This window comes from Streptomyces sp. NPDC111744, from assembly GCF_055634995.1.
This window is the reverse complement of record NZ_JBVKCG010000004.1, coordinates 56964-113692: the sequence shown is the minus strand read 5'-3', so window position 1 is coordinate 113692 and position 56729 is coordinate 56964. Positions and strand designations below refer to the sequence as shown.

General features: G+C 70.7%; 47 protein-coding genes, 5 tRNA genes, 1 other RNA gene and 4 pseudogenes (2 of these 57 cut by a window edge). 26 read left to right on the top strand and 31 right to left on the bottom strand.

The features are described from left to right. On the bottom strand, positions 1-582 hold the 5' portion of the coding sequence (locus ACZ7OO_RS10690) for a hybrid sensor histidine kinase/response regulator (RefSeq protein ID WP_471503591.1). Its footprint begins 3546 nt before the window's first position; 582 of the gene's 4128 nt are visible here — the first part of the coding sequence; its start codon is at positions 580-582; its stop codon lies off the left edge, out of view. Positions 583-851: 269 nt separating this feature from the next. Beyond that, complete coding sequence (locus ACZ7OO_RS10685; RefSeq protein WP_471503589.1) at positions 852-1268, bottom strand: SSI family serine proteinase inhibitor; 417 nt, start codon at positions 1266-1268, stop codon at positions 852-854. Between the two features lie 169 nt (positions 1269-1437). On the opposite strand from ACZ7OO_RS10685, the gene ACZ7OO_RS10680 reads away from it, so the two are divergent. The 9 genes from ACZ7OO_RS10680 (at position 1438) to ACZ7OO_RS10640 (ending at position 12552) form a co-directional block, all read left to right on the top strand. After that, a tRNA-Ser gene (locus ACZ7OO_RS10680) sits at positions 1438-1528 on the top strand. Between the two features lie 312 nt (positions 1529-1840). Beyond that, positions 1841-1913, top strand: a tRNA-Arg gene (locus ACZ7OO_RS10675). Positions 1914-2839: 926 nt separating this feature from the next. After that, complete coding sequence (locus ACZ7OO_RS10670; protein ID WP_471503587.1) at positions 2840-3712, top strand: DUF2797 domain-containing protein; 873 nt, start codon at positions 2840-2842, stop codon at positions 3710-3712. A 303-nt stretch (positions 3713-4015) separates the two neighbouring features. Further along, positions 4016-4756 (top strand): response regulator transcription factor, encoded by a 741-nt coding sequence (locus ACZ7OO_RS10665; RefSeq protein ID WP_165955629.1) that lies wholly within the window; start codon positions 4016-4018, stop codon positions 4754-4756. Beyond that, entirely contained in the window at positions 4753-6384 is a 1632-nt protein-coding gene (locus tag ACZ7OO_RS10660) for an ATP-binding protein (protein WP_471503585.1), read from the top strand. Before ACZ7OO_RS10665 ends, ACZ7OO_RS10660 begins: the two co-directional genes overlap by 4 nt. 14 nt (positions 6385-6398) lie before the next feature. Then, on the top strand, positions 6399-7892 hold the full coding sequence (locus ACZ7OO_RS10655) for a bifunctional glycosyltransferase family 2/GtrA family protein (protein WP_471503583.1): 1494 nt from the start codon (positions 6399-6401) through the stop codon (positions 7890-7892). Next, positions 7889-10165, top strand: a complete 2277-nt coding sequence (locus ACZ7OO_RS10650) for a mannosyltransferase YkcB-related protein (protein WP_471503581.1) — start codon at positions 7889-7891, stop codon at positions 10163-10165. Before ACZ7OO_RS10655 ends, ACZ7OO_RS10650 begins: the two co-directional genes overlap by 4 nt. 113 nt (positions 10166-10278) lie before the next feature. After that, positions 10279-11661 carry an MFS transporter gene (locus ACZ7OO_RS10645; RefSeq protein ID WP_471503579.1) on the top strand — a complete coding sequence of 461 codons (1383 nt, stop codon included), beginning with the start codon at positions 10279-10281 and terminating at the stop codon, positions 11659-11661. 156 nt (positions 11662-11817) lie between these two features. Next, entirely contained in the window at positions 11818-12552 is a 735-nt protein-coding gene (locus ACZ7OO_RS10640) for a TetR/AcrR family transcriptional regulator (RefSeq protein ID WP_471504238.1), read from the top strand. Between the two features lie 35 nt (positions 12553-12587). On the opposite strand, the gene ACZ7OO_RS10635 is transcribed toward ACZ7OO_RS10640, so the two are convergent. The 4 genes from ACZ7OO_RS10635 to ACZ7OO_RS10620 form a co-directional block, all read right to left on the bottom strand. Beyond that, positions 12588-13064 carry a PPOX class F420-dependent oxidoreductase gene (locus tag ACZ7OO_RS10635; RefSeq protein WP_471503577.1) on the bottom strand — a complete coding sequence of 159 codons (477 nt, stop codon included), beginning with the start codon at positions 13062-13064 and terminating at the stop codon, positions 12588-12590. A gap of 48 nt (positions 13065-13112) precedes the next feature. Continuing rightward, positions 13113-13934, bottom strand: a complete 822-nt coding sequence (locus ACZ7OO_RS10630; protein ID WP_471503575.1) for a YceI family protein — start codon at positions 13932-13934, stop codon at positions 13113-13115. A 112-nt stretch (positions 13935-14046) separates the two neighbouring features. After that, on the bottom strand, positions 14047-16512 hold the full coding sequence (locus ACZ7OO_RS10625; protein ID WP_471504236.1) for an MFS transporter: 2466 nt from the start codon (positions 16510-16512) through the stop codon (positions 14047-14049). 92 nt (positions 16513-16604) lie between these two features. Next, the gene (locus tag ACZ7OO_RS10620; RefSeq protein ID WP_471503573.1) at positions 16605-17177 is read right to left on the bottom strand and encodes a MarR family winged helix-turn-helix transcriptional regulator; all 573 of its coding nucleotides are present in this window, start codon (positions 17175-17177) and stop codon (positions 16605-16607) included. 195 nt (positions 17178-17372) lie between these two features. Here ACZ7OO_RS10620 and ACZ7OO_RS10615 point away from each other — a divergent pair, with 195 nt between their 5' ends. Continuing rightward, on the top strand, positions 17373-17576 hold the full coding sequence (locus tag ACZ7OO_RS10615; protein WP_352222616.1) for a hypothetical protein: 204 nt from the start codon (positions 17373-17375) through the stop codon (positions 17574-17576). 89 nt (positions 17577-17665) lie between these two features. Here the strand turns inward: ACZ7OO_RS10615 and ACZ7OO_RS10610 are convergent, their stop codons facing one another. The 9 genes from ACZ7OO_RS10610 to ACZ7OO_RS10570 all read right to left on the bottom strand — a co-directional run bounded on the left by ACZ7OO_RS10610 (position 17666) and on the right by ACZ7OO_RS10570 (position 23382). Continuing rightward, complete coding sequence (locus tag ACZ7OO_RS10610; RefSeq protein WP_471503571.1) at positions 17666-17908, bottom strand: hypothetical protein; 243 nt, start codon at positions 17906-17908, stop codon at positions 17666-17668. A gap of 526 nt (positions 17909-18434) precedes the next feature. Beyond that, complete coding sequence (locus ACZ7OO_RS10605) at positions 18435-19349, bottom strand: RNA polymerase sigma factor SigF (RefSeq protein WP_471503569.1); 915 nt, start codon at positions 19347-19349, stop codon at positions 18435-18437. 435 nt (positions 19350-19784) lie between these two features. Continuing rightward, positions 19785-20672, bottom strand: a complete 888-nt coding sequence (locus tag ACZ7OO_RS10600) for an RNA polymerase sigma factor SigF (protein WP_471503567.1) — start codon at positions 20670-20672, stop codon at positions 19785-19787. A 212-nt stretch (positions 20673-20884) separates the two neighbouring features. Next, complete coding sequence (locus ACZ7OO_RS10595) at positions 20885-21178, bottom strand: Dabb family protein (RefSeq protein ID WP_471503565.1); 294 nt, start codon at positions 21176-21178, stop codon at positions 20885-20887. 22 nt (positions 21179-21200) lie between these two features. Continuing rightward, positions 21201-21377, bottom strand: coding sequence for a hypothetical protein (locus ACZ7OO_RS10590; RefSeq protein WP_352222622.1), 177 nt, complete (start codon positions 21375-21377; stop codon positions 21201-21203). 251 nt (positions 21378-21628) lie between these two features. Beyond that, positions 21629-21713, bottom strand: a tRNA-Ser gene (locus ACZ7OO_RS10585). Between the two features lie 65 nt (positions 21714-21778). Further along, a complete protein-coding gene (gene tadA / locus ACZ7OO_RS10580) occupies positions 21779-22219 on the bottom strand; it encodes a tRNA adenosine(34) deaminase TadA (RefSeq protein WP_471503563.1) in 441 nt (146 codons plus the stop codon). A 56-nt stretch (positions 22220-22275) separates the two neighbouring features. Then, positions 22276-22815: a tRNA adenosine deaminase-associated protein gene (locus ACZ7OO_RS10575; RefSeq protein ID WP_471503561.1), complete on the bottom strand. Its 540-nt coding sequence runs from the start codon at positions 22813-22815 to the stop codon at positions 22276-22278. 360 nt (positions 22816-23175) lie between these two features. Continuing rightward, on the bottom strand, positions 23176-23382 hold the full coding sequence (locus tag ACZ7OO_RS10570; RefSeq protein WP_471504234.1) for a hypothetical protein: 207 nt from the start codon (positions 23380-23382) through the stop codon (positions 23176-23178). Positions 23383-23498: 116 nt separating this feature from the next. Between ACZ7OO_RS10570 and upp the strand changes: the two genes are divergently transcribed. Beyond that, positions 23499-24134, top strand: coding sequence for a uracil phosphoribosyltransferase (gene upp / locus ACZ7OO_RS10565; RefSeq protein WP_471503559.1), 636 nt, complete (start codon positions 23499-23501; stop codon positions 24132-24134). Positions 24135-24441: 307 nt separating this feature from the next. Here the strand turns inward: upp and ACZ7OO_RS10560 are convergent, their stop codons facing one another. Continuing rightward, entirely contained in the window at positions 24442-25095 is a 654-nt protein-coding gene (locus tag ACZ7OO_RS10560) for a LytR C-terminal domain-containing protein (protein WP_471503557.1), read from the bottom strand. Between the two features lie 147 nt (positions 25096-25242). Continuing rightward, positions 25243-25539 (bottom strand): type II toxin-antitoxin system VapB family antitoxin, encoded by a 297-nt coding sequence (locus ACZ7OO_RS10555; protein WP_003955420.1) that lies wholly within the window; start codon positions 25537-25539, stop codon positions 25243-25245. Between the two features lie 113 nt (positions 25540-25652). Here ACZ7OO_RS10555 and ACZ7OO_RS10550 point away from each other — a divergent pair. Beyond that, positions 25653-26153, top strand: a pseudogene (locus tag ACZ7OO_RS10550) (helicase HerA-like domain-containing protein); the annotation flags it as partial. A gap of 354 nt (positions 26154-26507) precedes the next feature. Here the strand turns inward: ACZ7OO_RS10550 and ACZ7OO_RS10545 are convergent. The 3 genes from ACZ7OO_RS10545 to ACZ7OO_RS10535 all read right to left on the bottom strand — a co-directional run bounded on the left by ACZ7OO_RS10545 (position 26508) and on the right by ACZ7OO_RS10535 (position 28345). Beyond that, the gene (locus tag ACZ7OO_RS10545; protein ID WP_471503555.1) at positions 26508-26849 is read right to left on the bottom strand and encodes a hypothetical protein; all 342 of its coding nucleotides are present in this window, start codon (positions 26847-26849) and stop codon (positions 26508-26510) included. A 94-nt stretch (positions 26850-26943) separates the two neighbouring features. After that, the gene (locus ACZ7OO_RS10540) at positions 26944-27618 is read right to left on the bottom strand and encodes an HdeD family acid-resistance protein (RefSeq protein WP_471503553.1); all 675 of its coding nucleotides are present in this window, start codon (positions 27616-27618) and stop codon (positions 26944-26946) included. Between the two features lie 94 nt (positions 27619-27712). Beyond that, complete coding sequence (locus ACZ7OO_RS10535; protein WP_471503551.1) at positions 27713-28345, bottom strand: HhH-GPD-type base excision DNA repair protein; 633 nt, start codon at positions 28343-28345, stop codon at positions 27713-27715. Positions 28346-28711: 366 nt separating this feature from the next. On the opposite strand from ACZ7OO_RS10535, the gene ACZ7OO_RS10530 reads away from it, so the two are divergent. The 3 genes and pseudogenes from ACZ7OO_RS10530 (at position 28712) to ACZ7OO_RS10520 (ending at position 31892) form a co-directional block, all read left to right on the top strand. Further along, positions 28712-29185 (top strand): cupin domain-containing protein, encoded by a 474-nt coding sequence (locus tag ACZ7OO_RS10530; protein WP_471504232.1) that lies wholly within the window; start codon positions 28712-28714, stop codon positions 29183-29185. Continuing rightward, positions 29182-29942, top strand: a pseudogene (locus tag ACZ7OO_RS10525) (SDR family NAD(P)-dependent oxidoreductase). The gene ACZ7OO_RS10530 and the pseudogene ACZ7OO_RS10525 overlap by 4 nt, the downstream one beginning before the upstream one ends. A gap of 75 nt (positions 29943-30017) precedes the next feature. Then, positions 30018-31892 (top strand): copper resistance CopC/CopD family protein, encoded by a 1875-nt coding sequence (locus tag ACZ7OO_RS10520; RefSeq protein ID WP_471503549.1) that lies wholly within the window; start codon positions 30018-30020, stop codon positions 31890-31892. A 97-nt stretch (positions 31893-31989) separates the two neighbouring features. Here ACZ7OO_RS10520 and ACZ7OO_RS10515 read toward each other — a convergent pair whose 3' ends face one another. Continuing rightward, positions 31990-34425, bottom strand: coding sequence for a helicase-associated domain-containing protein (locus tag ACZ7OO_RS10515; RefSeq protein WP_471503547.1), 2436 nt, complete (start codon positions 34423-34425; stop codon positions 31990-31992). A 381-nt stretch (positions 34426-34806) separates the two neighbouring features. Here ACZ7OO_RS10515 and ACZ7OO_RS10510 point away from each other — a divergent pair, with 381 nt between their 5' ends. Next, positions 34807-35604 carry a bestrophin-like domain gene (locus ACZ7OO_RS10510; RefSeq protein ID WP_471503545.1) on the top strand — a complete coding sequence of 266 codons (798 nt, stop codon included), beginning with the start codon at positions 34807-34809 and terminating at the stop codon, positions 35602-35604. Positions 35605-35921: 317 nt separating this feature from the next. Here the strand turns inward: ACZ7OO_RS10510 and ACZ7OO_RS10505 are convergent, their stop codons facing one another. Then, positions 35922-36395: a hypothetical protein gene (locus tag ACZ7OO_RS10505; protein WP_471503543.1), complete on the bottom strand. Its 474-nt coding sequence runs from the start codon at positions 36393-36395 to the stop codon at positions 35922-35924. 642 nt (positions 36396-37037) lie between these two features. On the opposite strand from ACZ7OO_RS10505, the gene ACZ7OO_RS10500 reads away from it, so the two are divergent. Both ACZ7OO_RS10500 and ACZ7OO_RS10495 read left to right on the top strand, forming a co-directional pair. Beyond that, positions 37038-40106 (top strand): FG-GAP repeat domain-containing protein, encoded by a 3069-nt coding sequence (locus tag ACZ7OO_RS10500; protein ID WP_471503541.1) that lies wholly within the window; start codon positions 37038-37040, stop codon positions 40104-40106. 170 nt (positions 40107-40276) lie between these two features. Then, positions 40277-41126 (top strand): annotated as a pseudogene (locus ACZ7OO_RS10495) (tyrosine-type recombinase/integrase); the annotation flags it as partial. Positions 41127-41372: 246 nt separating this feature from the next. Here ACZ7OO_RS10495 and ACZ7OO_RS10490 read toward each other — a convergent pair. Then, positions 41373-41798 (bottom strand): hypothetical protein, encoded by a 426-nt coding sequence (locus ACZ7OO_RS10490; RefSeq protein WP_471503539.1) that lies wholly within the window; start codon positions 41796-41798, stop codon positions 41373-41375. Next, positions 41795-42058, bottom strand: coding sequence for a CopG family transcriptional regulator (locus tag ACZ7OO_RS10485; protein WP_471504230.1), 264 nt, complete (start codon positions 42056-42058; stop codon positions 41795-41797). The genes ACZ7OO_RS10490 and ACZ7OO_RS10485 overlap by 4 nt, the downstream gene beginning before the upstream one ends. 222 nt (positions 42059-42280) lie before the next feature. Here ACZ7OO_RS10485 and ACZ7OO_RS10480 point away from each other — a divergent pair, with 222 nt between their 5' ends. Further along, positions 42281-43957, top strand: coding sequence for an LCP family protein (locus ACZ7OO_RS10480; protein ID WP_471503537.1), 1677 nt, complete (start codon positions 42281-42283; stop codon positions 43955-43957). 482 nt (positions 43958-44439) lie between these two features. On the opposite strand, the gene ACZ7OO_RS10475 is transcribed toward ACZ7OO_RS10480, so the two are convergent. From ACZ7OO_RS10475 to ACZ7OO_RS10465, 3 genes and pseudogenes are all read right to left on the bottom strand, one after another. Further along, positions 44440-44862: a PIN domain-containing protein gene (locus ACZ7OO_RS10475; protein WP_471503535.1), complete on the bottom strand. Its 423-nt coding sequence runs from the start codon at positions 44860-44862 to the stop codon at positions 44440-44442. After that, positions 44859-45074 (bottom strand): type II toxin-antitoxin system VapB family antitoxin, encoded by a 216-nt coding sequence (locus ACZ7OO_RS10470; protein WP_471503533.1) that lies wholly within the window; start codon positions 45072-45074, stop codon positions 44859-44861. The genes ACZ7OO_RS10475 and ACZ7OO_RS10470 overlap by 4 nt, the downstream gene beginning before the upstream one ends. A 94-nt stretch (positions 45075-45168) precedes the next feature. Beyond that, positions 45169-45621 (bottom strand): annotated as a pseudogene (locus ACZ7OO_RS10465) (WYL domain-containing protein); the annotation flags it as partial. Between the two features lie 23 nt (positions 45622-45644). Between ACZ7OO_RS10465 and ACZ7OO_RS10460 the strand changes: the two are divergent. After that, entirely contained in the window at positions 45645-45947 is a 303-nt protein-coding gene (locus ACZ7OO_RS10460; protein WP_471503531.1) for a hypothetical protein, read from the top strand. Positions 45948-46047: 100 nt separating this feature from the next. Here ACZ7OO_RS10460 and ACZ7OO_RS10455 read toward each other — a convergent pair. Continuing rightward, positions 46048-46135 (bottom strand) — tRNA-Ser (locus ACZ7OO_RS10455). A 72-nt stretch (positions 46136-46207) separates the two neighbouring features. Here ACZ7OO_RS10455 and ffs point away from each other — a divergent pair. The 6 genes from ffs (at position 46208) to ACZ7OO_RS10425 (ending at position 54724) form a co-directional block, all read left to right on the top strand. After that, an RNA gene (gene ffs, locus ACZ7OO_RS10450) (signal recognition particle sRNA small type) lies at positions 46208-46306 on the top strand. A gap of 45 nt (positions 46307-46351) precedes the next feature. Continuing rightward, the gene (locus ACZ7OO_RS10445) at positions 46352-48565 is read left to right on the top strand and encodes a DNA polymerase III subunit gamma and tau (protein ID WP_471503529.1); all 2214 of its coding nucleotides are present in this window, start codon (positions 46352-46354) and stop codon (positions 48563-48565) included. A gap of 99 nt (positions 48566-48664) precedes the next feature. Beyond that, positions 48665-49918: a phosphoribosylamine--glycine ligase gene (gene purD, locus ACZ7OO_RS10440; RefSeq protein ID WP_471503527.1), complete on the top strand. Its 1254-nt coding sequence runs from the start codon at positions 48665-48667 to the stop codon at positions 49916-49918. A gap of 276 nt (positions 49919-50194) precedes the next feature. Then, positions 50195-51961: a M48 family metalloprotease gene (locus tag ACZ7OO_RS10435; RefSeq protein WP_471503525.1), complete on the top strand. Its 1767-nt coding sequence runs from the start codon at positions 50195-50197 to the stop codon at positions 51959-51961. 283 nt (positions 51962-52244) lie between these two features. Next, positions 52245-53738, top strand: a complete 1494-nt coding sequence (locus tag ACZ7OO_RS10430) for a N,N-dimethylformamidase beta subunit family domain-containing protein (protein WP_471503523.1) — start codon at positions 52245-52247, stop codon at positions 53736-53738. 71 nt (positions 53739-53809) lie between these two features. Then, the gene (locus tag ACZ7OO_RS10425; RefSeq protein WP_471503521.1) at positions 53810-54724 is read left to right on the top strand and encodes a phosphoribosylaminoimidazolesuccinocarboxamide synthase; all 915 of its coding nucleotides are present in this window, start codon (positions 53810-53812) and stop codon (positions 54722-54724) included. A 72-nt stretch (positions 54725-54796) separates the two neighbouring features. On the opposite strand, the gene ACZ7OO_RS10420 is transcribed toward ACZ7OO_RS10425, so the two are convergent. From ACZ7OO_RS10420 to ACZ7OO_RS10410, 3 genes are all read right to left on the bottom strand, one after another. After that, positions 54797-54869: transfer RNA gene (locus ACZ7OO_RS10420), tRNA-Gly, on the bottom strand. Between the two features lie 22 nt (positions 54870-54891). Beyond that, a complete protein-coding gene (locus tag ACZ7OO_RS10415; protein WP_471503519.1) occupies positions 54892-55506 on the bottom strand; it encodes a response regulator in 615 nt (204 codons plus the stop codon). Beyond that, positions 55503-56729: the 3' portion of a sensor histidine kinase gene (locus ACZ7OO_RS10410; RefSeq protein WP_471503517.1), read on the bottom strand. 15 nt of this gene lie beyond the right edge of the window; 1227 of the gene's 1242 nt are visible here — the last part of the coding sequence; the start codon falls outside the window, past its right edge — the gene reads right to left on this strand; it ends in the stop codon at positions 55503-55505. Before ACZ7OO_RS10410 ends, ACZ7OO_RS10415 begins: the two co-directional genes overlap by 4 nt.

Genomic DNA, 56729 nt, shown 5'->3' with positions numbered 1-56729 from the left:
ATTGTGCAGCTCCTTGCCGCCCAGCTCACCGGCCCGATATCCCAGTATCTGAGCGGCGGCCGGGTTCACCAGCACGATCCGCCCGTCGGTGTCCGTCCCTACGACACCCTCGCTCGCGGCCCGCAGAATCATCTCGGTCTGCCGCTGCGAGCGGGCCAGCTCGGCCTCGGTGTCCACGGTCCCGGTCAGGTCGCGCACGACGAGCATCAGCAGCTCGTCGGCGCCGTAGCCGTAACCGTCGTACGCCTGCTGACCGTTCTCCAGGTTGGCGCTGGTGACCTCGACCGGGAACTCCGAGCCGTCGGTCCGCCGCGCGATCATGCGGGTCGGTTTGGTCCGCCCGCGCGGGTCCATGTGATCGGGCCGCCGCATGGATCCGGGGATGAGCCTTGAGTCGAACTGCGGCAGCAGATCGAGCAGCCCGCGCCCGACCAGCGCGGTGCCCGGCGCCTCGAACGTCTCCAGGGCGATGGTGTTCGCGTTGACGACGGTTCCGTTGGCGTTGACCAGTACCAACGCATCCGGCAGCGCGTCCAGTATGGCTGCGAGGCGAGCAGCGCCTCGGGATGGCCTGCTGCTCACGAGACGCTTCCTCCCTGTTACCGCACCTTGCCGACCGCTCGGGCCATCTTGCCAACCGGCCCGCGACGTGTCACGCGAGGGAGTCTAAAGGCACCGATTGCGCTCATGAGGCCGGATGAGAGGGAGGTCGCACGACGAAGTGACGGCGAACATGTGACCGACACGCCTCATCTCCGCCTCACCTTCGCGAGACTTTTACGGGAGCGGGGCTTCCGCCATGAGACGGCTGTGCTGTCGTTTGGGGTGGCTGGACCCCGACGACCTGGGGTCTATGAAGTGAGGTCGGGCAGCAGGGGCACCATCCGGTTCCAGCGCCCGATCTCGCAACCGTTGCTGCGGTCGTAGGTCGCGTCGACCGGCCGGCCGGCCCAGGTGCCGGTGACATGGGCGGTGGCCGGGCCGCCGTAGAGCATGGTGCAGGCGGTCCCGGGGGCGACCGGGGCGAAGGTGTCCCGCCCCCAGCGCGTGTTCCGGTCGAGCGCCTGGCACGCCCCGTCCACGTCCGGGTGACTGCCGGCGTCGGGATGACAGGACAGCTCGTACGTCCCGTCCCGCCCGTCGCCGGCGTGCCGCACGGTGACGGTGAGGTGGTCGCCCTGGACGGCGGCCGAGGCGGGCAGAGCGGGGAGGGATCCGAGAACGGCGGCGACGGCCCCGAGGGCGCCCCGCACGGCGAAGTGAGACATGCCCTGCCCAACGCGTGGCGCGCCCGGACGTTGCGCGGCGCCCCCGACCACGAGAAGGGCTTTGCCCTGCGGCCCGGCTGCCTAGTACCGTGGGAGCCGATTGGTGACAGCACGCTCGACTGTGTCATCATCTGCACGCACCACTCGCGCTCGCGCGGGCGGCTGTGCGGGAGGCGTCGCCTAGTCCGGTCTATGGCGCCGCACTGCTAATGCGGTTTGGGCCTTAAAGCCCATCGAGGGTTCAAATCCCTCCGCCTCCGCACCTGACTCAGGGAGCTCGACCATTTTCGGTCTGGGCTCCCTGATTCGTTTTACGGGTCCGTATTGCCGCGCCTTCGCCCAGCTGTGATCCCGGCAACTCCTACCGCCCGTCGGCGCCCCGGACCGCCGGGCACCGCCTCCCGACGGCCGGCCAACCGTGGCCCGCAAGACCGCTCAGATATGGCGTTTCCGCAGGTCACAAGGGGTGCACCTAACGGATTTCACATGGCGGCGGCAGTCATGTAATGTTCTTCCTGTCGCCGCGAGCGGGCCAGAAGGGCCGGGAGCGAAGACAGAAAACAAGAGAACAAGCACTCGTAGCTTAACGGATAGAGCATCTGACTACGGATCAGAAGGTTGCAGGTTCGAATCCTGCCGAGTGCACACGGTACAAAGGCCCCGGGTTGCTCCGGGGCCTTTGACGTTTCGCTGCCGACAGACTACGGACACCGGCTCCCAAGCGCTTCGCCGTGGGCGGCCAGGTCACCCATGACGTGTACGCCAAGATGACCAAGCTGCAGGACCGCCGTGCCCGGTCAGGGCACGCCAGGCCCCGTCGGGGACCTGTAACGAAAGGCAGACCTCTCATCGAACCGACGTCGCTGTTCTCCGCCCCGGAAGGGCAACCTCGCCGTTCCACCGCCGTATCACCGCCTCCGACGACCGCGCCCTTCCAGGCCCCGGACTTCGGAGAGGACGAGATCTTCTTGTCCGAGGACGCACAACCGCACCGCCCGCCAACTGTCTGAGGTGTTCCCGCTTGCGAGGGGCTGCCGGGGCGGACGGTGAGGTAGGTCCACCGGGTCCATGTGCTGCCGGTCTGGGCGGCCTTGGACGGTGGCGTGTAGTGGGCGCGGATGCGGTAGTGGTCGTTGCTCGTGAAGAGTTTGAGAGATCGGCCGTAGCCGTACCAGCCGTCGGAGTACAGGGGCACGCACCTCTGCGAGGTGGCCTGGTGCCAGGCTCCCGAGTGGTAGTGATCGACGTACACCGAGGTACAGCCGCTGGACTCACGGGGCGTGACCTGGACGTTGAAGCCCATGTTGACTTCGGACTTGTAGAAGACCTGGTAGGTGGTGGATCCGATGCGGGTGGTGGCGAGCGGCCACTGCATCTGCGTCCGGACCGTCGGCGTGAGGATCGCGTTCTTCGTCACCGTGCGCGGTGCGTAGCGGTAGTCACCCGCGAAGGCCGCGCTGAAGATGTTGCGGGTGATCTTGTAGGACGCGACGAGGTTCCCGTGAGCGTCGACCTTGGCGCTCTTGAGCAGTGTCCCGGAATGTCAGTGCCGCCCCCTACGCTCGCGAGTGATGGCACAGGTGTGGAGATGCTCGGGGCTGCGGTGGTCGGACGACGGGCCCGTGCTGCTGTGGAGCGGTGGGCGGCGCAGTGTGCTCGGGCCGGGGAAGCGCGTCGCCTTCAGGACGGCCGACGGGGGTGTGCGGGAGTGTGTCGGGGCGCGTGGGCATCCCTGCGCGGTACGCGCGTCCGTGTCCGGGCGGAGCACCGGCGCGCGCTGCGAGGAGTGTGCCCGGCTGGACCGGGCGCACTCCGTGGCCGCCGACGGCATCGCCGACGATCCCCGGCCGTATCACGTGTATCTGGCCTGGTTCGGGCCCGGAATGGTCAAGGTCGGGATCACCGCCGTCGAGCGTGGATCGGCGCGGCTGCTGGAGCAGGGGGCCGTGTGCTTCAGCTGGCTGGGTGCCGGGCCGCTGATGGCAGCGCGGCGGGCCGAGGAGCTGTTGCGGGCCGCGCTCAGGGTGCCCGACCGGATTCCCTACGGCGACAAGCGTGTCGTACGGGCCGCCCTGCCGGGAAGCGACGCCGAACGGGCCGCCGAGGTCGTGGTGTTGCATGGACGGGCCCTGGCGCTGGGTGCATGGCCCGAGGCGCTGGTTCCTGAGCCGTGCCAAGTCATCGACCATGTAAGGGTGTTCGGGCTGGGCGCGGTGCCCGCAGCCGTCGGCGAGGTGGTCGAACTGGTCGCGGGCGGCGTGGTGAGCGGTGAGCTCGTCGCGGCCGCCGGGCCGGATCTGCATCTCGCCACCCGGCGTGGGGTCGTCGTCCTCGACACGCGCTTGCTGCCCGGGTGGGAGCTGACCGCCGTCGAAGCGGGTGCGGAGGGTGAACTCGGTGTACCCGTACGAGAGTTCACCGCGCCCCAGGAGGGGCTGTTCTGACCCGCGCCGAACGCCCGGGAAGGATCCGCGAAGAGCCCTGCCAAGGTCCGCCCCGACCCGCTCCGCGAGCGCCCGGCCGCCTGCCCCGGTACGCTCTCATCAGCGGTTCATCGGCGTTTCATCAGCGGGCCGGGGCGCACACCGGACGTACATGATCCGCACAGTCCGGGGCGGGCGCGGTCACGAGTTCGTGCGCACGTGATGGGATTCCCAGGCGTTCCCTGAGAGGCGCCTGTGTGTTTCTTAGGGAAATCACAGATTAGTGAAAGCGTGTTCTCAGAGGACCCCGACAAGGTGTCCACCATGACCACGACCTCGCCCCAGGGGCGCACCGAACTGCTGAGGCCGGACGGGAGCCCCGTCCGAGTGCTTGTGGTGGACGACGAGCTGTCGATCACCGAACTCCTCTCCATGGCCCTCCGTTACGAGGGCTGGCAGATCAGGAGTGCGGGTGACGGGCAGGGTGCCATACAGACCGCCCGGGAGTTCCGGCCCGACGCCGTCGTCCTCGACATGATGCTGCCCGACATGGACGGCCTCACCGTTCTCGGTCGCCTGCGGCGCGAGCTCCCCGACGTGCCCGTGCTGTTCCTCACCGCGAAGGACGCGGTCGAGGACCGGATCGCCGGTCTCACCGCGGGCGGCGACGACTACGTCACCAAACCCTTCAGCCTCGAAGAGGTCGTGGCCCGGCTGCGCGGGCTGATCCGCCGCTCCGGTGCCGCCGACCGGCGGTCAGACTCGGTGCTCGTCGTCGGTGACCTCACCCTGGACGAGGACAGCCACGAGGTCTCGCGGGCCGGGGACTCGATCCACCTCACCGCCACCGAGTTCGAGCTGCTGCGCTTCCTGATGCGCAACCCGCGGCGCGTGCTCAGCAAGGCACAGATCCTGGACCGGGTGTGGTCGTACGACTTCGGCGGGCAGGCCAACGTGGTCGAGCTCTACATCTCGTACCTGCGCAGGAAGATAGACGCCGGCCGGGAGCCGATGATCCATACCCGGCGTGGGGCCGGTTACCTGATCAAGCCCGCCGCGTCATGAGCGGGCGACGACGGCCGCGTGCGCAGAAGCGACGAGCAGGACAGCCGCGCACCCTGCGGACCCGGCTCGTCGTCGTGTCAGTGACGCTGATCGCCGTGGTCTGCGCGGTGATCGGGACCGTCACCACCCTCGTGCTGCGCGACCACCTGTACGGGGAGCTGAACAGCAACCTGCGCGAGGTCGCACTGCGCGCCGCCGGCGGGCCAGTGGGCGGCTTCGACGGCAAGGGCAGCCCCCTGGCCGGCAACGCCGACAAGCTCAAGCCGGAGCAGAGGAAGACCCTCGCGGAATTCGTCGCCAACGGGCCGCAGCCGCAGCGGACGCTCGCGGCCCAGGTCGAGAACGGGTCGATCACCAGCGGCAAGGTCGGCACCAAGCAGAACACCTCCGCCGGCTACACCCAGATGACCCCCGCGAGCCTCACCGAGGCCCAGCTCAAGGTGCTCGGTTCCGTCGCCCAGGACCAGAGGGCGCACACGGTCGACATCCCGGGCCTCGGCACGTACCAGGTCCAGTACGTCGTGGGCAACAACGGCACCTTCTACGTCGGCATCCCCACCTCCGACGTCGACGGCACCATCAACACCCTGATCATCGTCGAGATCAGCCTCACCCTCTCCGGCCTGATCGCCGCCTCCCTCGCCGGCACCGTGATGGTCGGCGTGGCCACCCGGCCGCTGCGCAGGGTCGCCAACACCGCCACCCGCGTCTCCGAACTCCCCCTGCACACCGGCGAGGTCAACCTCAGCGAGCGGGTCCCGGAGTCGGAGTGCGACCCGCACACCGAGGTCGGCCAGGTCGGCGCCGCGCTCAACCGCATGCTCAACCACGTGCACGGCGCCCTGCACTCCCGTCAGCAGAGCGAGATGCGGGTACGGCAGTTCGTCGCCGACGCCAGCCATGAGCTGCGGACCCCGCTCGCCTCCATCCGCGGCTACGCCGAACTCACCCGGCGCGGACGGGAGGAGGTCGGGCCCGACACCCGGCACGCCCTCGGCCGTATCGAGTCCGAGGCCGGCCGGATGACCCTCCTCGTCGAGGACTTGCTGCTGCTCGCCCGGCTGGACGCGGGCCGTCCGCTCCAGTTCGAGCACACCGACCTCATCCCGCTCGTCGTCGACACCATCAGCGACTCGCGCGCGGCCGGCATGGACCACAACTGGCGGCTGGATCTGCCCGACGAGCCGGCGCTGGTGGCCGCCGACGCGGCCCGTATCCAGCAGGTGCTGGTCAATCTGCTCGGCAACGCGCGCAAGCACACCCCGCCGGGGACGACCGTCACCGCCCGTATCCAGCGGCGCGGGCCCTGGATGTGCGTGGACGTCGAGGACAACGGGCAGGGCATTCCGCCGGATCTGCTGCCGCACGTCTTCGAGCGGTTCGCGCGCGGCGACTCCGCCCGGTCGCGGTCCACCGGGTCCACCGGTCTGGGGCTCGCCATCGTGCAGGCCGTCGCGTCCGCGCACGGCGGCGCCGTCACCGTGGACAGTGTTCCCGGCTGCACGGTGTTCACCCTGTATCTGCCCGCGCTTGCCCCGGCGGCCCCCCAGCCCGCCGCCGAAACCAACTGGCAATCGCACTCACAGGCACAGCACAGTGCCACCACATGGGTGCAACAGGGCACTTGACCAGAGTCGTTCCCATGCGAACCGACTCTTCTCCCGGCACCCTGCCGGCGCGGGAGCACCTCCCGGCCGGAGACGCCGGTACGCCTGTCCTGGACGTAGTGATCCCCGTCTACAACGAGGAGAAGGACCTCGGCCCATGCGTCGTCAGACTGCATGACCACCTCAAGCGCACCTTCCCGTACGCGTTCCGCATCACCATCGCGGACAACGCGTCCACGGACACCACTCCCCAGGTGGCGAAGCGGCTTGAGGCGGAGCTGGCCGAGGTCAAGTCGTTCCGGCTGGAGCAGAAGGGCCGCGGCCGTGCGCTGCGGACCGTCTGGTCGGCCTCGGACGCGCCGATCCTCGCGTACATGGACGTGGACCTCTCGACCGACCTGAACGCGCTGCTGCCACTGGTGGCGCCGCTCATCTCCGGCCACTCCGACCTGGCGATCGGTTCCCGGCTGGCCCGCTCGTCGCGCGTGGTGCGCGGCGCCAAGCGGGAGTTCATCAGCCGCTCGTACAACCTGATCCTGCGCGGCTCGCTGCAGGCCCGCTTCTCGGACGCGCAGTGCGGCTTCAAGGCGATCCGGCGCGATGTCGCACAGGTGCTGCTGCCGATGGTCGAGGACACCGGCTGGTTCTTCGACACCGAGATGCTGGTGATCGCCGAGCGCGCGGGCCTGCGCATCCACGAGGTGCCGGTCGACTGGGTCGACGACCCCGACTCGACGGTGCACATCGTGAAGACGGCCACCGACGACCTCAAGGGTGTGTGGCGGGTCGGCAAGGCCCTGGCCACCGGTTCGCTGCCGCTGGACCGGATCGCCCGCCCCTTCGGCGACGACCCGCGCGACCGCGACATCCAGGACGTGCCGAAGGGCCTGACCCGTCAGCTCGTCGGTTTCTGTGTGGTCGGCGCCCTGTCGACCCTGTTCTACCTGGTCCTCTACAGCCTCTTCCGGCAGTTCTCCGGCTCGCAGGTCGCCAACGCGCTCGCGCTGCTGGTGTCGGCCGTGGCCAACACGTCGGCCAACCGGCGCCTCACCTTCGGGGTGCGCGGCCGGGGCGGAGCGGTCCGGCACCAGGCACAGGGTCTGGTCGTCTTCGGTATCGGCCTCGCGCTGACCAGCGGTTCGCTCGCCGCCCTGAACGCGGCGAGCAGCGACCCCGCGCACTCCACCGAGCTGACGGTGCTGGTCGCCGCCAACCTCGCCGCGACCGTCCTGCGCTTCCTGCTCTTCCGCGCCTGGGTCTTCCCGGACCGCGACGGCAGCCGGCAGCCCTCCTCCACGGTGGCGGCCACGCACAGCCCGTCGTCGCCGACGTACACCACGGCCCCCCGGGGATACCAGCCGCAGGGCCCGCTCCCGCAGCGCCCGGCACACCAGCCCTACGCCGAGGGCGGCACCACGACCACCACCCAGTTCCGCGCCGGTGAAGCCGCGGACGGCACCTGGAGGGACGCGACCATGCAGTTGCAGCCGGTGCGCCCCCATGACACGGATCCGGGGGATGCCCGATGAGCAGCACCCACACCGACCACCCGACACAGTGGGGCCCGGCCCCCACGGCTCCCCCGCCGCCCCGGCACACGCCGGACGTCCAGGACGACCGGGACATCCCGGCTCCACCAGTGCCGCAGGCGGGCTCGGGCGAGCCCCGGCAGCCCTTCGTCCGCAGACTCTGGCGCGGCCGCCCCGAGGACCCCCGCTGGGCGCGCCCGGCCTTCCTCGGCCTGCTGGTCGCCACCGCGGCGCTCTACTTCTACAACCTGAGCGCCTCCGGCTACTCGAACTCCTTCTACTCGGCCGCCGTCCAGGCGGGCACCAAGAGCTGGAAGGCACTGTTCTTCGGTTCGCTGGACGCGGGCAACGCGATCACCGTCGACAAGCCCTCGGCGTTCCTGTGGCCGATGGAGATCGCGGCCCGGATCTTCGGCCTGAACTCCTGGACGATCCTCGGGCCCGAGGTCCTCATGGGCGTCGGCACGGTCGCGGTCGTCCACGCCTCCGTGCGCCGCCGGTTCAGTCCCGCGGCCGGTCTGATCGCGGGCGCCGTGCTTGCGCTCACCCCTGTCGCGGCGCTGATGTTCCGGTTCAACAACCCCGACGCGATGCTGGCCCTGCTGATGGCACTGGCCTGCTACTTCGTCGTCCGCGCCGTCGAGGACGGCAGGACCAGGTGGCTGGTGTGGGCGGGCGTGGCGATCGGCTTCGCCTTCCTCGCCAAGACCCTCCAGGCCTTCCTGATCCTGCCGGCGCTGGCGTTCGTGTACGCGGCCGTCGGCCCGCACAAGCTGAAGAAGCGGATCGGTCAGCTGGCCCTGGCGACCGGCGCGCTGATCGTCTCCGCCGGCTGGTGGGTCGCGATCGTCGAGCTGTGGCCGGCCTCCTCCCGCCCCTACATCGGCGGTTCGCAGAACAACAGCTTCCTGGAGCTGACCTTCGGCTACAACGGCCTCGGCCGGATCAGCGGCGACGAGACCGGCAGCGTCGGCGGCGGTGGCGGCGGTACCGGCACCGGTCAGTGGGGCGCCACCGGCTGGGACCGGATGTTCAACTCCGAGATCGGCAGCCAGATCTCCTGGCTGCTCCCGGCCGCGCTGATCCTGCTGGTCGCGGGCCTGGTGGCGACGCGCAAGCTGAAGCGGACCTCGGTGACCCGGGCCTCGTTCCTGGTCTGGGGCGGCTCGCTGCTGATCACCATGGTGGTCTTCAGCTACATGGCCGGCATCTTCCACCAGTACTACACGATCGCCCTCGCCCCCTACATCGCCGCGGTGATCGGCATGGGCGCGGGCCTGCTGTGGGAGAAGCGCGCCGAGCTGTGGGCGTCGATCACCCTCGCCGCCGCCGTGGTCTCGGCCGCGGTCTGGGGTTACGTCCTCCTCAACCGCACCTCCACCTACCTGCCCTGGCTGAAGTGGCTGGTCCTGATCGGCGGTCTGGCGGCCGCGCTCGGCCTGATCTTCGCGGGCCGGATCAGCCGCCAACTCGCCCTCGGGGCGGCTGCGGTGGGCCTGGTGGCCGCGCTGGCGGGCCCGACGGCGTACACCCTCAGCACGGTGAACTCCGCGCACACCGGCTCCATCCCGACGGCGGGCCCGGCGGGCGCGAGCATGATGGGCTTCGGCGGCGGTCCCGGCGGTCCCGGCGGGCGCGGCGGCCGAGGCGGCGCGGGCGGCGGCGGTGGCTTCGGCCAGGGCAACAACGGCACCACCCAGAACCAGCAGGGTCAGAACGGCCGGCAGGGCTTCCCTGGTGGCGGCAACGGCGGCTTGGGCGGCGGCACCGGCGGCGGTATGCCGGGCCAGAACCAGCAGGGTCAGGGCCAGAACGGGAACGGGAGCACGCAGAACGGCAACGGCTTCCCGGGCGGCGGCCGGATGGGCGACGGCGGCGGCATGGGCGGCGGTGGCGTCGGCGGCCTGCTGAAGGGTGCGACCGTCACCTCCGAGGCCAAGAAACTGCTGGAGAAGGACGCGTCCAAGTACACCTGGGTCGCGGCGGCCATCGGCGCCCAGAACGCGGCGAGCTACCAGCTGGCCACCGACGACTCGGTGATGGCGATCGGCGGCTTCAACGGCACCGACCCGTCCCCGACGCTGGCCCAGTTCAAGGAGTACGTGGCGGACGGCAAGATCCACTACTTCATCTCCTCCGGCACCGGCGGCGGCATGGGCGGCAGCAGCAGCGGCACGTCCTCGCAGATCACCTCGTGGGTCGAGAAGAACTTCAAGAAGGTGACGGTCGGTTCGTCCACCTTCTACGACCTCACGCAGAAGGCGAGCAGCTAGCAGCCGGCAGTAGCCCGAAGCAAGGCCGAAGTAAGGGGCGGTGACCACGGTCGCCGCCCCTTACTTCATATCTGCGTTGTACGCCGTATAGGAGCTCCCTTACGGTGTACAGCATGACTTCTCAGGGCCACCCCCAGCGCTGGCTGATCCTCGGTGTCATCTGCCTCGCGCAGCTCACCGTGCTGCTCGACAACACCGTTCTCAACGTGGCCATCCCCTCCCTCACCCGGGAGCTGCACGCGGCCACCGCGGACATCCAGTGGATGATCAACGCGTACTCGCTCGTCCAGTCCGGCCTGCTGCTCACCGCCGGCAGCGCGGCCGACCGCTACGGCCGCAAGAAGATGCTGATCACCGGCCTGGTCCTGTTCGGCGTGGGTTCGCTGGCCGCGGGACTGGCCGGCTCCACGGCCCAGTTGGTCGCCGCGCGGGCCGGCATGGGCGTGGGCGGCGCACTTCTGCTCACCACCACCCTCGCCGTGGCGATGCAGATCTTCACCCCCGACGAGCAGCCCAAGGCGATCGGCATCTGGGCCGCCGTCAACGCGCTCGGCTTCGCCGCAGGCCCGCTGATCGGCGGGTTCATGCTCAACCACTTCTGGTGGGGCGCGATCTTCCTGATCAACCTCCCGGTCGCGGCGCTGGCCCTGGCAGCGGTCGTGGTCCTGGTCCCCGAGTCGAAAAACCCCCAGGGCGACCGCCCCGACCTCCTCGGCGCGCTGCTCTCCACGATCGGCATGGCCGCACTGGTCTTCGCGATCATCTCCGGCCCGGATCACGGCTGGACGTCCGCGCGGGTGCTGGTCACGGCGACCGTGGCGGTCGTGGCCCTGTCCCTGTTCGCGTACTGGGAGAGCCGGATCCCGTACCCCATGCTCGACCCCCACTTCTTCAGGGACCGCCGCTTCACGGGGGCCGTGGCCGGTGCGGTGCTCATCACCTTCGGCATGGGCGGCGCGCTGTTCCTGCTCACCCAGCACCTGCAATTCGTCCTCGGCTACGGCCCCTTGGAGGCCGGTCTGCGCACGGCACCGCTCGCGCTCACGGTCGTCGCCCTCAACTTCACGGGCCTGTCGGCCAAGTGGGCGACAAGGCTGGGTACGCCGGTGGCGATAGCCCTGGGGATGCTGCTGATGTCACTCGGGCTGGTGTCCATCGCCGTACTGGATTCGAGCGGGTACGGCGGTACGCTGCTCGGTCTGCTGCTGATCGGAGCGGGGTGCGCGATCGCCAACCCGGCGATGGCGCACGCCATCATGAGCGCGATTCCGCCGGAGAAGGCCGGGGTGGGTGCCGGGATCAACGGCACCCTGGCCGAGTTCGGCAACGGGTTGGGGGTTGCGGTGCTGGGTGCGGTGCTGAGTTCCTGGGTGGCGTCGGGGAAGTCCCTGTCGGCGGGGCTGGGGGCGGGGCAGTTGGTGGGGGCGGCTGCCGTGGTGGTCGGGGGGTTCGTGGCGGCGGGGCTTCTCAGGAGGGCGGAGAGGAATGCCGCCTGAGTGTGAGGGGGTATGGGTCGTTTTGGGGGTGCGTGGGTTGTGGGCGGCTGGTCGCGCTCGCGCGGCGGTAGCCGCATGTCGGACATAGCCCCGCGCCCCCAAAGAGGCGTTGCCGCTTTAGCATCTTGAGAAGTGATCGTCGAGGAGGGGGTCGTGATGGCGCGGGCCAGTGTGTGGCTGGAGGAGAAGGTCCACAAGGGCGGCCGTACCGGGCAGCCCTCCGGGCTCGACCGCGATCGCATCACCTCGGCCACCGTCCGGCTCCTCGACTCCGACGGGCTCGACAAGTTCTCCATGCGGCGTCTCGCGGCTGAGCTCAACGTGACCGCCATGTCCGTGTACTGGTACGTCGACACCAAGGACGACCTGCTCGAACTCGCCCTCGACGCGGCCTTCGGAGAGCTGCGGCTGCCCGAGGTGACCGACGGCGACTGGCGGGAGCAACTGCGGGCCCTGGCCACGGAGTACCGCGCGCTGCTGGTCCGCCACCCCTGGCTCTCCCCGCTGGCCGGCCGTTACCTCAACGTCGGCCCCCACTCGCTGGCCTTCTCCCGAGTGGTCCAGCAGGTCGTGCGTCGCGCCGGCCTGCCCGCCCACGGGGTGACCGGCGCGATCTCGGCGGTCTTCCAGTTCGTCTACGGCTACGGCACGATCGAGGGCCACTTCGCCGAGCGGGTGGCCGCGGCCGGCATGACCCCGGACGAGTACTTCAGCACCGCGATGAACGCGGTGACCGAGGCCCCCGGCACCGCGCAGATCATCGAGGAGTCGAAGGACCTCATGGCAGCAAGGGGCGGCGACACGGTCGCGGAAATGCTGGACCGGGACTTCGCATTCGCCTTGGACCTGCTGATCGCGGGCATTGAGGCCAAGGTGACCCGACCCACCTGAGGGGCTAGGGGCAATGCCGGTGACCGGCATTGGGGCTAGGGGGCGTCCGGCGAGGCCAAACGGGCCGGGAATCCGCCGGTGGCGACCGGCCCCCACTTCTCCGGCGTCACCCGGATGATCGACTTCCCCTGCTTCAGCATCGCCGCCCGGTACTCGTCCCAGTCCGGATGCTCACCGGCGATGTTCCGGTAGTACTCGACCAGGGCCTCCACGGACTCCGGCGAGTCGATCACCTCGGCACGGCCGTCGATCTGGACCCACGGCCCGTTCCAGTCGTCGCTCAGGACGATCACGCTCACCCGCTCGTCCCGCTTGGCGTTCCGGGTCTTGGCCCGTTCGGGGTAGGTGGAGGCCACGATCCGACCGGAGTCGTCGACCCCGCAGGTCAGCGGCGACCCCTGGGGGCTGCCGTCGGCGCGGCGCGTGAGCAGGATCGCGCGGTGGCGGGGTCGTACGAAGTCCAGCAGTTCGTCGAGGGAGACGGCGGTGTTCGTCGCGATGTTCGGTGCCATGCCGCCAGCCTAGGCCGACGGGACCCGCCCCGCCTGTCCCTGCTGTGCCTACGCCTGCGGCAGTGACTCCCCCTGTACGGCCTGGATCTCCAGCTCCACCTTCAGTGTTGTACCGATGGCCGCGATGCCCGCCTGGACGACCTGGTTGTAGTTCATCGCGAAGTCCTCGCGGTGCAGCTCGGTCGTCGCACGGAACGCGGCCCGCGTGCCGCCCCAGGGGTCGGCGCCGGTGCCGAGGTAGGCGAGGTCGAGGTCGACGGGTCGTACGACACCGCGCATGGCCAGCTCGCCGTGGACCGTCCAGCGGTCGGAGCCGGCCGCCGTGAGACCCGTCGAGGTGTACGTGAGTTCGGGGTAGCGCTCGACGTCCAGGAAGTCGGCCGAACGCAGATGCGTGTCGCGCATACCGTTGCCGGTGTCGATGGAGGCGGCCCGGATGACGGCCTGGACACGGGACTTGGTGACGTCGTCGGGCGCGATCTCGATGGCCGCCGTGAAGTCCGTGAAACGGCCGCGGACGCTGGAGATGCCCAGGTGCTGGGCGACCGCGGCGACCGTGGAGTGCGCCGGGTCGACGGTCCACGGGCCGGGCGGCGGCAGCTCGGTGCCGCCCTGCCGGGCGAGCGTGACCGTGCCGACCTCGGCGCGGCCGCTGGCGGTGACGATGGCGCTGGAGGCGGCGGGCGCATAGCCCACGGCGGTGACGATGACGGTGTAGGCCCCGGGCGCGAGCGGATTCGGATCCCGTACCGTGCCCTCGTCGTCGGCCTCGGCGCGCAGCACCTGCGAGCCGGTCATGTCGGTCACCGTGACGACCGCGTGCGACACGGCCCATCCGTCCCGGGTGCGGATCCTCGCGGTCAGTCCCATCCCGAATTCTCCCTGAAAACCGATCTAGAGGCGTGAAAAGCCTTATAAATTGCGCGGATTGCGAGCGGCCCGGGGCAGCCGATGAACCATCGCTGCCCCGGGCCGGGGTGAACTACTCGCCGGGGTGGGAGAGTTCGATGTCGTGCCCGTCGACACCGGCGCCGGTGACGTTGAGGGCCGTGGCGACCGGCGGGTAGCCCGTGGCGATCACGGTGTAGTCACCGCCGTCCAGGTCGGCGAAGGCGTACGCGCCGTCCACGCCGGTGGTGGCCGTGCCGACCACGTTGCCGGCCGCGTCCACGAGGGTGACGCGGGCGTCGGCCAACGGCCCGTGCGGGGCCCGTACGACACCCTGCAGCTGGGCGCCGGCGTCCAGGTCGACCTCGATCCGGGTGACCCCGGTGGTGCCGATCTCGACCGGCAGGGCGCGGGGGCGGTACCCGGCAGCGTTCACCGCGACCGTCACCACACCCGGCACCAGCTCGCCGAAGACGAACTGGCCCTGCTCACCGGTGGCCGCGGTGGCCAGCAGGTCGCCGCGCACGTCGGTGACGATCACCATCGCGTCCTTGACCGGCAGCGCGCTGCCCGCGCCCCGTACCACGCCGCTCAGCCCGCTGGTGCCGCTGAGCAGGATGTCGTACGACAGCGGGTCCTCGCCCACCACGACGGTGGAGGCCTGCGGCTGGTAGCCGTCGGCGGAGGCGATCAGCACATACGAACCCGCGCCGGGCGCGTCCAGCCGGTAGGAGCCGTCGTAGGCCGCGACCGAGCGGCCCAGCTGGCGGCCGGAGAGCGAGATGAGGGTGACCGCGGCCTGGGGGACCGGGGCGCTCTCCGCGCCGCGGACGAAGCCGTGCACGGGGGTGCCGCCGGAGCCCGCCGACTGCTCGGGGGCGGCGATGGTCGCCACGGCGGCGAACTGCCGGGTGGCTTCCGGAGCGGCTTCCGTGGTGCTGCTCACGACCGGGGCGGCCCAGCTGGGGACCGTCTCCTCGGCGGGAGCCGGGACGGCAGCGGCGGCGGCCGGGGCGGCCTCGACGCCCTGCTCCTCGGCGGCGGCCTGGGCGAGCGCGCCCTTGGTCCTCAAGGGGACCTCCTTGATGAACAGGCTGATCAGGAACGCGAGGGCCGCGAGGCCGGCGGCGATCAGGAAGACGTCGGCGATGCCGTGCCCGTAGGCGCTCTCCATGAGGGTGCGCAGCGGGGCCGGCAGCTTGCTCAGGTCCGGGAGGCTGTCGCTGGACGAGCTGGAACCGGCCAGGGCGGCCTGGTACTTGTGCGGGAGGGCGGCGGCGCCCTCGGTCACGTAGTGCGTGATCCGGTGGGCCATCACCGCACCCAGCGCGGAGACGCCGACCGCACCACCGAGGGAACGGAAGAAGGTGACCGTGGAGCTGGCCGACCCGAGGTCGGAGGGCTCGACCTGGTTCTGCGTGCACAGCACCAGGTTCTGCATCATCATGCCGATGCCGAGACCCAGCAGCGCCATGAAGATCGCCATCTTCCAGTACGCCGTGTCGTACCGGATGGTCCCGAGCAGGCCGAGGCCGGCCGTCACGAGCACGCCACCGCTGACCAGCCAGGCCTTCCAGCGGCCGGTGCGGGTGATGAACTGCCCGGAGACGGTGGAGGAGACGAACAGACCGCCGATCATCGGGATCGTCAGCACGCCGGACATCGTCGGGGACTTGTCGCGGGCCAGCTGGAAGAACTGGCTGAAGAAGACCGTGCCGGTGAACATCGCGACACCGACGAACAGGGAGGCCAGCGAGGCCAGCGTGATGGTGCGGTTGCGGAACAGCCGCAGCGGGATGATCGGCTCCTTGGCCTTCGACTCGATGAGCACGAAGATCAGGCCGAGCACGATCGAACCGCCGATCATGGCGTACGTCTGCCAGGAGATCCAGTCGAACTTGTCACCGGCGAAGGTGACCCAGACCAGCAGTAGCGAGACGGCGGCGGCGACGAAGAACGCGCCGGACCAGTCGACCTTGACGTCCCGCTTCACGACCGGCAGGTGCAGGGTCTTCTGCAGCACGATCAGCGCGACGACGGCGAAGGGGACGCCGACGTAGAAGCACCAGCGCCAGCCCAGCCACGAGGTGTCGGTGATGACACCGCCGAGCAGCGGGCCGCCGACGGTGGCGACGGCGAAGGTCGCGCCGAGGTAGCCGGAGTAACGGCCGCGCTCACGCGGCGAGATCATCGCGGCCAGGACGATCTGGGCGAGGGCGGACAGACCGCCGACGCCGACGCCCTGGACGACACGGCAGGCGATCAGCATGCCGGCGTTCTGCGACAGACCGGCGGCCGCGGAACCCAGGACGTAGATGACCAGGGCGATCTGGACGAGCGCCTTCTTGCTGTACAGGTCGGACAGCTTGCCCCACAGCGGGGTGGTCGCGGTCATGGCCAGCAGGGACGCGGTGACGACCCAGGTGTAGGCGGACTGGCCGCCGCCCAGGTCGGTGATGATATGCGGCAGGGCGTTGGTGACGATCGTGGAGGACAGGATCGCCACGAACATACCGAGCAGCAGCCCGGATATCGCTTCCATGATCTGCCGGTGCGTCATCGGGGCCTGCTCGAGGGAGCCTCCCCCGTGCTTGGCATGGGCCCGCACACCGGCTGGTGTGGTCGTTGCCATGGGCTTCCTTTTCTAATGTCTTACGCGGGTGTACGGGTGGTCGGTTCGAGTACGGGGGTGGTGGGGGCGCGGGCGGCGGAGACGACCGTGGCCGTGGTGGCGGACCTGGGGGCCCCCGGGACCGGCATGGCCGGGGCCGTCGCGGTCAGGCGGGGATGGGCGGTCCGGCAGTCACCGAAGCTGTCCCGGAGCCGGGTCATCAGCCGGATCAGCTGGTCGACCTCCTCGTCGCTCCAGTCGCTCAGCCGCTCGGTGAGCAGCTCGGTGCTGCGCCGGGACAGGTCCCGGAGAGTGGCCTCGCCCGCGGGGGTGAGGTGCACGATGCGGGACCGCTTGTCCGCCGGGTCGGGGGCCCGCTCGATCCAGCCGCGCTCGGCGACATGCGCCACGTGCCGGCTGGTCACGGACATGTCCACGGCGAGCAGCTCGGCGAGCTTGCTCATGCGCATGGATCCGTAGCGGCCGAGCAGCGTCAGCACGGCCGCGGAACCGGCCGGGCATTCGTGCGGCAGGATCCGCGCGAGGTCCCGCTTCACAGCTCCGACGGCGCTGAGCTGACGCGCCAGCTCCTCGAACTGCGCCTGCTCCGCCATCACACCTCCCGTATTCGTTGCTTGGGGCAACCATAGATCTGCTTGGTTGCCGCAGGCAAATAAGTGGGCGGGGATGGGGACAAAAACTTGGCAAAGGCAAGTATTGCGAACGTAAGCACCCAGGTGGGATTGGCCGTCCTTCCGGGTGGCCCCCCCACTTGGGCCACACCCCCGGATTCGCTAGTGTCTCGGGGCATGGCTAACACCCAGGGCCCCCAGGGCAACTACGACCCCGCCGGCAACACCCAGATGTTCCGCGCGTTCGTCGACGAGGCCCCGCAGACCTCCCAGCAGACGGCATCCACCTCCTCTTCCGGCGGCCCCCGCATCGGCCTGATCCTCGGCATCGTCGCCGTTGTGGTCGTGGTGGCGGCGGTGGCCTGGCTCGCGCTCAAGTAGTCACCCGGCGCGACGAAGAACCCGGGGTCTCGTGCCCCGGGCCTTCGTCGTGCCCGTGTACGACTGGAAGTCGCCCGGGGCGCACTGCGTCAGCTCCAGTCGACCGCCACGACCCGGGTCTCGATATGCATGCCCAGGGGTACGCGCCAGTCGTCCACGCAGACCTTCCAGGTCTTGCTCGTACGGGAGGTGGGCGCGACCGGGACCGGCAGCGACTCCGTCGAGCTGATCGTCGCCCAGTCGATGCCCAGCAGGCCGATGATGTGCGTGCCGAGGGTGATCGTGCCGGAACGGACCGCCGTACCGCCCGAGTTGCGGAACTCGACCGTCACCTTCTCGCACCACCGCTTGTCCGTGGGCTCGCGGGTGGGGGCGCTCCAGGTCAGGGCGGCGGGTGAAGTGGCGGGTGAAGTGGCGGGCGAAGTGGTCGTGGGCTGTGCTGAGTTCGGCGCCGGTCGGTCGGATCCCCGGGATCGCGAGGGCGACGGGGATGAGACCGCGGGACCGGAAGCGGAGTCGGCCGCCGTGGGGGGCCGGCCGCGTTCCGTGGATGGCGAGCCGGCTTTCGCCGAAGGCGACCCGTGTGCCGTCCCCGCCGAGGAGCCGTCCAGCGGAACCAGCGTCACCGATCCCGTCGGTCTCGACGACATCCCCGGCATCCGCGGTGAGGCGCCTGCCGCTCCCACCGCCGTATAGCCACCGCTGCCACCCCCTCCGCACGCCGTGAGTGCCGAGGCCAGGCAGACGGCGGCCGCCGACGCTGCCGTGACGGCGGCTCGGCGGCCACTCGGTGTCCTACGGAGAAGCATCGCGCCAGTGTGGCTGACACCCCGTCAGTAAGGAACCCTCGGAGCGGGTTCAGTCCGAGATCAGGCCCTCGCGGAGCTGGGCCAGGGTGCGGGTCAGCAGGCGGGAGACATGCATCTGGGAGATGCCGACCTCGTCGCCGATCTGGGACTGGGTCATGTTCGCGAAGAAGCGGAGCATGATGATCCGACGCTCGCGGGGCGGGAGCTTGGCCAGCAGCGGCTTCAGCGACTCGCGGTACTCGACGCCCTCCAGGGCCGTGTCCTCGTAGCCCAGGCGGTCGGCCAGCGAGCCCTCGCCGCCGTCGTCCTCGGGGGCCGGGGAGTCGAGGGAGGAGGCGGTGTAGGCGTTGCCGACGGCCAGGCCGTCGACCACGTCCTCCTCGGACACGCCCAGGACCGCGGCCAGTTCGGTGACCGTCGGGGAGCGGTCCAGCTTCTGGGAGAGCTCGTCGCTGGCCTTGGTGAGGGCCAGCCGCAGCTCCTGGAGGCGGCGCGGGACGCGGACCGACCAGGAGGTGTCCCGGAAGAACCGCTTGATCTCGCCCACGACCGTCGGCATCGCGAACGTCGGGAACTCCACGCCCCGTTCGCAGTCGAAGCGGTCGATCGCCTTGATCAGGCCGATGGTGCCGACCTGGACGATGTCCTCCATCGGCTCGTTGCGGCTGCGGAAGCGGGCCGCCGCGTAGCGCACGAGGGGGAGGTTGAGTTCGATCAGGGTGTCCCGGACGTAGGCACGCTCGGGGCTGTCCTCTTCGAGTGCGGCAAGGCGCAGGAACAGGGAGCGGGACAGGGTGCGGGTGTCGAGGTTTCCCGAGGCCACCGGGAGTTCCGGGGTCGGCGGGGTCTCCAGCGCCGGGGCGCCGTCGATGCTGTCGAGCACGTCGATGGCGTCGAGCTCCTTGGGCGCTGCCTCGCTCTTCGTGAGCGTAAGCACCTTCGAGCTGCCCTGGTCTGCGGACATGCCACCCCCTTTGGGTCGCGGGACGGTCGCGGCGACGCCCCTCACGAGGAACGGCGCCTTCACCTGAATACCGGAGCCGAAGCCCCGGCAAACGCGCTTCCCGCAGAATGTCACATGTCGGCAACACGCTGTAGTGACATGTCGACATGGGAGATGTGAATCCGCCCTGGATGCAGGGGGTCTGACGCTATTTCGACCCCCAACTGTCGGGAAGGGCCCTGGTGAGCGATTCGCTCGCGACGGTGATGGCTCGATCCTGCTTGCGGTTATGGTCGCGCAAAGTCATCCGGGGCGTGTCTCGGACCGGTAACGGGTCCTGCTGCGGGGGCTGTGCCGGCGCGTGCGGCAGGCCTTGCGGCGGCGCATGCGACGGCGCATGCGAGGGCGCATGCGGCAGACCTCGCGGAGGCGTTCGCGGTGCGGCTCGCGCCCGGGTCAGGCCTCGATGCGGTTCGCCGAGCGCAGCCGCTGGAAGCTGCGGGCCAGGAGGCGGGAGACGTGCATCTGGGAGACGCCCAGTTCCGCGCTGATCTGTGACTGGGTGAGGTTGCTGTAGTAGCGCAGGAGGAGGATCCGCTGCTCGCGCTCGGGGAGTTGGACCAGCAGATGGCGGACCAGGTCGCGGTGCTCCACACCGTCCAGAGCGGGGTCCTCGTAGCCGATGCGGTCCAGCAGGCCCGGCAGGCCGTCGCCTTCCTGGGCGGCCTCCAGGGAGGTCGCGTGGTACGACCGGCCGGCCTCGATGCAGGACAGCACCTCCTCCTCGCTGATCCGCAGCCGTTCGGCGATCTCGGCGGTGGAGGGGGAACGCCCGAAGGCGGTGGTGAGGTCCTCGGTCGCGCTGTTGACCTGGACCCACAGCTCGTGCAGCCGGCGCGGGACGTGCACGGTGCGCACGTTGTCCCGGAAGTAGCGCTTGATCTCGCCGACGACGGTCGGCATCGCGAAGGTCGGGAACTGCACGCCCCGGTCCGGGTCGAAGCGGTCGATGGCGTTGATCAGCCCGATGGTGCCGACCTGGACGACGTCCTCCATCGGCTCGTTGCGGGAGCGGAAGCGGGCGGCCGCATAGCGCACGAGCGGGAGGTTCGCCTCGATGAGCGCCGAGCGCACCCGGTTGTGCTCCGGGGTGCCGGGCTTGAGCTCCTTGAGCTGGCCGAAGAGCACCTGGGTCAGCGCCCGGGTGTCGGCGCCCCGCCGCTTCTCCGGGGTCGGGGCGGGCGCCTGTGCGGGGGTCTGGGCTGGGGGCTCGGCTGGGGGCTCGGCAGAGGGGTGAGTAGGGGCGGGCGCCTCTTCCTGGGGCGGCGCGGAACTGGCCGACACGTTCAACGCCACCTCTTCATCGGTCAATCATCCGTCAAAAGCGGTCATAGCATCACAAGACATGTGCATCGTGCGCAAGCACCCCATAAAGCCGTGTTGAGGGTGAAAATCGGCAACTTTGGGCATAAGGCGCAGAAAGGCCCCCCGCCGTTCCCGGCGGAGGGCCTGTATCCAGAAGGTGCCGTACGGCTCTCCGGAAGGCGCCGCATGGCTCAGAACTCGTAGTCGGCGATCACCCACGTGGCGAACTCGCGCCACTGCGCGGCGGCCGCCTGGTGGGCCGGGTGCTCCAGGTACCGCTTCAGCGCGTCCCCGTCCTCGACGGCCGAGTTGATCGCGAAGTCGTGGGCGATGGGGCGCTCGGTGATGTTCCAGCCGCACTCCCAGAAGCGCAGGTCGTCGATCTGGTCGCCGAGCGCGGCGAAGGCCTCGGCGCCCGCGACGGCTCGTGGATCGTGGCGCTCGACGCCCTCGTTGAGTTTGAAGAGGACCAGGTGGCGGATCATGGATGCTCCCGGGGGTGGTGCGCTATTTGGCTCCGTTGGCGAGCCAGGTCATGAACGATCCGATGGCCTTGGCCGCGTCCGAAATGCCCTCGAAGCCTATCTGGACGTAATCGGCCGCTTTGGCCGGGTCTGTGATGATCACGTAGAGCGCGAAGACCACGAGCACGTACGTGGCGATCTTCTTGGCATTCACCGCCACCGCGGCCTCCCCTGTGCCTGCCTCTGCCGGCGTGTCTGCGTAGCCTGTGGACCCTGCTGCCGGCCGCGAGTGTAACCTTCACGCCCCCCTCGGGGACCAACGGCCCGCTGGTCGAGGCCCGTTGCCCGGTCGCGGGGCGCGGCCGGGGGCGCGCGAGGGAGATATGCGAGGAGGATGCGCCCCGCAGTGGACGCAGAAGCCCCGCAGTGGACGCAGAAAGGGTCCCGTCTTTCGACGGGACCCTTTTCCAGCGGTAGCGGAGGGATTTGAACCCTCGGTGACTTGCGCCACACTCGCTTTCGAGGCGAGCTCCTTCGGCCGCTCGGACACGCTACCGAGGGAGACCTTACAGCACGGGGGGCCGTGCCCTGAAATCGGTATTCGGGGGCCCGGGGCAGGCCTCAGCGGTCACGGAAGAATTCCGTGAGCAGTCGCGCGGATTCCTCGGCCAGGACGCCCTCGACGACCTCGGGGCGGTGATTCAGGCGCCGGTCGCGCACGACGTCCCAGAGCGAGCCGGCGGCGCCGGCCTTCTCGTCGCGGGCGCCGTAGACGAGCCGGTCCACACGGGACTGGACCAGGGCGCCCGCACACATGGTGCAGGGCTCCAGCGTGACCACGAGGGTGCAGCCGGTGAGCCGCCACTCGCCGAGCGCCGCGGCTGCCCGGCGCAGGGCGAGGACCTCGGCGTGCGCGGTGGGATCGCCGGTGGCCTCGCGTTCGTTGTGCCCGGTCGCGAGGACCGTCGTACCGTCCGGGCCGTCGGGGGACAGCACGACGGCGCCGACGGGGACGTCCCCGCCCCGGACGGCCTGTCCGGCCTCGTCCAGGGCGAGCCGCATCGCGGCCCGCCAGCGGTCGCGTACCGGGTCGGCGGACCCGGTTGCCTCGTGGAAGGTCAGCGGACGGTCTCCAGGACCTCGGCGGCCCCCAGAGCCTCGGCGATCTCGCTGAGCGCGTCGTCGCTGAGTGCCAGCAGCTCCTTCGCGCTCACGCCCAGGTCGTCGAGGATCCTGTTGTCGCCGACCGGGCCGGACGGCATGGCGGACATGTCCGTGTCCGTGTCCGTGTCCTCGTCGTCCTCGGCCTCCGGCTCACCGTCCTCGGTGCCGTCGAGGTCGAGGGCGTCCAGGTCGTCGTCTGCGTCCTTGGGCTCCCTTCCGAGCAGTTCGTCCGTGAGCAGGAGCTCGCCGTACGAGCTGCGGGCGGCGGCGGCGGCGTTGGAGACGAAGACCCGGGGGTCCTCCTCGCCGTCGACGCGCACGACGCCGAACCAAGCGTCTTCCTGCTCGATGAAGACGAGCACCGTGTCGTCGACGTCGGACGCCGATTCCCGGGCCAGGTCGGCCAGGTCCGACAGGGTCTCCACATCGTCGAGCTCTGTGTCGCTCGCTTCCCACCCGTCTTCGGTGCGCGCGAGCAGTGCGGCGAAGTACACCGTGACTCTCCCACTGGTCTTAGGCGTGCCGGTTGGGGGTCCCCCCGGCGGAGGTTTTGGGCGGGAGAGCTGTGCTCCGAGTCCCACCCACTCGGAATCGTGGCAGAAACAAGGCGTCCAGGGGACGTCTTCGGCTCCCTGTGTCTGGCAGTTTTGATCGCACGTATGCAAAGAAGCGTCCAGGTGCCCGCGTACGGAATCACCAGCGCACTCGTTGCCGCCACCTGCGGATCGTACGCGGGTTTTCTCGCGGTCCACGCACGGCCTTCCCCATGACGGACCGCAACGCGCCACAAGCAGTGGATCTTTGTCGAAGGATCGGCTTTACGACTCTTGGCGTTCTTACGGTTTTACCGACTCCTACCAGCGGAACGTCCGCATACGCATGGCGTGCCGCAGTCGGGCCGTCTTGACGCGGCGGGGCTGGACCCGGTCGCGCAGCGCCCTGGCCTCGGCGAGGTCGCGCAGGAACCGGGCCCGGCGGCGGCGCCGCTCGGCCTCCGTCTCGCCCTCGGGCGCGCCGTAGGCGCGGTCGGGCTGTTCAGGTAGCTCAGGCAGGTCAGGCAGATCAGACACGGTTACACCACCCCAAGTCCGGTCACTCCCACTTTCCCCCGGACGGGGGGTTTGATGCCAGCGCGGGCCAGCGCGAGGTGTACGCGGACGCGGTTACTGTTATGGGCATGCGTCTCCACGTCGTCGACCACCCCCTGGTCGCCCACAAGCTCACCACCCTGCGCGACCAGCGCACCGACTCCGCGACGTTCCGTCGGCTCGCCGACGAACTGGTCACTCTGCTCGCCTACGAGGCGACGAGGGACGTACGGACCGAGGCCGTCGACGTCCGGACCCCGGTCTCGCCCACGACCGGCGTCAAGCTCGCCCGTCCCCGCCCGCTGGTCGTGCCGATCCTGCGGGCCGGACTCGGCATGCTGGACGGCATGGTCCGGCTGCTGCCGACCGCCGAGGTGGGCTTCCTGGGCATGATCCGCAACGAGGAGACGCTCCAGGCGTCCACGTACGCCTCACGGATGCCGGAGGACCTCTCCGGGCGTCAGGTGTACGTCCTGGACCCGATGCTGGCCACGGGCGGCACGCTGGTCGCGGCGATCCGTGAACTCATCAAGAGGGGCGCGGACGATGTGACGGCGGTGGTCCTGCTGGCCGCGCCGGAGGGCGTCGAACTCATGGAACGGGAACTGGCGGGAACGCCGGTCACCGTCGTGACGGCGGCGGTCGACGACCACCTCAACGAGCACGGCTACATCGTGCCGGGGCTGGGCGACGCGGGCGACCGCCTGTACGGGGCGGCGGAGTAGGGACCGTTCGTCTAGGCGCCGTAGGGGTGCGGGTGGGTCCGTCGGGCTGGTCGGCCCACGCGGCGGAGCCGCAGATGGACACGGCCGCGCGTCGCGTTGGGTTGGCTGTCCCCGGATGGTGTTCCGTCCGCTGGCTGCTCTGACCTCCGCAGTGGCGATCGGCCGGGTCGGCGGTGTTCGGCGGTGCCGGATCGTGCTGCGGGATCGTCGTGACTGGTCCCGCCCACGCCGTGGAGCCGCAGATGGACACGGCCGCGCGTCGCGGCTGTCCTGGGCGGCGTTCGGCCGCCACGGCGGCTTTGGGCTCTCAGCAGCTCTTCTTCGAAGTCGATGCCGTCGGCTTGGGGTTCGAGAGGGCTGTGATGGCCTGCGCGGCGGTTGCCTGGGGCGTCAGGGTCTTGAACGTGTCGCCCAGGATCAGGTCCACGGCGGCGCCCTTGCGGCCCGCCTCCGTGCGCTGGTCCGGTGCCGTGAGCTGCGTGGCCAGTACCGGCAGGGACGTGTGCAGGGCCGAGGCCGGGCCGAGCAGTATCGCCGTGCCCTTGACCTTCGCGTCGAACTTCGCCGGCGCGTTGCCGACGTCGCCGATCCTGAAGCCTCGCTTCTTGAGTTCGTCCGCGGTGTCCTTGGCCAGGCCCGTGCGGGTCGTGGCGTTGTAGACGTTCACCGTGATCTGGGCCGGCTTCGGCAGCGCCGCCGTCGACGTACCGGACGCCGGACCCGGGCTCGCGGCGGCCTGCTTGACGCACGCCGTGGCACCGGCCGCCGCTGCCTTCTTGTCGCCGCCCGTGAAGACGTCGATGAGCTGCAGGGTGCCCCAGCCGGCCAGGCCGAGTGCGGTGACGGAGGCGACCACGGAGAGGACGAGCCGGGCACGCCGCCGGCGCGGGCGCATGCGAGGGTATTTGTCCCCTGTGATCCGGTACTGGCCGCCCATGCCGGGGGGAGTCAGCATGCTCATGAGCGCAGCGTAGTGCGCCGCGGGTGCGTTGACTAATAGATGATCATCCGACGTCGCACGGTCCGACCCGAAAGGGGCAACCGGCGCGGAACGGCGGGTGGCGAGCGGGTGTCGGCCGACTCGGTCGTGTCGGCCGAGCCGGTCGCGTCAGCCGAGTTCGAGCACGCGCGCGTGCAGCACCTGGCGCTGCTGCAGGGCGGCGCGGACCGCGCGGTGCAGCCCGTCCTCCAGGTACAGGTCGCCCTGCCACTTCACGACATGCGCGAAGAGGTCGCCGTAGAACGTCGAGTCCTCGGCGAGGAGGGTCTCCAGGTCGAGCTGCCCCTTGGTCGTCACGAGCTGATCGAGGCGGACCGGGCGCGGTGCGACGTCCGCCCACTGCCGGGTGCTCTCCCGGCCGTGGTCGGGGTACGGCCGGCCGTTTCCGATGCGCTTGAAGATCACACGGAAAGCCTACCGGTCCAGACGTTCCGGGCGCAGCCATGGAGACCGAGTGCGACGCTGGAAAAGACACCGTAAAGGTCATCAAAAGGGCAAAACGGAACAGGGGTCCGATGATGAGTGCCGGTGAAGCCGCCGCAACCGGTGACCCGCCCCCGGCCGTCGCCGCGATCGCCTCCGGGTACGCCTTCACCGGTCAGGCCCTGGACCTCGGCGCCCTCCTCTGGGACGGGCGGTGCCACCCCGACGCGCCGATCCGCATCCCGCTCCCCATGCTCAACCGGCACGGCCTGGTCGCCGGCGCCACCGGCACCGGCAAGACCAAGACGCTCCAGCTGATAGCCGAGCAGCTCTCGGCGCAGGGCGTCCCGGTGTTCCTGGCGGACGTCAAGGGCGACCTGTCCGGCATCGCCCGCCCGGGGCGGATGGACGAGAGGGTCCAGGGCCGGACGGGTGACGCCGGGCAGGACTGGACCGCGACCGGTTTCCCCACCGAGTTCCTCGCGCTCGGCGGCCTCGGCCACGGCATCCCGCTCCGCGCCACGATCACCAGCTTCGGCCCGGTCCTGCCGTCCAAGGTGCTCCAGCTCAACCAGACCCTGGAACAGTCCTTCGGTTCAGGTCCCTCGCCCGTTCGGTGGGCACCCAGCTCGGCAGGGAGATCACCCGGTCGCTGTTCGGTGCGGCGCGCAGACGCAGGTAAGCCGTGTGAGACCGGTGAGCTGGTGAGCCGGGCGGCCCGCACGGGCCGCCCGGCTCCGCCTGAGGGATCAACCGCGTTTCTGCTCCTGGGGCCGCGGCCTCGGCGGCTCCGCCACCTTCGCCTCCGCCATCGGCTTCGGCGCGCTGCGGACGGCCTCCGCGCGCAGCAGGGCGCGCAGGACCGCGTACGGGTCTGAGGACATGACTGTGTTCCTTGTTCCTTGCGTAGTGCTGACTGACCTCGGGGAGTGCGGGACCGGTCGGTCGGATCAGCAGCGCAGGACCACGGTGCGCAGCAGGGGCGTGGCGTACGGCGGACGCGGTGCCGTCGGGTACGGGCGGTGGCGGTCCGCCGGGTCGGCGGGCGCCGCGTCGGGGAGCGGCGCGGGGCGCTGGGGTACGTCGGCATGGTGGACGGCGCGGGCGGGGAGCCGTAGCGGAGTGTCGAGGACGTCGTACCCGGCCGTCTCGGCGGAGGCGGCCGGCGGTGTCGCCGTGAGGGCCTCGGCCGCCGTCGGAGCGCCGGTCAGCAGCAGGGCGAGCAGCAGTACGAGCGCCCGCAACCAGGCGTGTCCTGGCTGCGGGCGACCGAAGGGGGTACCGCTGCTCATGGCGGTCATCTCCCCACGCGACGGACGGTGTTCATCGCGCCGGGCGCGAGATCCGCTCGCTCGGCGTACCGGTGAGGCGCGGGGTTGACGTTGTTCACACGACCTGCGGGATGTGCTTGGCCCGGCTGTGGATGCCGAACGAGGAGATGATCTCGACGATGCCTACGACGACCAGCCAGATACCGGCGACCAGGGTCAGTACGGCGACCGACTGGAACGGCGAGACGATCAGCACGATGCCGGCGACGAAGGTGACGATCCCGAGGAAGACCATCCAGCCGCGGGCGGGCGTCCCGGGGTCGTGCAGGGCGGCGATGGTCTGGGTGATCCCGCGGATCAGCCAGCCGATCCCGATCCACAGGGCGAGCAGCAGGATCGACTCCAGCGGGCCGCGGAAGCAGAACAGACCCAGCAGGATCGACAGCGCGCCGCTGATGAATGCCAGCACGCGCAGCGAGGTCGTCTTGTGCGTGCCGAAGGCGGCGGCCAGCTGGAAGATGCCGCTGATCACCAGGTAGATACCGAAGAGCACACCGGCGGCGAGCAACGAGGCGCCCGGCCAGACGAGGACCAGGACGCCGAGGATCAGGGAGGCGATCCCGGTGACCAGTACGGTCTGCCAGGCGACCCTTGAAAGGGCGTGCAGGGGGCCCTCGAAGGGCGGTTCGGGCGCATGCCGGAAGGCGGAGGCGGAAGCCGAGGTGGAGGCCGAGGCGGAGTGAGCCGCGCGGTCGTCGTCGGCGGGGCCGGTGCTGGGAGGCTCGGTCATGCCTCCAGCTGAAACCGGCGGGGGCGGTCCTGCCAGCAGGGAGGCGCCGATCGGGTGGATGGGGAGGGGCGCCCCGGCCGGCTACTTCCCTCGGCTACTTCTCTCCGGCCTTCGCCGCCTTCGCGGCCGCCTTCATCTCCTGCTTGTGAGCCCGGACCTTCGCCAGCGACTCCGGCCCCGTGATGTCGGCCACGGACCGGAACGACTCCGCCTCCCCGTACGGCCCCGCGGCCTCCCGCCACCCCTTCGGCCGTACCCCCAGCTGCTTGCCCAGCAGCGCCAGAAAGATCTGCGCCTTCTGTTTCCCGAACCCGGGCAGTTCCTGGAGCCGCTTCAGCAGTTCCGCCCCGCTGTCGACGTCGCGCCAGATGCCCTCGGGGTCACCGTCGTAGTGCTCGACGAGGTACTGGCACAGCTGCTGGATCCGCTTGGCCATGGAGCCGGGGTAGCGGTGCACCGCGGGCTTCTCGGAGAGCAGCGCGGCGAACGCCTCCGGGTCCTGGGCGGCGATCTCGTGCGCGTCCAGGTCGTCCGTGCCCATGCGCTGGGCGATGGTCGCCGGCCCCTTGAAGGCCCACTCCATCGGAACCTGCTGGTCCAGGAGCATGCCGATGAGCGCGGCGAGCCTGCTGCGGCTGAGGAGTTCGTCGGCCGCGGGGTCCTGGGCGAGATGCAGAGTCGTGGTGTTGGTGTTGGTGCTGGCGTTGGCTTTGGCGTGCGCGTCCATGGCTCGATGATCCCGCGCCCGCACCCGCCCCGCGCGCCCGCGGTGACCGGGCCTGCGCCGCCTGGCCTTGGGCAGGGGACACGGGGTGACCATCAGGATGTATGGAGACGCCTGGGGTATCCCGCACCAGATATGGCGAGACGTTGCTTCGCGCTCCTCCAGACGTACCAGCCGGAGGCCTACCGCGTGCTCCGGCTTCGCGGAGTTCGCCGTGCACACCCTCGACCGGCCCGACAGGGCTTCGCACCCGGCCCCGCGGTCGTACTCCCGAAGTCGACCTCCCCGAACTCGGCCTCCCCGACGTCCGCCTCCCCGAAAAGCGCGCCCAACTGGCATTTCGCACCCGGGCGGTAGCCTTCCCGGATGCTGACCCCCGATGACCTGATCGCCCACTACGACCTGGAGCCGATCCCCCGCGAGGGCGGCCTGTTCCGGCAGACATGGGCGGGTCCCGAACGACCCGACGGCCGCCCCGAGGGCACCGCGATCGTCGCTCTCCTCACCGCCGACGACTTCTCGGCCCTGCACCGCCTGCCCACCGACGAGATCTGGCACCACTACCTCGGCGACCCCCTGAACCTCCTGCTCCTCGCCCCCGACGGCACCGCCCGCACGCCCGTCCTCGGACCGGACCTCCTAGGGGGCCAGCAGATCCAGCTCACCGTCCCGGCGGGCACCTGGATGGGCGCCCGGGTGGCGCCTCCCGGCGCCTGGACCCTCTTCGGCTGCACCATGGCCCCCGGATTCACCTTCGAGGGCTACGAACACGGCAACGCGGCCCACCTCACGGCGCGTTACCCGTCCGAAGCCGCCCGCATCACGGAACTCTGCCGTCCATGACCCACCTGCTGGACGGACAGATCGCCCTGGTCACGGGCAAACGAGCGGCGGTATCGGCCGGGCCGTCGCGCTACGCCTCGCGGAGGAGGGCGCGGCGGTGGCTCTGCACTGCCGTACGGCCGTCGCGGCGGCGCAGGAGGTCGCCTCGGCCATCGGTGACCGAGCGGTCGTCGTACAGGGCGACCTGACCGACGAGGCGGCCTGCCACCGGATCGTCCGGGAGGCCGCGGAGTGGGGCGGCGGCCGGCTGACCGCGCTCGTCAACAACGCGGCAGTACAACCCGTACAGCCCCTGCTCGGCATGACCGCGGCCGACTGGCGTGCGGTCGTCGACACCGACCTCGGCAGCGTCTTCGCCTGCACCCAGGCCGCCGCCGAGATCATGCGCGACCAGCCCGACGGCGGCACGATCACCCACATCGCCTCCATCGAGGCGACCCACCCGGCCCCCGGCCACGCCCACTACAGCACGGCGAAGGCGGCAGTGGTCATGCACGCGAGAGCGGCGGCCCTTGAGTACGGCCGCTTCGGCATCCGCGTCAACACGGTCTCCCCCGGCCTGATCGACCGGGAGGGCCTGGCGGACACCTGGCCGGACGGGGTGCGCAGATGGCAGGAGGCGGTACCGACGGGCCGCCTGGGCCACCCGGAGGACGTGGCGAACGCGGTGGTCTTCCTGGCCTCCTCGCTGGCCTCGTGGATCACCGGCCACGACCTGGTGGTGGACGGCGGGGCGTCCGCCCGGCCGACGTGGTGACTTCCCAACGCCAAGCCCCCACGTACCCCAGACCCGATGAGCGCTACACGCCCCCCATCCGTATGACCTATACCTATGAACGCGTGCTTCCGAACTCAGGACGGTGACGTGAGCGAAGAACACGACCGGCGGTGCACAACAACCCGCTGCAAAGCGGCTCTCCGCTCGCTCGCCCTGCTCGGCACCCTCCTCACCGCCCTCCTCCTCGCGTCGGCCGCCCCCGCCTCCGCGCACGCGACACTGCGCGGCAGCGACCCCGCCGACGGCGCCGTACTGAAGTCGTCGCCGCCGTCCGTCACCCTGACCTTCAGCGAGTCCGTCGGCCTGCTCGACGACTCGTTCCGGGTGTACGACCCCACCAACCACCGGGTGACCACCGGCGACCCCGAACACGGCGCCGCCGGCTCGGACACCGCCCGGATCACCTTCCCGAAGAAGCTCGGCACCGGCACGTTCACCGTGGCGTGGCGGGTCGTGTCGGCGGACAGCCACCCCGTCTCCGGTGCCCTCACCTTCTCCGTGGGCAAACCGTCGGCGACCACGGCGGCGGTTCCCACCGGCCCGGCCGAGAACCCGGCCACCGCCAGCCTCTACAACATCGGCCGCTACGTCGCCTACCTCGCCGTGGCACTGCTGATGGGCAGCGTCGCCTTCATAGCCCTGTGCCGCCCCCCGGACCCGTCCCCCCTCCGCAGACCGATCCGGGTGGCCTGGTGGACCCTCCTGGCCGCCACCCTCTTCCTCCTCGTCCTCCGCTCCCCCTACGAGGAGGGCACCTCCCCGACGACGGCCCTCGACCTCTCCGCGCTCGCCAGATCCGCGACGGGCCGCCCCGGCCTGGCCCTGCTGGCCAGGATCGTCCTCCTGGCGATCACGGCAGGCCTCTACTCCTTCGTCCTCCGCGAGCGCGAGAAGGGACGCGGGCCGTCCCGCCCACTCCTCACCACGGCCGCCGGCCTCTCCGTAGCCCTGGCGCTGACCTGGGCGACGGCGGAACACGCCTCGGCCGGCCTCCAGGTACCCCTCGCGATGACGTCCTCGGTGCTGCACCTCCTGGCGATGTCGCTCTGGCTGGGCGGCCTCACCGCACTCCTCACCACCCTCTACCGGACCGCCGCCACCCCCCTCCCCGCCGCCGTCGTCACCCGCTTCTCCCGGATGGCCTTCGCCTCGGTGACGGTCCTCGTGGTCACCGGCGTGTACCAGTCCTGGCGCGGCCTGGGCTCCTGGCAGGCGCTCACCGAGACGACGTACGGCCGTCTCCTGCTCGTCAAACTCATCGCCGTGACTCTGCTGCTGGCGGCGGCCTCCCAGTCCCGCCGCTGGACGGCGAGGCTGGCGAGCACCCCGGCCGAGGCCGCGGCGACGGCCCGTGACCGCGTCCCGCAGACGGTCGGCGCGCCGCCTCCGGAGACCCCACCTACGTCGGAGGAGCCGACCCCCACGCCCAACCACCACCAGGCGCTGCGCCGCTCGGTCCTCGCCGAAGTCGCCGTCGGCGTCGCCGTCCTGGTCGTCACCACGATCCTGACCGGCACGCTGCCCGGCCGCGCGGCCGCCGAGGCGGCCGAGTCGGGGACGGAAACGGCCTCGGCCGGCGGTCTCCCGGCGACCTCCGTCTCGACGGTCCCGTTCGACGTGGGCACCCCGAACGGCCACGGCAAGGTACAGATCACCCTGGACCCCGGCCGGGTCGGCGCCAACTCCGTGCAGGCGGTCGTCCTCGGCCCCGACGGCGGCATCTCCGCCGTCCCCGAACTCCGCCTCTCCTTCACCCTCACCGCCCAGAAGATCGGCCCCCTCCCCGCCGACCTCACCGACCAGGGCGGCTATTGGGCGACCAACTCCGTCAACCTCCCGATCGCGGGCGAGTGGACGATGAAGCTGACGGTACGGGTGTCGGACCTGGACCAGGTGACGGTGGCGAGGAAGATACGGATCGCCGGGTGACGGGGCGGACACGTCGACCGGCTTCCCCCGACCGGTGGGGGTGGCTGGGGGAGGAGCGCGACATCGTGCCCGGTGAGGTATTGGCGGAGCACCGACTTCATTCGGGCGTGACGCCCATGACGCTGTGGATGCGGGAGAGCGTGAAGACGCGCTCGGCCTCGCGAAGGTGGCACCAGGCTTCGAGGTAGGGCGGGTCGAGCACGAGGCGGCTGAGGGTGCGCAGGGTCCGGCTGCCCGAGGCGGCGACGTACTCCACGGTGATCGACCAGCCCGCGTCGACGGCATGGGCGAGTTGGCGGACGTCGCTGTACGGCAGACGTTTCGCCCATCCTGCGACGATCTCCTCGGTGTCCGTGGTGAAGGGCTCTCCTCCGTCCAACGGCGCCGGTTCGGATGGGGATGCGGGCGGGGCGGCCAGCAGTCGGGTCGCCAAGGCGTTCAGGTCGGCGGTGGGCACCTCTGTCGCCGTCGCGGCAGCGATCCGGCTGCTGTCCCTCGCGCGGGTGCCGCGCGGAGCCGGCACCTTGGCGGCGGCCCGCCGGGGCGGGGCCTTCTCGACGCGTACCGTGCCCTCGGCCGTCTCGGCGACAGGGGAGTATCCCTCGGCCCGGAGCGCGGCGAGGGTCGTGTCGAGCGGGCTGCGACTGATCAGCACTGTCGGTGCCAGCTGTCGCAGTCCGAGCCTGGCGAGCCTGCGGTGGGCGGCGAGTTCGGCCAGGAGGGCGGGCTCGTCGCCGTGGAGGACGCAGGCGGCGGGGGCGATGCGCACGCGCCCGTGGCCGCGTGCGGTGTCGGTGATCAGGTACGCCAGAGGCTGCGGCAGCGCCCCGGCGGCGACAGCGGCCAGGTCGGCGGTGATGTCGGCAGGGGTACGGCCGACGTCCAGGGCCCGGCGGATGCTGCCGGCGTTGAAGCGCCACACGGATGCCGTGCCGCTGGTCTCCCGGTCGGCGACGGAGTCCAGGAGTGCGGCCAGCCGCGCGGACGGTGTGCCGGTGACGACGGCGGTGAGGTCGGCGCCGATCCGGGCCGTCGCGGTGGCTGACGGCAGCAGCCGCCGGCACTCGATGCCCAGCCCCTCCGTGTCGCCGGTCCGCAGATGGATGCCCAAGGCGGACAGGGCGCCGCGAGCGAGTACGCCGAGGATCTCGGCCTCACGGATCAGGGTGGCGAACGGTGTTCCGTCCGGGGACGACGAGTGGGCGAGCGGGCTGTGCCAGGCGACCAAGGGTCCCAGATCCAAGGTGGCCGTCGTACCGTGCCCTGCCGGAAGCTGTCCGGCTGCCGCCAACAGCCCGTGGCGGGCCTGCACGCAGCCATTGCAGGGCGGTGCTCCCGCGAGAGCGGGAAGCGCCTTGCCGTCCTCGTCACGTGCCTGGGCCGGGGTGAGCGGCAGGTTCCGCCATGCCTGAAGCAGTGTGGCGAACTGCTCCGGGGGTTCCTGCTCCGCCCAGGCGTCGTACGCCTCGGTGGGCGCCACACGATCGCCGTCCCGGCCCAGGAGCCCGGCGGCGTACGCGGTCTCCAGGGTGAGGCGTACGACGGTGTCGTCGGCCTGGGCGGCCTTGCCGAGCCGGGCCAGTTCACGTGCGCCGATCCCGCCGGACTTCAGCCGGGCCGGCGCGGTTCCCGAGCAGGCCGACAGGACCGTAACGGCATGGGCTGCGAACGCCGTGGCCGCGGCCGAAGCCTCGCGGTCCACCTCCTTCGGGGTGACAGGCGTCAGCCGGGGGAAAGGCGGTGCGGGCTCGAACGGGGCGTGCCAGCCGGGTCCGCGCAGTGCGCGCGCCACCTCGGCAGGCATGCGGGCCGGGCCATAGCGGTGACGGTCCTGGACCAGTAGCCCTCGGTCCAGTGCCCATCGCTCGCCCGGTTCGAGTCCGGGACCGGAACCGCTGAGCACGATGAACTGCGGCGGCCCCGGCACACCCTCCGCTCGGCCTTCGAGCAGCTTCCGGGTCGCCGCGGGAGCCTTCGCGACCACCGCGACAACCTGTTCCGGGTCGCTGTGGTGCTCCACCAGCGCGGCCAGTCGCCGCGCCTTGGCGCCCGGCGGCGCGACGCCCAGGGCCGCCAGCATGCCACGCAGCTCGTCGGAGGTCGTGCCCGCGAGCAGTTCCTCCAGCGGAGCATCCAGCCCCAGGGGTGCGTCCCATGCTTGCCGCAACGGTCCGGCCAAGAGGAGCTTCCCCGCGCCGTCCGGCCAGACCAGAGCATGATCGGCCAGTACCTTCAGCGCGGCGTCAAGTTCGTGCGAGGTTTCGTCGTCCACCGCCCCCAGCAGCTTCGCCAGGGCATCGTGCGACGCAGGTGCACCCAGCGCCGCCAGCGCCTCGGCCACCTGCAGGTGCGGCAGCGCGAGCCGCGGCAGGACCAGTGCGACCGACCCCGGGCGCTGAAGACGGTCCGCCAGTTCGCCCACCGAGCGGGGCTCTGGAGGGGACACGGCGTCCTGCCGTGTCCCGAGCACGCGTGCCAGACGATAGGCGTCGAGACTGCCTAGCCAAGTCGCCAGCGCAGATCGGGACTTCATGCGGGGTGCACCTCGTCGGACCAGGGGGCGTTGCAGCGGCCCCGGAGCCCCGGCGCCGGTTTCAAGGATGGCGTATCCCCGTGATCCCCGGATGCCGCATGGGGGCAGGGTCCCCCTGGCGGGCATTGGCGGCCCGTAGGCCGCCTCGTGCGGCGCTGGAGGGCTGCGCGGCGGTCGTTGGTCAGCACAGCCTCGCCCTGCGCGTATCGGCTGTCTGGCCAACGAAAAGAGCTGCTGTGTCGGGCGTCGCGAGCCTCAAAGGTCTTCGACCTGTGATCATGGGGCGTTCATTAGGAGTGATCGACGAGGAGCTCCAGGTCGCGGGCGCCGATGTGCCGCCGCCGCCGTGGGCGCTCACGGCAACGCGCTGTAGGTGATGTGGTGAACTGGTTGACGTCGCTGCCGGCGGTGGTGCTGGTTGTGGCCGGTCTCCTACTTGCCCTACTGGTCGCCGCCCTGGCGCGGGTCGGCGTCCGGGTGCTCGTACCGGTCGCGGAACGGGACCGGGTGCCGCAGATCGCCACGCCACTGATGCCGACACTCGGCGCCGCCTTCGCGATCTTTGCGGCACTCACACTGGCCAGCGAGGCCGGCTACCTGCGTGCAGCCGAAGGACTGGTGAGCGACGAGGCGGCCGCGGCCTCCCGCCTGGCATGGGCGGCGACAAGTCCGCGAGTGCAGTCGGATCCGATCCATGCGGCACTGCTCGACTACTTGCAGACCACACGTGCCAGGGAGTGGGAGGGTGCAGCAGCGGCGTCCGGTGACGACCCGGCCACCGCTCGCGCGATCGCGCGGCTGGAGCGGAGTGTGCGCGCCGAGGCGGCCCGGCCCGAGGTGGGTACTGCGACAGGCGCGGAGTTGGTGGTTTCCGTGGACGGTGTCACCAGTAGTCGTCGCTCCCGCGTTGCGGCCGCCTCGCGCGACGTTCCCGCGCTCTACGTCGTCACGCTTGTGGTCAGTGGACTGGCCTTGATCGTGAACTCCGGCGCGCTGGTCTTCCGCAGCAGCCTGCGAACGTCCCTGCTCATCGTAGGTGTTGCGAGTGTGGTCGGGCTGAGCCTGGCGTTGCTCTTCGCACTCAGCGCGCCCTGGAGCGGACCGTTCATCGTCAGTGGGCACCCACTCGACGCCGTCGTCGGGAACCTGAAGTCCGGCTTCTTCGACGGCGGGTCGTAGGCGGCGGGCGCGATCAGCGGCCGACAACTGACGCCCGGCGGCCGTGACCTGCGGTCGCCCAGACGATCAGCCCATCCTCCTGTGGGACAGATCTGAGCGACCTGGAACTCGGCGGAAAGCTCTTCACACCCGTCCCGAATACGCCCGGCCCATCCGGGAGCGGTGGCTCGTCGGGCCGCCGGACAGCCTGGGTACCCGGGCGGGCCTCGACACCCGGCGCCGGGCCTGGCCCGATCTCGTGCGCGAGTGGGCCTGTCGGCGCTTCGGCGGTCGTCACTTCACCCTGGCGTGAGGCGTCACTGATCATGCGGCGCACCTCAACGGAGTGTGGCCACAGCTCCGTGCCGTCCAGAAGGCAGAAGGTCGACGGCGAGGTGGAAGCACCCCTCGGCGCTCAGCGCGAACAGTGCCATCAGCAGTGAGTTGAGGGTCTTGCCGTTGGCGAGAAAGTTCCCACCGAAGGCAGCGGCACCGATGACCAGGAGCGCCCCGAGCACGGTCCAGAATGCGACCGCGCGCTGACGGAGCAGCACGGCGCGCGCTGCCGCGACGATCGACAGCAGGACGAGCGTGAGGCCGAGCGCGGTGTGCACGGCGAGGGCCACGGTGCCGTGCCCGACCGCCCAGGTGAAGCTCTCGTAGGCCCTGATGCGATGGGCCCCCGACCGAGAGCGCCGATGGTGAGCCGGATAGAGGCCGTAGAGATTGATGACCAAGCCGACCCCCGCCTGCACAAGCACCAGGAAGCCGGTGGCGAGCAGGAGACGGCGGACGGCACTCGGGGCGGCCATGAGAAGACCATACACAGAGTAATTATCGAATGCAGAAAGTGACCACACTGGTGGGATGCGGTGCCTGCCGGGACGCCGGCCTGGACGTTCGCCGTGCGGAAGTTCGGATCACCCTCATCGGCACAGCGGGGCCCAAGTGCCCCACCTCGCGGTGGGGCCCTTCGACACCGTGCCCGGTGAGGCACTGGCGGAGGATACGAGATTCGAACTCGTGAGGGGTTGCCCCCAACACGCTTTCCAACTGCGCGCGCGGCCGTCCGGGGGCGTTCGCAGGGGTTCGCGGGGCTCCGGCCGCGCCTTCGCATCGTCGCTCCCTGGCCGCCCCGCCGGGGCTTCGTCGGGTTGTCTGATCGTAATCCCGTCAGGGCGGACGGGGACTTCGTTGATCGGCTAGCGTCTACCGCACAAGCGGCCGGCAAGATCCACCGCGGCCACCGGGGGTGAGGCGGCAGTGCGGCCGGCCAGGGCGGGGCGCCGCGCGGCGGCAGATCATCACATCAACGAGGGGGAGACGTGAGGGCATTGACCCGGACGTCGACTGAACCACTGCACGGAGGTCGCCGCCGCAGAGGTGGCGCGGGCCTCGCGGTCGGTGCGGCCGGCACGATTCTGGCGGTCGCGGGTACTGCCATCCCGCTCGCCGTGGACGCGCCGCCCGCGTGGGCCGTCCAGGTGGCGGCCGCGGCGGACTCGTCCCAGGACGTCGTGATCCCGCCCGCCGACCGGGCCACACCCCGTGTGGATACCCCACTGGCGGTGGGCAGCACCGGTTTCCTGCACCAGCAGGAGGGCCGGGACGGCTACACCTGGACCGACTTCGCGAGCGGCACCTCGACGCAGGTGCCCGGCCTGCAGACCCTGCCGGCCAACGCGCTCGTACGCCCCGTCGGTGCCGACGGAGACCTGCTCGCCGTCTCACCGAGCCCGGCCCGGGGCACCGCCTGGTACACCCTGCTCGATCCGCACACCGGTGAGCGCCGGGAGGCGCAGCTCCCAGCCGGCTACACGTTCCGGGGGACCGTCGCGGGCAAGGTGCTGGCCCTGGAGTCCGCGACCAGCACCACCAGCTCCGCCGGTGTGCTCCTCGACACCGGCACCGATCCCGCGCAACCGCTGCACATCACCGGCCTGCCCGCGGGTGCTCAGCTGAGCAGCCTCTCCCTGCAGCAGGGCGCCACGGATGACCGCGGCGCAGTCATCTCCTTCCGGCAGGACGGCGCGTACCGCTACGGCCTGCTGGACCCCGGGACCGCCGAGATCACCCCTCTCCCCGAGACGATGAGCGGCGAGGGCCTGCGCATCCTGCTGAGCGCCGACCGCGTCGCCTGGTGGAAGCACGGCTTCACCGGGCTGCGCTGGCTGCCCCGCGGTGACGTCTCCTCCGGGGCGCAGGAGTTCCCGCTCCCCGACGACGCGGCTCCCGTGGCCCTCCTCGGCGGCACCCTCCTGACCTCGGGCCCGGACGCCACCTCGGGGACCACGCTCGGCCGGCGGCTGACGTCCCGGCCGCTCGACGGCGGGGAGCCGAGCACCGCACTCGACCACATCGCGCTCGTGTCGGACTACCCACCGCAGACGGCGGACGGGAGCGCCCTGCTCGTCGGCGGCTCCGGCACCGGCGACTGGGCGGTGCACCGCTTCGCCGCCGGCTCCGACGGGTCGCCGACGCACGAGGTGGTCCAGCCGCTGCCCCCGGTGATCGCCAAGGTCCTGGGACTGAACCTGTACCGGGGCACCCTCAATCGGGTGGACAGCATGGAGGGCAAGCTCTCCCTCTACCAGCAGGACGTGGGTACCGGGCCGGTCCCCGTCGCGGGAGCGGCCAAGCCCCTGCCCGCGGGCATGCCCCCTTCCGCCGTGCGCTGTGCGACGGGTGAGGACTGTGTGCGGATCGTGGAGGGCAACTGGTACGGCCTGTCCTTCCTGTCCGAGACAGGAGGGCGGACGTACCTGGAGACCCGCGTGGACGCCTACACGTCGCACGTGCAGATGCCGTTGCCTGGCAGCGGCGGCGAGGTCAGGGACGCGTCCTCCTCGTACGTGGTGGTGGACGGCGGGTCCCCGAAAACCCAGTACCTGATCTACCCGGGCTACAACAAGGTGGTACGCAGCCGCCCGGTGCAGGCCGCGGCGCTCTGGTACTCCACCCTGTGGAGCGCGACCCCCGGCAGTCCCGGCACGCTGACCGCGGAGCGGCTGACCGCGGACGCGGCCACTCCCGGCAAACCCGTCCGCACCGTGCGGACCGGTGCCGCCTGCGTGCCCACCGAACTGCAGGCGACGGCGCGTTGGCTCTACTGGTCCTGCGGTGCCGACAAGCAGGCCGGGGTGTACGACCTGACGAACGACCGCGGCTTCGCCGTGCCGTCGGGCCCCGCCATGCTCGGTGACGGCTACGTGGTCCGGCACGACCGGGACGCGGGCGAGCTCAAGCTGACGGACTTCCACACCGGCAGCCCGCTCGCGGAGCGCTCCATAGCCGCCCTCCCGGCCGGAACGCTCGCGGACGACCGCAGGGTCACGTGGACCGTGGACAAGTACAGCGGCCACATCGCCTACGTGGACGCCGATCGTCGCGTGCATGTGAGCGCGGACGGGGTACCGGACTCCGCTCCGGTGATAGGGGAGGCGTACACCTCCGGGAGCGTCGCGCCGAGGACCACTTCGTCGTACTACTCGACCTGGACGGCCTCGTTGCTGCTGAGCCGCCCCGTGGACTCCTGGGAACTGGGCATCGTCCAGAAGGCGACCGGGCGCCGGGTGGCTGTGGTGCGCGGTGGGGCCGAACGCGGTCTCAACGGCATCTCGGCCTCGTGGAACGGCCGGGAGTCGAACGGTGCTCCCGCCCCGAGCGGTCTCTACACCTGGCAGCTGACCGCGAGGTTCAACGGTGGAACCGTGCCGGTGCAGGTGGGAAGCGGCGGCCTGGACGTGATGTGCGGCGCCTTGCCGACCCACGTCTACGACTGTGACGGGTTTCCGGACATGGTGGCGGTCCGGAAGGACGGCCGGACCGACTCATGGGAGGGGCATCCCAAGGGGTACTTCTACAACCGCAGTTACACCGCGGACTGGCCGACCTCCTCCACCCTGGTGCCGGTCGGCGACCTCAACGGCGACGGGTTCGCGGACATGCTGGTCCGCAACTCCACCGGCGAACTGCGTGCGTACTGGGGCTTCGGGCAGGTGTACTTCGCCCGGGGAACCAACAAGTCCACTGTCATCGGCAAGGGCTGGAACACGTACAACCTGCTGACGTCGTCCGGGGACCTCAACCGTGACGGCCGGTCGGACCTGCTGACCCGTGACCGGTCCGGAGTCCTGTGGTTCTACGCCGGCACCGGCAAGGGCACGTTCAAGGCCCGGGTGCGCATCGGCACCGGGCTGTCCGGTTATACGGCGCTGGTGGGCGTGGGCGACCTCAATGGCGATGGAACCGGTGACCTTCTCGGCCGGGACAAGGCCGGGAACCTCTATCGCTGGTACGGCAACGGAAAGGGCGGCTTCGGGGGGCGCGTGAAGATCGCCTCGGGCTTCAACGCCTACAACGCCCTGGTCGGTGTCGGCGACCTGACTCAGGACGGGCGCAACGACCTCGTCACCCGCGATACCGCGGGCAACCTGTACCGCTGGGCGGGCAACGGAAAGGGCGGCTTCGGCGCACGCGTGAAGATCGGCAGCGGCTGGGGCGTCTACAAGGCGCTGTACTGACGGTCCGGAACAGCAACCTCCAGGCCTGCACCTCCACCGGGAGCTGCAGGCCTGACGAGAGCGACCTGGATGCTGCGCCACGCGGGGTGCGGTGAATGCGAGAGGGGTGCCCCCGTGTCCCGGGCACCCTCTGGCGAGCGCCTTCGCCGGCCTGTGCGGAGAGTTGGGATTACCAGGCTCACCGCACCGCCCGTACCGCGCTGGGGGAGGCGGTACGGCGCGGCTACGCGGCGAAGAACGCTGCCGCGCTGGCGAAGCCCCCGCGGATGGAAGAGGACGAATCCGAGGTAGAGCCCTACTCCGTGGAAGTGGTCCAGTGCCTGCTGCTCGAAGCAGACAAGCGCCGCAACAGCGCTCGCTGGATGCTGGCCCTGGCACCGGGACTACGCCAGGGCGAGACGCTCGGGCTGCGCTGGACTGACGTCGACCTGGGAAACGAGTACCTCCAAGCTCCGCCGGAACCGTCTGCGCCCCAGGTACGAGCACGGGTGCCCGGAAGCATCGCCGTGCGGCCACAAGGCGGGCTACTGCCGGACAAGGTGCAGGTCCGGCGTGGGACCAAGAACACCAAGTCCCGTGCGGGCAGAGGTGCCGTACCCCTGCCGGGCCCGCTGGTCGCCATGCTCCGGGCCCACGCCGAGACGCAAGAGCGCGAGCGCAAGGCGCCCGGCAACCTGTGGATCGAGTCGGACTACGTGTTCACCAAGCCGCTGGGGGCCCGCTGAGCCCGAACACGGACTACCACGACTGGAAGCGGCTGCTGGAAGACGCGGGGTGCGCAACGGCCGGCTGCACGACGCCCGGCACACCGCCGCCACCGTGCTCATGCTGCTCGGAGTCCCGGATCGCGTCATCGACCAGATCATGGGGTGGGAGCCGGGCACCTCCGCGAGCATGCGGGTGCGATACCTGCACGTGCCGGGCGCCACGCTCAAGGACGTGGCCCGGAAGATCGCAGAAGCCATCTGGGGAGCCCCGGGAACACCCGCTGTGGACAGAAACCAGGACAACGGGGTCTGAGGACAACGTCGAAGGGCTCCGCTGCGAACAGCGGGGCCCTTCGACATCGTGCCCGGTGAGGCACTGGCGGAGGATACGAGATTCGAACTCGTGAGGGGTTGCCCCCAACACGCTTTCCAAATGTTCGTCCGGAGGTTCGGGGGTGGGCGGGGGTGTTCTGACCAGCGGCGGAGCACTTCGGGACGGTGGTTCTGGACGGCCCCGGATGGGGGCGAATGAGACCAGAACTGAGACCAGAACGCCGAGTCATACCTTCTTGACGACGATCGAATCCGGGACCAGTCTCTCCAGGTCGTCCACGTCCGAGGTGAAAACGGTGACCTGCCCCTTCTGCTGTCGCGCGATGACGGCGAGCACCGCGTCGATCGCGTACTTGTGGCCGTGCAGCTTGGCGTCAGCCAAGAGCCGGCGGCCCTGACGGGCCTCGTCCTTTCCGATGTCGGCGACCTTGAGCCGGGAGAGCACCCAGTCCCAACGCTGCTCGGTGGTTCTGCCGTCGCACGCCTCGACCAGCGTCATGGGGGACGTCACTACCTCGGCCTCGCCCCGGGCCGCGACTGCGAGCCAGGCGATCATCCTGCGGTCGCCGCGCACAGCCAGGGACAGGGCTTCGCAGTCGAGTACGAAGATGCGCAGGGGTCGCTGCCCGTGCCCGGTGGCCGGTTTCTTCACGCGGCCTCTCCGGCGCTGCGCTTTCCGGCGGCGCGGCGGCGCTCGTGCTCGGCGTCGAGATCATCGAGTCCCTCGAACGCTGCCGTGCGCTCCTCCTCGGTGAGGGGGCCGTGTTCCTCCTGCAGCCAGTCGGACAGTTCCCGTAGCCGGTCCCGGTCGCGCTTGAAGCGCAGAGCTTCGGCGACGTACGCCGACAGCCCCCGCTCTGCCGCCTCCGCGCGGATCTCGTCAAGGAGATCCTCGGGGATCGTCACCGTCACCACGGGGTTGAACGCAACCCTGACTGCAACCCTCAGGGACCGTCGCTGAGTGCGGATTGTGTGGTTGTGCGGGAACTCGGTCAACTTGGTTGGTCGCCCAGGCATTTCGCAGCAGAGGGCCGGTCGGAAGCCGACAGGATTACAACCTGACTTGCCTTTCACGAGTCCCACTTACGGATAGTTCTGGTAGCCGTCGCCCCCTGAAGATGCGAGGAAGTTCTCATGACGCAGCCCCTCAGGTCGCGGAGGCATGCCACCGGCCGGATCAGGGCCGAGAAGGCGGATCCGGTGGAGTTGGTCGGCGGTGGCAGGGCTGCCATGCGCAGAGCCGGCAAGAAGCCTGACAGAAGACGCGCGCTTAAGATCGTCGGGCTGTTGCTGGGGTTCGTGCTGGTGCTCGGCGTCGGCACTGCCGCGTACGCGTACTGGAAGCTGAACAGCAACATCAAGTCCGACGATCTGTCCGCCAACGGCAAGGACGGCGCCGGGCACGAGAAGGTCGACGCGTTCGGACGCAGCCCGATCAACATCCTGGTCATCGGATCCGACGCCCGTAACAGCGCGGCGGACTGCAAGCTCGGCGGCGCTTGCGGAACGGCCGGCGGCGCCCGAGCCGACGTGGAGATGATCGTCCACATATCCGCCGACCGGTCCAATGCCACGGTGATGAGCATCCCCCGCGACCTGCGGACCGACTGGAGCGGCTGCCACGACCCGGGCCACCCGAGCATGCCGGCGCAGACCCGCGCGCAGATCAACTCGGCGTTGAACGGCGGCCCCGGCTGCAGCGTCGTCGCGGTGCACCAGCTCACCGGGATACCCATCGACCACTTCATGGTGATCGACTTCGCCGGCGTGGTGGCGATGTCCAACGCGGTCGGCGGGACGCGTGTCTGCGTCAGCAAGAACGTCTACGACCCCTACAGCCACCTGAAGTTGAAGGAGGGGTCGCACACGCTGAAGGGTGATGCCGCGCTGGAGTTTGTGCGGACCCGGCACGGCTTCGGTGACTCCAGCGACAGCCGCGGCCGGACCGACGCCCAGCACATCTTCCTCAACGCCCTCCTCGACCAGATGAAGAGCAAGGGCACGCTGAGCAGCCCGTCGAAGATGTGGGGCATAGCAAACGCCGCGACCAAGGCGCTGACCGTCGACAACAGCCTGGACTCCGCCAACAAACTCATCGACCTGGCCCTCGACCTGAACAAGGTGCCCGCCAGCCGGATCACCTGGGCCACCATGCAGACCCAGGACGTCGACCTGCCGGGCGGCGGGTCCGAGACGCTGATCGGCCCGGGCGCCAAGGAGATGTTCAAGACCATCGCGGACGACCAGTCGCTCACCCCGTCCACCGGGAAGAAGGGCTCCCCCTCGGCGACCGCCAGCCCGGTCTCCGCCGCCTCGGTCGCCGTCCACGTCGAGAACGGCACCGGGGTGTACCACCGGGGGATGGCGATCGCCCAGGCGCTGATCGACCAGGGCTTCAGCAAGGAGACCGACTCGGGGAACGGGACTCCCTCCACCGCCACCTCGCTGACCTACCCGGCCAGGCAGAAGGCGCAGGCCCAGGCGGTCGCCAAGGCGCTCGGCCTCCCGTCCAAGGCGGTCGAGCAGGGCACCGGTTCCCAGATCGTGCTGCTCATCGGCACCGATTGGACGACCGGCGACACCTTCCCCGGCGGCAAGTCGACTCCGACGCACGTCGACACCCAGGTGGCTCTGAACGGCTCCCACCAGCAGACCGGCGACACCAAGAAGTGCGCGACGGTCAGCCCCTACCCCGACGTCATCGGGCTGGACGCCAACGGTATGCCCACCAGCGAGGACAACCCGCCGTCCAGCACCTCCCCGACCGAGGCATACGCCCTTGCCAAGAACGTGAAGGACTCGGCGCCTTAAGCCTCCGGGCCCCCGGATACGGTCGTCGACGCGATCAGGGTCGGGGAGCCCGGTTGGTCCGCCCGGATACGCCGCCGCTACCAGCACCTGATCGCCCGCATCCTGCGGATGTCGCGGACATGGCAACACCATGGGTTCAAGCGTATCGGTCAAGCCGAGGGGGCGGACCGGCGATCGGAACGGCGATTCCGGGTAGCGCCGGAAGCGACCCCTGTGGACAAAGACCAGGACAACGAGGGCTGGGACAACGTCGAAGGGCCCCACCGCGAACGGTGGGGCCCTTCGACATCGTGCCCGGTGAGGCACTGGCGGAGGATACGAGATTCGAACTCCTGAGGGGTTGCCCCCAACACGCTTTCCAGATGTTCTTGGGGGTACAGGAGTGTGCGGGAGCGTTCTGACCTGCGGTGCTGCTGTGGCGGCTGGGGCTCCTGACGGTGCTGTACGGAGTTGAATGCGACAGAACTGCAACCATCGCCCGCCTATTTGCCGCTCTCCGGGCCGTACCACTGGAGAGCCTGGCCGGTCACTGCCGCGATACAGGTGAAGTCGTGGTCGCGGTGCAGGAGGGTGAGCCCTTGCAGCTCGGCGGTCGCGGCGACGACGAGATCCACCGCACCCGCGCTGCGATGCTTTCCCTGTTCGGTGAGAGCTTCTTGGACCTGCCAGGCGCGGTCGTAGGCGCGGTCGTCGACGGGAACCCAACTGAAGATCAGTCGCATGTCCTCGATGCCGCGTGCCCTGTCGGCGGCCGACCGGGCGCTGTAGAAGAACTCAAACTCAGTGATCGGGCAGGTGGCGATGAGCCCGGCGGCTGCCGCCTGGTCCCAGCCGTACTGCTCCGCGTCCTGGCGCATGAACCGAGCGAGCGCGCTGGTGTCGATCAGGAACTGGGCCGCGTTCACCGGCGGTAGTTCGCCTTGTTCTCGAAGAGCTCCAGATCGAATGCGCCGTCCCCTGCCGCGGCCCGCAGCCGGGCGAGAGCCAGGGCGCGACGTCGACTCTCCAGCACCTCGCGAAGAGCGGTGTTGACCGTCTCCTTCTTGGTGCTTGTTCCGAGGGCTTTAGCCACGTCCGCGACCAGGTCGTCGTCCAGGTCGATAACCGTCCGACTCATCTGTGCCTCCCCGGTATCAAATGTGGGGTCAAGTATATCTCGCAAGGTGCCTGCGGGGTGGCGCACCCGGGCACCCGGCCTTGGCCGCCGAGCCCTACGCGGGCATCACGCCATGGATGCGGGAGAGAGTGAAGACGCGTTCCGCTTCCCGCAGGTGGCACCAGGCGTCGAGGTAGGGCGGGTCGAGTTCCAGGTCGCTGAGGGTGCGTACGGTCCGGTTGCCCGAGGTGGCGATGTACTCGACCGTGATGGCCGCACCGATGTCGATGGCATGGGCGAGCTGGCGGACGTCGCTGTACGACAGGTGCTTCGCGTGTCCGGCGACGATCTCCTCGGTGTCCGTCTTTTCGATGCGTACCGTTCCCCCGGCGGTCTCGGCGACCGGGGCGTAGCCCGCGGCACGGAGCGTAGCGAGAGTCGTCGCGGGTGGGCTGCCGCTGACCTGGACCGTCGGGGCGAGCTGCCGCAGGGCGAGCTTGGACAGTGCGCGGTGGGCGGCGAGTTCGGCCGGGAAGGCGGGTTCGTCGCCGTGGATGACACAGGCCGCGGCCTGTCGAGATCATCGCGCGCGTGGGTGGCGTGACGCCCTACTCGGATCACGAGCGGGCCTTTGGCACGTGGGTGTATCTCGCCTCGAAGGCTGGCTGGCAGGTGGTCGAAGGTGAAGGGTTCGCCGCCGACAGCGACCGGGGCGAAATCGGCGCGGTGGACGTCGAGGGTGTTCGGTACGTGATCCGGCTCGGGCCGAGAGTGCGGCGGCTGCTGTACGAGGTTGTCGATGGGCACATGGTGAAGCGGGACGTCCTCGCGGTCGCGGCCTGGGCGGAACCGGTCGTCACCAAGGAGAGCGCCCCTGGTTGGTACTCCGCATAGGCCGACTGAGACGGAAACTGAGACGGAAACTGAGACGGACAACGACGAAGGGCCCCACCGCGAACGGTGGGGCCCTTCGACATCGTGCCCGGTGAGGCACTGGCGGAGGATACGAGATTCGAACTCGTGAGGGGTTGCCCCCAACACGCTTTCCAAGCGTGCGCCCTAGGCCTCTAGGCGAATCCTCCGCTCGGAACATTACATGACCGAGAGGAGTGCTCGCGAACTCGTTCTCACCCGCTGACGTCGGGTACTCTGTGCAAAGCCCCTCACGCGGCGCTATCTGACTGAACTCCCCCAGGGCCGGAAGGCAGCAAGGGTAGGTTGGCTCTGGCGGGTGCGTGGGGGGCGCTTGCGTTTGCGGGCGGGGCTGGTTGTCAGTGGGCGCCTATAACCTCGTATGCGTGTCGTCTCTCGCGTTGTACCGCCGCTATCGCCCGGAGTCGTTCGCCGAGGTCATCGGGCAGGAGCATGTCACCGGTCCGTTGCAGCAGGCGCTGCGGAACAACCGGGTCAATCACGCGTACCTGTTCAGCGGGCCGCGTGGGTGCGGGAAGACCACCAGCGCGCGAATCCTGGCGCGGTGCCTGAACTGCGAGCAGGGGCCGACGCCGACGCCGTGCGGGGAGTGCCAGTCGTGCCGGGACCTCGCCCGGAACGGGCCCGGCTCCATCGACGTCATCGAGATCGACGCGGCCTCTCACGGTGGTGTGGACGACGCCCGTGAGCTGCGCGAGAAGGCCTTCTTCGGGCCTGCCGGCAGCCGCTACAAGATCTACATCATCGATGAGGCCCACATGGTCACGTCGGCCGGCTTCAACGCGCTGCTCAAGGTCGTCGAGGAGCCGCCGGAGCATCTGAAGTTCATCTTCGCCACCACCGAGCCCGAGAAGGTCATCGGGACCATTCGGTCGCGGACCCATCACTATCCCTTCCGGCTGGTGCCGCCGGGCACGCTGCGCGACTACCTCGGCGAGGTGTGCGGGAAGGAGGACATTCCCGTCGAGGAGGGGGTGCTGCCGCTGGTCGTGCGCGCCGGTGCCGGTTCCGTGCGTGACTCCATGTCCGTCATGGACCAGCTGCTCGCCGGGGCGGGAGAGGAGGGTGTGACGTATGCCATGGCCACCTCCCTGCTCGGGTACACCGACGGGTCTCTCCTCGACTCCGTCGTCGAAGCCTTCGCGACCGGGGACGGCGCCGCCGCCTTCGAGGTCGTCGACCGCATCATCGAGGGGGGCAACGACCCGCGTCGCTTCGTCGCCGACCTGCTGGAGCGGCTGCGGGACCTGGTGATCATCGCCGCCGTCCCGGACGCCGCGGAGAAGGGGCTGTTCGACGCCCCCGCCGACGTTCTCGAGCGTATGCAGGCCCAGGCCGGCACGTTCGGTGCCGCCGAGCTCAGCCGCGCGGCCGACCTCGTCAACGAGGGTCTGACCGAGATGCGCGGCGCCACCTCCCCCCGCCTCCAGCTGGAGCTGATCTGCGCGCGCGTGCTGCTGCCGGCCGCCTACGGCGACGAGCGGTCCGTGATGGCCCGCCTCGACCGGCTGGAGCGGGGCGTCAACTTCTCGGGCGGGGGCGGTGCGCCCGCGATGGGGTACGTCCCCGGGCCCGAGGCGCACATGGCGGCGCCTGGAGGGGCTTCGGCGGGAGCGGCTCCGGTTCCGCCGGTTCCGCCAGTTCAGCCAGTTCCTCCGGTTCCGCAGGGGGGCGGGCCTGCGGCGGCCCGTGCGGCCGTACGAGGGGGAGCGGCACCCGAGCCGGCGTCGGCGCAGGCGCAGGCGCAGGCACCGGCACCGACGCCTCCTGCCCCTACGCCGCCGGCTGCCCCGGCCCCGGCCGCCCCGCCCGCTGCCGCCGCACCCGGCGCCTGGCCGACGGCTGCTCCCGCGGGTGGCGGCGCCGCCCGCCGCCCCGGCGGCTGGCCCACGGCCACGGCCACGGGCGCCCCGGCGCCCGCCTCCGCGCCCCCGGCTGCCCCTGCCCCCGCCCAGGCTGTCGCCGCCCCCGCCGGCGGCCTCGACCCCCGGGTCCTCTGGCCGAACATCCTGGAAGCGGTCAAGAACCGCCGTCGCTTCACCTGGATCCTCCTCAGCCAGAACGCCCAGGTCGTTGGTTTCGACGGCACCACCCTCCAACTGGGCTTCGTCAACGCAGGCGCCCGCGACAACTTCGCGAGCAGCGGCAGCGAGGACGTGCTGCGGCAGGCGCTGGCCGAGCAGTTCGGCGTGCAGTGGCGGATCGAGGCGGTCGTCGACCCGACGGGCGGCGGCCCGGCTCCGGCCGGCCCCGGGCACGGCGGCGGCCAGCCGGGCGGTTACGGCGGCGCACCCGCGGCACCGTCCGGCTACGGCGGCCCCGCCCCGGCGTCCCCGGGTCGCCCGACCCCTGCCCAGCCCGCGCCGCCGACGGCCCCGCCCCGGAGTTCCCCGCCGTCCTCCCCGACGGCAGCGGCTCCGGCCCCGCCGCCCGCGGCCCCCGAGCCGCCGCCGGTGTCCCCCGAGGACGACATCCCCGAGGAGGACGACCCCGACCTCGACGAGTCGGCCCTCTCGGGTCACGAACTGATCGTGCGGGAGCTGGGGGCGACGGTGGTGGAGGAGATCAAGAACGAGTGAGGCGCGGGGAGCACCGGCGGCTCTGAGGCGGGGGACGGCCCCCCACTCCGCCGCCCTTGGAGAAACCTCCAGTCGGCCCACCCGGTTACGCTGGCCCACGTGAAGGTCCTCGTCATCGGCGGCGGCGCCCGCGAACACGCCCTGTGCCGCTCTCTGTCCCTCGATCCCGACGTCACCGCGCTGCACTGCGCCCCCGGCAACGCCGGTATCGGCGAGGTCGCCGAGCTGCACCAGGTCGACGCCCTGGACGGCGCTGCCGTCACCGCCCTGGCCCGGAAGATCGGCGCCGATCTCGTCGTCGTGGGCCCGGAGGCCCCGCTCGTCGCAGGGGTCGCCGATGCCGTGCGCGAGGCGGGCATCCCGGTCTTCGGCCCCTCCGGGGAGGCCGCGCGGATCGAGGGGTCCAAGGCGTTCGCCAAGGAGGTGATGGCGGTGGCCGGAGTGCCCACCGCCCGTTCATACGTTTGCACAAACGCCGAGGAAGTCGCTGAGGCCCTCGACGCTTTCGGGGCACCGTACGTCGTGAAGGACGACGGGCTCGCCGCCGGCAAGGGTGTCGTCGTCACCGACGACCTGGCGGCCGCCACGGCGCACGCCGCCGGATGCGACCGCGTCGTCATCGAGGAGTTCCTCGACGGCCCCGAGGTCTCCCTCTTCGCGATCACCGACGGTGTGACGGTTCTCCCGCTCCAGCCCGCCCAGGACTTCAAGCGCGCCCTGGACGGGGATCAGGGGCCGAACACCGGGGGCATGGGGGCGTACTCCCCGCTGCCCTGGGCCGACCCCAAGCTGGTCGACGAGGTCCTGGAGACCGTTCTCCAGCCGACCGTCGGCGAGATGCGGCGGCGTGGCACCCCGTTCTCCGGTCTGCTCTACGCCGGCCTCGCGATCACCTCGCGCGGTGTCCGGGTCATCGAGTTCAACGCCCGCTTCGGCGATCCCGAGACCCAGGTGGTCCTCGCCCGGCTGAAGACCCCGCTGGCCGGCGTCCTGCTCGCCGCCGCGAACGGCACCCTCGACCACCTTCCGCCGCTGCGCTGGCGCGACGACGCCGCGGTCACCGTGGTCGTCGCCTCCCACAACTACCCCGGCACCCCGCGCACCGGCGACCCCATCACCGGTCTCGACACGGTGGCCGCCGAGGACGCCCCGCACGCCTACGTCCTGCACGCGGGGACGAAGCGGGAGGGTGGCGCGGTCGTCAGCGCCGGTGGTCGTGTTCTCTCCGTGACCGCGACCGGGGATGACCTGACCCAGGCGCGGGAGCGGGCGTACGCAGCCGTGGCGCGGATCGGGCTCGACGGCTCCCAGCACCGTACGGACATCGCGGCGAAGGCGGCGGCCGAGGCCTGAGCGCCGTGCCTGCCGTCCCCCTCCTGGTCAGGCCCCGGACCCCGGAATCCGGGGCCTGATCGTTGCTGTCTGTCGATCACCTCTGACCAAAGCCATTCCATCGAGTGACCGATGCCCCATCCGGCTGACGGGGGCCGAGGCCCCAACTAGGGTGCGGCGCAAGCGTTCCGGCACTTGGCCCACCGGCATTGCGATGTCAGTGGCGGGTGCCACAGTGGGGGAGTGAGCAACAGCCAGGACGGCTCGAGGACAGCAGGGAGGGGGTGAGGTCCGGTCGTGACCAGTACCGGTATCGGTGTGGAGGCGGGAGCGCAGGCAGCGCGTACCCGGGCCCTCGCCGTGCTGCGCGTCCGCGGCCGGGCCCTTGCCGTGGCGCTGCTGCCGGCGGCGGCCACGGTGATCCTGCTGACCGGCGGTTCCACCGGTCACTTCGTCGGCCGGGGCTGGGACACGGCCCGCTGGATCGTCGGTGTGCTCGCGATCGTCGTGCTGCTGGCCGCCGCCGGTATCGGCCTGGTCGTGGCCCGCGCCCGCCCGGCCGTGAGCCCCACGGTCCCTATCCCGCAGGAGTCCGCCCCGGACCTGTACCGGATGGTGCGCGACCTCGCCGACCGCCTGGACGTCCCGGTGCCCTCCGCCATAGCGCTCACCCCGGACTGCGACAGCTGGCTGGAGGACCGCACCCACCCGGCGCACGGGCCGCCCGCTCCCAAGGGTGGCGACGAGCTCGGCAGCCCCGGCCCGCATCGCCGTACCCCGGCCGCCCCCGTGCTCGTCATCGGCTCCCCGTTCCTGTGGTGGATGCGCGTCGGCGAGCTGCGCGCGGTCCTCGCCCCGGTCGTGGCCGGTACGGGACCCTCGGCGCACCCGGACATAGCGGCCGCCCGCCGCTTCGTGCGCGGGCTGGACGCGGCGGTCGCCGTCTCCTCGACGACCGGCCGATGTCCGGCGACCCGCCTGGTGTGCGCGGGCCTCGGCTGGGTGGCCCGGGTGCTGCTGCGGGGCTGCCGGGAGCACGCGACGCTGATGGAGCGCGGGGTGGCCGCCGCGGCCGCCGAGCGTGCACAGGCTGTGGATTACGGACTGCGGATCGTCGCCCAGGAGCAGGTCGGCCTCGCCTACGCCGGCTGGGACCGCCTTCTCACCCGGGTCGCGCTGCCCGCCTGGCGGATGGGCCGCTGGCCCTCCCGGCTGGACGCGGGCGTCGTATCGGCACTCACCGAGCTGTCCCGGCGCGACCGGCTGGCCGAGGGCTTCGCCTCCCGGCTCGGCGAGCGGCCCGCCTGTGACCTGCTGGAGGAGCCGGGCCTGGTGGACGAGGCCGCTTCGCTGCTCGCCGCCCGCCTCTTCCACGGCGGTCCCGCCGAGCCGGGCCCGGACTGGTCGCCGGTGGCCTGGCAGGAGTATCCGGACGAGGTCGTCGACCGCACCTGGCGCACCGAGGCGGCCCGGCTGCACCGCGTCCTGGACTCCCTCGGCGTCCGCGCCGCCCTCGACCCCGCCGCCCCCGACCCCGGCGGCCCCACCCTGGCCCGGGTCATGGACCACCTGACCGACCCGGCCGCCCACAGCAGGGCCAAGGAGTCCCCGGCCTACGACGAGGACGCCGACGAGGAAGCCACCGGCACCGAGCGCAGCGCCGCCCTGGCCGCCGGCCTCACCGCGGCCCTCGCCCGTGAGGAAGCCGCCGCCGTCACCCCGCGCCCCGGCCCCGACGCCCCCGCACCCACCGGGCAGGGCCCCGACAGCGCTCTCTGGGACGACTGCGCGCTGCCTCTCTTCCCCCTTCAGCCTCCGCGCACCGCCCGCGAGCTGCTCGCGGACCACGTCACGGCGATGGTCTGCTGCGCGGCCATGGACACCGCCGGAGCCACCCCCGGTCTGGACTGGCTCGACGGCCCGTCCCTGCTGGTCGACGGCGAACGGACCGCCGACCTGACCCCAAGAGTCCTCAGCCTCATCGAGGAGGGAGACCCGGCCCCGCTGCGGGCCTGGCTGGTCGAGTCCGGGATACGTCCCGAGAAGCCCGTACGGCTGGTCTGACCTGGGCGTTTCGACGCCTTAGCGGAGCGAAGCGTTCCACTTCAGGCAAATTCGCAACGAACCGTGACCGGACGCGTGCGTTATGTGATGTGCTGGGACCGTTCGGTGAAATGGCAAGCGCATCCGACATAAGACAACCGCCACCGTCGCAGCCCACGACCAGAACAGAACGACCTCGGCCACGAAACGCCGTACCACCGCACGCCGTACCACCGCACGCCGTACCACCGCACGACGACCCGGATCAGCACACTTCACGGGGGCACGAGGGAGGGGAGCCACCATGGCATCGGACCAGATCCGCCGCTGGGAGTCGGGAGCACTCGCGCACGCCGTCACGGACCCCTTCGGCCAGGGTCCCGTCCCCTGGCTGCGCGGCAGCGAGACCTATTTCGACGACACCGGTCATGTCGTCCCGTGGTACGTCGACCCGAGCCGGCCCCAGCCCACCGGTGAGAACCCGCGGATCCCCGCACCCCGGAGTGCCGTCGGCCCCCGCTCGGCGGACGACGTGCACCGTCAGATCAAAGGATTCACCTCGACCGGCGCGGTCGCCCCGGGCGAGGCCGTCGACTTCCACATCACAGTTGATCCGCCGCAGCAATTCAGCGTCGACATCTACCGCATCGGTCACTACGGCGGTGTCGGCGCCGCCAAGATCAGCACCAGCCCGCGGCTGTCCGGCATCGTGCAGCCCCCGCCGCTGGCCGCCGACCGTACGGTCTCCTGCCACCACTGGTGGCTGTCCTGGCGGCTGCAGGTCCCTTCGTACTGGAGCATCGGCGCGTATGTCGCCGTGCTCACCACGGCGGACGGCTACCGCTCCCACGTGCCCTTCACGATCCGCGACAACCACCCCGCCGACCTGCTCCTGCTGCTGCCGGACGTCACCTGGCAGGCCTACAACCTCTACCCAGAGGACGGCCGCACCGGTGCCAGCCTCTACCACGCCTGGGACGAGGGGGGCCGGCTGCTCGGCGAGTCCGACGCGGCGACCACCGTCTCCTTCGACCGGCCCTACGCGGGCGCGGGCCTGCCCCTGCACGTCGGCCACGCCTACGACTTCATCCGCTGGGCCGAGCGCTACGGCTACGACCTCGCCTACGCCGACGCCCGCGACCTGCACGCCGGCCGTGTCGACCCCGCCCGCTACCGGGGCCTGGTCTTCCCGGGCCACGACGAGTACTGGTCGCCGCGGATGCGCCGCACGGTCGACCTGGCCCGGGACAGCGGCACCTCGCTGGTCTTCCTCTCCGCCAACACCATGTACTGGCAGGTTGAGTTGGGGCCGTCCCCGTCCGGAGTCGCCGACCGCCTGCTCACCTGCCGAAAACGCAAGGGCCCGGGCAAACCCGTGCTCTGGCGGGAGATCGACCGGCCCGAGCAGCAGACGGTCGGCATCCAGTACGCGGGCCGGGTGCCCGAGCCGTATCCCCTGATCGTGCGCAACGCCGGCCACTGGCTCTGGGAGGCCACCGGCGCGCAGGAGGGCGACGAACTGCCGGGCCTGGTGGCCGGCGAGGCCGACCGCTACTTCCCGCGCACCACGCTGCCCGAGCACGAGGAGCGCATCCTGCTCGCCCACTCCCCCTACACCGACAACGACGGCGCCCCGCGCCACCAGGAGACCTCCCTCTACCGCGCCCCCTCCGGCGCCCTGGTCTTCGCGTCGGGGACCTTCGCCTGGTCCCCGGCCCTGGACCGCCCAGGCCATGTCGACCCCCGCGTCCAGCGCGCCACCGCCAACCTCCTGGACCGCATCTGCAAACGGGACTGAACCCCGTGTCCGACGGCAACCCGGCATACGGGAGAATCGGGGGCGCCTGTACAGAACCACGGGGAGGAACCGTGTCCGGATTCGTCGAAAAGCCCGAGCCCGTCGAGGTACCGGGTCTGGTGCATCTGCACACCGGCAAGGTGCGCGAGCTGTACCAGAACGCGGACGGCGACCTCGTGATGGTCGCCAGCGACCGTATCTCCGCGTACGACTGGGTGCTGCCGACCGAGATCCCCGACAAGGGCCGGGTGCTCACCCAGCTCTCCCTGTGGTGGTTCGACAAGCTCGCCGACCTCGTCCCCAACCACGTCCTCAGCACCGAGCTGCCCGAGGGCGCCCCCGCCGACTGGGCGGGTCGCACCCTGGTCTGCAAGTCCCTGAAGATGCTCCCGGTGGAGTGCGTGGCCCGCGGCTATCTCACCGGCTCGGGCCTGGCCGAGTACCAGGAGTCCCGTACGGTGTGCGGCCTCGCCCTGCCCGAGGGCCTGGTCGACGGCTCCGAGCTGCCCGCCCCGATCTTCACCCCGGCCACCAAGGCGGAGGTCGGCGAGCACGACGAGAACGTGTCGTACGAGGAGGTCGCCCGGCAGGTCGGCGCGGAGACGGCCGCCCAGCTGCGCCAGGCCACCCTCGCGGTGTACGGGCGGGCCCGGGACATCGCCCGCGACCGGGGCATCGTCCTGGCCGACACCAAGTTCGAGTTCGGCCTGGAGCAGGGCGTCGGGGGCGACGACGTCCTCGTCCTCGCCGACGAGGTCCTCACCCCGGACTCCTCCCGGTTCTGGCCGGCCGACGAGTGGGAGCCGGGCCGCGCCCAGCCGTCGTTCGACAAGCAGTATGTGCGCGATTGGCTGACGTCGGCCGAGTCCGGCTGGGACCGGAAGAGCGAGCAGCCCCCGCCGCCGCTGCCGCAGCGGGTGGTCGAGGCGACCCGGGCGAAGTACGTCGAGGCGTACGAGCGGCTGACCGGCCAGAGCTGGGGCTGACCGCCCAGGGGACACGGAGAAAACAAGAAAACAAGAAAGCCCCCGGTGAGAACCGGGGGCTTTCTTTTCCGGAGCGGACGACGAGGCTCGAACTCGCGACCTCAACCTTGGCAAGGTTGCGCTCTACCAACTGAGCTACGTCCGCATGCGCCGTAGCGCGAGAGCAACTATACCCAACCTCGCTCCCGCGCGAGACGCACTGCCGTATGACGGTTCTCCGCACCGAGTTTGGTGACGGCCGAGGAGAGGTAGTTCCGTACGGTTCCCGGCGACAGCGCGGCCCGCTCGGCGATCTCCGCGACCGGCGCCCCGTCGGCCGCCAGTTCCAGTACCTCGGCCTCCCGCGCGGTCAGCGGCGAGTCCCCGGCGGAGATCGCGTCGGCGGCCAACTCCGGGTCGACGTACCTGTTTCCCGCGTGCACCGTACGGATGATCTCCGCGAGCCGCTGCGCACTGACCGTCTTCGGGACGAACCCCCGCACACCGGCGGCCAGGGCCCGTTTCAGATGCCCGGGGCGGCCGTGGCCGGTCACGATCAGCACCTGACAGCCGGGCAGTTCGGTCCGCAGTGATGTGGCGACCTTCACACCGTCCGCCCCCGGCATCTGCAGATCAAGCACCGCCACGTCGGGCCGATGGGCCCGTGCCATGGCGAGCGCCTCCGGCCCGGTGGCCGCCTCCGCGACCACGACGAGATCGTCCTCGAGGGCGAGCAGCGCGGCGAGCGCACCCCGGATCAGATGCTCGTCGTCGGCGAGCAACAGCCGCACCGGAGAGGTCATGGGGTGACTCCGCTCGCATTCACATCGGCTGTACGACCGGCCAGCGGCACCGAGGCCACCACCCGGAACCCGTCCGCTCCCACCGGTCCCGCCTCCAACGTCCCCTCCACCACCGCGAGCCGCTCCCGCAGCCCGACAATCCCGGACCCGCCGCCCCGACCTCCGGCTCGTACCACGACCCCGTCGTTCTCCACCGTCAGCACCACGCGCCCATCCAGCACCTGTAGTCCCACCGTGCACTGTTCCGCGTCCCCGTGCCGGAGGACGTTGGTGGTCGCTTCCCGGACCACCCATCCGAGCGCTGACTGCACCTCGGCGGGCAGTCCGGCGGTGTCGCCGGTCACCGTGCAGTCGATGCCCGCGGCCACCAACACGCCCTGCGCACCGGCGAGTTCGGCCGCGAGGTCGGCGTTCCGGTACCCCCGTACGACGGCCCGTACCTCCTTCTGCGACTCCTGCGCGATCCGCTGCACCTCGATCATCTGCTCCACCGCCTCGGGCCGTTCACGGCGGGCCAGCTGCACGGCCAGCTCGCTCTTGAGGGCGATGACGGCGAGGTTCCGGCCGAGCACGTCGTGCAGATCGCGGCCGAACCGCAGCCGTTCCTCGGCGACGGCGAGCCGGGCACGGGTCTCCCGGGCCTCGTCGAGTTCGTAGACGGCGTTCAGCAGCCAGACGGAGAAGGCCGAGGTGGCGGCGAGGAAGCCGCCGGCCGTGAACACCACGACCGCGATGACCAGCGCGGCGATGCCGGGCACGCCCAGCGGGAAGGAGACCACGCCCGCCCCGAACGCCAAGCCCGCGATCAACGCCACCGCCCGCCGCTGGTCGCGGACGCCGAGCGCCATGGTGCCGGCCCCGATGGCCAGGATCCCCACGAAGACGGTGGCCGCGGCACTGCGCATGTCGTCGCCCGGCCCGCCGTACCTGCGCAGCACCAGGGCCGTGACGGCGAAGACGTACGTGGCCGCGCCGAGCGCCCACAGCAGCCGCACCGGCTGCTCCCGGCGGCCCCGCGTCCAGTCCAGCGCCCGGGAGGAGGTCAGCGCGCAGAGCATGGCGTGGACGACGACCATCGCGGTCATCCAGCCCGAGAGCGTCGCCCCCGCATCCCCGAACAACGGGAGTCCGATCGCGGTGACCTCGATCACCGCGAAGAAGTGGAATGACCAGCGTGTGTACGTCTCGACCTTGGCGGGAGTGGTCTTCGCCCGCCACCAGCC

What these genes read in the sequence shown, in the direction of transcription:
- ACZ7OO_RS10685 (WP_471503589.1), bottom strand. Translation starts at nt 1,268, where the DNA reads ATGTCTCACTTCGCCGTGCGGGGCGCCCTCGGGGCCGTCGCCGCCGTT.
- ACZ7OO_RS10670 (WP_471503587.1), top strand. Translation starts at nt 2,840, where the DNA reads ATGGCACAGGTGTGGAGATGCTCGGGGCTGCGGTGGTCGGACGACGGG.
- ACZ7OO_RS10665 (WP_165955629.1), top strand. Translation starts at nt 4,016, where the DNA reads ATGACCACGACCTCGCCCCAGGGGCGCACCGAACTGCTGAGGCCGGAC.
- ACZ7OO_RS10660 (WP_471503585.1), top strand. Translation starts at nt 4,753, where the DNA reads ATGAGCGGGCGACGACGGCCGCGTGCGCAGAAGCGACGAGCAGGACAG.
- ACZ7OO_RS10655 (WP_471503583.1), top strand. Translation starts at nt 6,399, where the DNA reads ATGCGAACCGACTCTTCTCCCGGCACCCTGCCGGCGCGGGAGCACCTC.
- ACZ7OO_RS10650 (WP_471503581.1), top strand. Translation starts at nt 7,889, where the DNA reads ATGAGCAGCACCCACACCGACCACCCGACACAGTGGGGCCCGGCCCCC.
- ACZ7OO_RS10645 (WP_471503579.1), top strand. Translation starts at nt 10,279, where the DNA reads ATGACTTCTCAGGGCCACCCCCAGCGCTGGCTGATCCTCGGTGTCATC.
- ACZ7OO_RS10640 (WP_471504238.1), top strand. Translation starts at nt 11,818, where the DNA reads ATGGCGCGGGCCAGTGTGTGGCTGGAGGAGAAGGTCCACAAGGGCGGC.
- ACZ7OO_RS10635 (WP_471503577.1), bottom strand. Translation starts at nt 13,064, where the DNA reads ATGGCACCGAACATCGCGACGAACACCGCCGTCTCCCTCGACGAACTG.
- ACZ7OO_RS10630 (WP_471503575.1), bottom strand. Translation starts at nt 13,934, where the DNA reads ATGGGACTGACCGCGAGGATCCGCACCCGGGACGGATGGGCCGTGTCG.
- ACZ7OO_RS10625 (WP_471504236.1), bottom strand. Translation starts at nt 16,512, where the DNA reads ATGACGCACCGGCAGATCATGGAAGCGATATCCGGGCTGCTGCTCGGT.
- ACZ7OO_RS10620 (WP_471503573.1), bottom strand. Translation starts at nt 17,177, where the DNA reads ATGGCGGAGCAGGCGCAGTTCGAGGAGCTGGCGCGTCAGCTCAGCGCC.
- ACZ7OO_RS10615 (WP_352222616.1), top strand. Translation starts at nt 17,373, where the DNA reads ATGGCTAACACCCAGGGCCCCCAGGGCAACTACGACCCCGCCGGCAAC.
- ACZ7OO_RS10605 (WP_471503569.1), bottom strand. Translation starts at nt 19,349, where the DNA reads ATGTCCGCAGACCAGGGCAGCTCGAAGGTGCTTACGCTCACGAAGAGC.
- ACZ7OO_RS10595 (WP_471503565.1), bottom strand. Translation starts at nt 21,178, where the DNA reads ATGATCCGCCACCTGGTCCTCTTCAAACTCAACGAGGGCGTCGAGCGC.
- tadA (WP_471503563.1), bottom strand. Translation starts at nt 22,219, where the DNA reads ATGCGGCTCGCCCTGGACGAGGCCGGACAGGCCGTCCGGGGCGGGGAC.
- upp (WP_471503559.1), top strand. Translation starts at nt 23,499, where the DNA reads ATGCGTCTCCACGTCGTCGACCACCCCCTGGTCGCCCACAAGCTCACC.
- ACZ7OO_RS10560 (WP_471503557.1), bottom strand. Translation starts at nt 25,095, where the DNA reads ATGAGCATGCTGACTCCCCCCGGCATGGGCGGCCAGTACCGGATCACA.
- ACZ7OO_RS10545 (WP_471503555.1), bottom strand. Translation starts at nt 26,849, where the DNA reads ATGAGCAGCGGTACCCCCTTCGGTCGCCCGCAGCCAGGACACGCCTGG.
- ACZ7OO_RS10540 (WP_471503553.1), bottom strand. Translation starts at nt 27,618, where the DNA reads ATGACCGAGCCTCCCAGCACCGGCCCCGCCGACGACGACCGCGCGGCT.
- ACZ7OO_RS10535 (WP_471503551.1), bottom strand. Translation starts at nt 28,345, where the DNA reads ATGGACGCGCACGCCAAAGCCAACGCCAGCACCAACACCAACACCACG.
- ACZ7OO_RS10520 (WP_471503549.1), top strand. Translation starts at nt 30,018, where the DNA reads ATGAACGCGTGCTTCCGAACTCAGGACGGTGACGTGAGCGAAGAACAC.
- ACZ7OO_RS10515 (WP_471503547.1), bottom strand. Translation starts at nt 34,425, where the DNA reads ATGAAGTCCCGATCTGCGCTGGCGACTTGGCTAGGCAGTCTCGACGCC.
- ACZ7OO_RS10505 (WP_471503543.1), bottom strand. Translation starts at nt 36,395, where the DNA reads ATGGCCGCCCCGAGTGCCGTCCGCCGTCTCCTGCTCGCCACCGGCTTC.
- ACZ7OO_RS10480 (WP_471503537.1), top strand. Translation starts at nt 42,281, where the DNA reads ATGACGCAGCCCCTCAGGTCGCGGAGGCATGCCACCGGCCGGATCAGG.
- ACZ7OO_RS10470 (WP_471503533.1), bottom strand. Translation starts at nt 45,074, where the DNA reads ATGAGTCGGACGGTTATCGACCTGGACGACGACCTGGTCGCGGACGTG.
- ACZ7OO_RS10430 (WP_471503523.1), top strand. Translation starts at nt 52,245, where the DNA reads ATGGCATCGGACCAGATCCGCCGCTGGGAGTCGGGAGCACTCGCGCAC.
- ACZ7OO_RS10415 (WP_471503519.1), bottom strand. Translation starts at nt 55,506, where the DNA reads ATGACCTCTCCGGTGCGGCTGTTGCTCGCCGACGACGAGCATCTGATC.